Raw genomic sequence first — 57,671 nt, 5'->3', positions numbered from 1 at the left:
CCGCCGCCGTCGTGGATCAAAGAGATATTGTTTTCTTTCCCCCATAAGGTTAAAGCATACTGCAGAATTGAAGCAGGGGAAAGGTGATGATACTCTCCTAAAGTGCCCGATAGGTGCGTACTGATGAGCTTGCCATAGACAAAATTAATCCCCATTCCGATTACTTTTCCTTCATAAAACACCTCGGTCAACAGAATGTTTTCACGCAGCAATGCCAAGCAATTATCAAAATAAATTTCATCAAAAAAATAAATTTCTTCGGCTTGGTTTCGCTTCATCGTTTCATAATAAAGTTTCATAAAATCACCTAAGCTGTCTGGCCGAACCGTTACTCTAAAGCTGACGCCGCTATTCAATGCTTTCTTGATATTCCTTCGGCATGATTTCGAAAATTCGGCTTGGATGGGGTCTTCCGATAATTCCAGATTGGTCCCGGTCGTTTTTCGCTTGAAAGAAATGTCATAGCAGCCTGCAAAATCTTCTGCATTCGATAAAACAGGGTGGAAGCGCACAAACTCACGGATAATCTGCTGCTCGTTGCAGTATTTTTGAAAAGCGGCTTGGAATTCTTTTACTAGAAAAGGCTTGTTGCTCTCTAGGCAATCGGATATTATGGGCCCGCCGTAGCCATAAGGCGTTTTAATTTCATAATAGGTTTGTCCGTACAGCCTCGTTTCCAATTCGCATCGAATGTACAAATGTCTGATCGACCCTAATGGGTGTTGGAATTCAAATACCTCGCTAATTCCTTTTTCAATGGCTTCATATAAACGGGCGTAAGGCTTTTCAAAATAAATATCTTTTAAAGTCATGAATTCGCTCCTTTAATGAGATTGAAAAAACATATTGATTTAAGTATATACTAAATTCTTTATAAATTAAACTGAAAATTCAGTTTAATATTCATTGGCTATAAATTGAGTGAAGAAAAGAAGAAATATTCTTTATAAAGTAGTTCTAATTTTCAAATAATATGATATTATAGCACTAGGAAATAACTTCTTTAGTTTCTTTAGCCTCAGTCTGATCTTAACAAAGAGCTTGCCATCGACGTAAAACTGACAAAGGGGGATTATTGATGAACAGAGATGTATTCTTGCCTATGATTGAAAAGAAATACATGAAAGGCTTGCACGCAAGTGAGGTGCAGAACCCGGAAGATACATATTCACGTTCAGCACAGCGGGAACGCAGAAAATTCGAGTCGATGAAATTGTTTTTATCGCTTGCCACTGTTTTTGGGGTCGCTCCTTTCAGTTTTGTGATTTTCGGCATTCTTCATGCTCATCTGGGACTAAATCTATTTCTTGCAGCTGTTTTCATGATGGCGATCCCGATTGTTTTCAACCATCTCCTCTCAGGTGCGATCCAGAAAGAATACGATAAGAAAATGAAGGAATTAAAAAAAGAGATGCTTCATTAATTCAAGGCAATAGTTAACTTCAACCATAGAAAAAAGACGCAGGATGGGAGAATAACCCATCTTGCGTCTTTTTTATCCTACTTCCTTAGTTAGCCGAGCCCGATAAGCCGGAAAGCAAGGGCTGTTTGGAACCGCTTCAACTGCTTCCATCAAACGTTCATAAACAGTTGGGTTCCATATTTTATAGCCGAAATAATAATTGAATTCCGTATGTTTGCCGAACCGCTTTTTAAATTGGAATAGTTTATCATCAGGACTTGATGTTCTGCCGCCGCCGGAATGGATCAGTTTCATATTCTGTTCTTTCGCCCAAATGGTGAGAGTTTGCATCATTATGTAAACGGGCGATAAGTGAATCGTTTCTTGAAGCGTACCGGATAAATGGATATGGACATAATCGCCATGGACAAAATTTAAAATCATGCCGATCACTTCACCTTCATAGATGGCTTCAATCAGCAAAATGGAAGGCCCGAGAAGTGCCAGGCATTTATCAAAATAATCATCTGTGAAAAAGTAGATGTCTTCCGCCTGGTTTTTTTGCAGGGTTTTATAGTAGAACTCTCTAAACAGTTTTAAACTTTTCGGGTGACGAGTCACACGAGTCTCGATTCCAGCCTTTGCTGCCCGTTTAATATTCTCTTTCGCCGACTTTGAAAACTCGCTTTGAACCGGATTTTCAAAATCGGCAATATTGGTGCCAATTGTTTTTCTTCTCCAAACTAATTTATACACCTCTTCAAAATCTTTTTCGTTTGAAAAGACGGGATGAAACCGGATAAATTCATTGACGATATTCTGTTCTTGGCAGTATTGCTGGAACGCATTTTGAAATTCTTTCGCTATAAGCGGTCGATTGGATTTTTCCTCACAGTGCATAAGTGGTCCGCCATATCCATAAGGCGTCGTTAAATCGTAATAGCAAATGCCATCCAGTTCAATATCAATTTTTCGTTTGATAAATAGGTGCCTAACGCTGCCAAGCGGGTGGGTGAATTCAAAAGTTTCACAGACACCGCCTTCGATTTCTTCATAAAGTTTTCCATAAGCTTCATCAAAATAGATGTCTGGCAATCCAATCACCCTCATTTCTTAAAATAGTAAACCTTAGAATTACACATAGTATAAGCGGAAAGTTGAATTAGGCAAATGAATAGTTAGATGTCCCTCAAACTATATTTAAATGCATTTCAGCTAAAATTTCAATAATGTATTCAGAATTATCTGTATTTAATATAAACCTTTATGATATACTCTTTTCAAACATTTTAGAAATTAATTGATAGAAATTAGCTTATTTATCCTGTTTTTGGAAAGGAATGATGGAGTGAACGTGCAAGTGCCGGATATTTATTTTTTACCAGAGTGGGGGAAATTTTTTGAGACAAAAGAGATAGGCGGTGAATGGCGTATGTTTGAAATAAAGAATGACATCGGACATGTCTATCACCAGTTTATCGTCAGGCCAACGCCGGTACAGATAAGCGGTGCACTCTATTTCGATATCATCACGCCTTACGGATTTAGTGGACCGATTATTTTGAAATGCAAAGATGGGCAGCGGCAGTGTTTAGCTGCAGTCTTCCAAGAGCAATTCCAGCAGTATTGTGAAGATCATAAGATTGTCAGCGAGTATATCCGATTCAACCCATGGTTAAAAAATCGACTGGATTTTGAAGATTATTATGAGTTTCGCGATAACGGATATACGGTCTATATCGATTTGACTGGGGAAGATTATTTTATGGAGCAATTTTCTTCCCAGAGCAGAAGACAAGTGCGAAAAGCGGCTAAAAATAATGTCGTCATCGAACTGGATTTCATTGGCGAAAGCGCAAGTGAATTTCAGCGGCTCTATGAGCTGACGGCCAAAAAAAATAACATTGGCGACTATTATCTTTTCAGTCTGGATTCCCTGCACGCGTCGTTTGAAGTGTTCAGTGGAAAGCAATTTTTCATTAATGCGATTCATGAAGGGAACTACATCTCCTCATCTCTCATTCTTCATCACGGAGATTATATGCATTACCACTTAGCTGCAAATGATCCTGCGGCCTATCCACTGGCAGGGAATAGCCTCGTAATTTCCGAAGCTTGCCGGTGGGGAGTCGAAAATGGCAAAAAGGAATTTCATCTTGGAGGGGCTTCTGATGAGAACCTTTACCGCTTTAAGCAGAACTTTACAAAAGCACCGTTTTTAGAGCTTTTGATGGGGAAGAAAATCCGCATGCAGGAAGCTTATGAGCAATTATCGGAAGCGAAAAAGGCAACGCAGGGAATTAAATATCCAGGCTATTTCCCACTGTACCGGGGTTAAGAGTGGGAATAGAAGCTTATCTAAAGAGAGAGAAGAAAAGAGGTTTTAAGTATGGAAGATATCTATTTCAAAAAAGATTATGCACGGCTCTATGAAAACGTCGAAGGCGGCATTGCTGAAGAATTTTCCTACGAAGGGCCACAAGGAATCATTAAGAATCTATTTATCAAAAGGGAAATTCCAATAGAAATCGAAGGTGGACCATACTACGACTTGACGACTCCTTATGGCTACGGGGGTCCAATCATTGTTGAGTGTGAAGAAGGCTACAGAAAAGAACTTGTGAAAGAATACGAAGCGGCTTTTCAGCATTACTGTGAAGTAAATAAAATCGTATGCGAATTTGTTCGATTTCATCCGCTTTTCAATAATGCAGCTGATTTTAAAGACTGCTACGATATCCATTTCAAAAGAAAGACCATCCAGACACAGTTAAAAGAGTTTGATGATCCTATCCAGCATGAGTATTCCTCGTCATGCAGAAGGGACATTCGACAGTCGCTCAGAGCCGGTGTTGAATTCCAAGTGGTTCAAAATCCAGACGATCTTCATGATTTTAAAAAAATCTATTATTTGACGATGAACCGGAATGATGCAGATTCCATTTACTATTTTGATGATGAATACTTTGAAAACTGCATGAAACTGTTAGGGGAATATCTTGTCACAGTAGAAGTGTTGTACGAAGGGAAAACAATTGGCATGAGCATCAGCTTTGCTTGCGGCAATTCCATCCATGCGCACCTTACCGGGACGTTAAGAGAATATCACCGGCTAGCACCGGCCTATGTCCTGCAATATGCCCTTGCACAATGGGGAAAGGAACATGGCTATGAGCGAATCCATCATGGCGGCGGGAGAACGGGAGAGCCCGACGATAAACTCTATCAGTTTAAAAAGAAATTCAGCAAAAGCGAAGAGTTGGACTATTTCACAGGCCATCGCATCTGGCATCCCGAAAGATACGCTCATTTATGTGAAATGGTGGGTGCAGAAAAGAACGGGAGCACCCCGCAAGCTTACCGGATGACTGCTAAACCTGAAAAAACGATGAGTTGAAGAGAAAGGAGGCCAGGGAGATGGTATAATAAAGCCAAACATTTGGAAAAAGAGGCTAATCGATTGATGAAAAATATACCTATAGCAGCTTGGGCAGCTGTCCTGATTTGGATGGCCGTCATTTTTTTCTTGTCCCATCAGCCTGGTAGTGAATCAGGTGAATTAAGTTCCCTCATTACGGAAAAAATCATTGCAGCGGCTGAGCAGATTTCGCCGGCACTCGGAGATTCAGTAGAGACGCTGCATACTATCGTTCGCAAAAGTGCACATTTTATCGCCTACCTATTGCTAGGGATCTTGGCGCTCAATGCATTGCAAAAAAGTGGTGCAGGAGGATTCCGCAGTTATGCATATGCTTTTTTGATTGCTGCGGCGTACGCAATGTCCGATGAATTCCATCAGCTTTTTATCCCTGGCAGAAGCGGAGAAATACGGGACGTAGGGATAGACAGCGCGGGAGCTGCAACCGGTTTACTGTTATTTTGGCTCATTAGAAAATGGTTCTTCTCTAAGCGGGTTTCCCAATCATTAAATTGAAGTTCGCTAAAAATCGTTCCTGCAAAAGGGAACGATTTTTTTATGTTAAATATTTTTTCTATTATTTACAGTGAAAGCTATCTAACAACCTACCCTTTTTAAAGTTTTTAGATAATTTAGACTATTTAACTTTAATTTAACCTAAGTCATTTAGTATAGAGATTCATTAGAAATCCTTGGATAGGAGGAGGACCACTATGATATTTATAACGGGCGGAGCTGGATTCATTGGCAGCCATGCAGCAGTTGAATTACTGGAAGCGGGACATGAAATTGTGGTTGCCGATACGTTGATCAACAGTCAGAGTGAGGCGATCCGGCGCATTAAAGGGATTACAGGCAAAGACTTTCCTTTCTATCAAGTCAATTTATTGGATTATAAGAAATTGAACGAAATTTTTTCTTTGCATCCGATTTCAGCTGTCATGCATTTTGCTGGGTTAAAATCGGCAGCTGAATCGGAAACTGACCCGCTAGCCTATTATCGGAACAATTTAGGAGGCACCTTGTACTTATGTGAAATCATGAAGAAGCATGGGGTCAAAAAAATAATATTCAGCTCTTCGGCTATGGTCTACGATGTCTCGGATGAAATGCCGCTCATCGAAGAATCGCCTCTCGGCGCTTCCAATCCGTATGGCCGCAGTAAGTCGATGACGGAAGAAGTTCTTCAAGATTTAATCGCCTCGGATCCCGAATGGCGCATTGCTGTGCTTCGTTATTTTAATCCGATCGGAGCACATGAAAGCGGGTTGCTCGGTGAAGAACCAAAAGGCAAGCCGAACAATCTGATGCCGTTCATTACACAAGTGGCAGTTGGAAGGCGGAAAGTCGTGCAAGTTTTCGGTGATGATTACGAAACGCATGATGGAACCGGTGTTCGTGATTATATCCACATTGTCGACCTTGTAAAAGGACATGTAAAAGCTTTGGACTATTTAGAAACGCATAAAGGACTTGAAACATTCAATTTAGGCACTGGAAGAGGCTATTCCGTGTTCGACCTGATCCGGACTTTTTCTTTAGCTACGGGTATTGATATTCCTTATCAGATTGCCCCTCGCCGGAGTGGGGATGCAGCATCTTATTATGCGGATCCATCAAAAGCTGAATCGTATTTAGATTGGAAAGCAGAAAGAGATTTAATGCAGATGTGTAGGGACTCTTGGAACTGGCAAGCGAAAAATCCCTTTGGCTACAAAGAATCCACACATCCCGCTGCCGCTTTTTTAGGGAGGGAGCTGGATAAAGCTTTTTAAATTTGAATGCTTGAGCGGGGCAGTGATTTCACGCTGCCCCTTATTCGAGGGAAATTACCCATTCCCTTTGAAAATATGCTATGCTTTTCACATATTTTGTAAAAACTAAATGTCGAAAAAATAAAGGGGAATTCGATGTCCATATTGATTTGCGGAGGCGCCGGCTATATTGGCAGCCATACGGTAAAAGAGTTGATCGGAAAGTATGATGTCGTTGTACTGGATAATTTGACCACGGGATTTCCTTTCCTTCTGAACGAAAAAGCAACATTCATTAACGGAGACTTAGGTGATGAGGAAACCTTGGATAAAGTATTCACAGAACACAATATTGAAGCAGTCTTCCACTTCGCAGCCAATAGCCTAGTTGGTGAATCTGTTACACAGCCTTTAAAGTATTATCAAAATAATGTTGGGGCCACCATCATGCTTTTGAAAAAGATGGTTGAATACGGTGTGGACAAGTTTATCTTTTCTTCTACAGCAGCTACATATGGAATTCCCGAAACTGCGATTATCACAGAAAACAATCCGACGCAGCCGATCAATCCATACGGCCGTTCGAAATTGATGGTTGAACGGATTCTTGCAGATACCGCTAAAGCCCATGATTTCAAATACGTCATTTTACGGTATTTTAACGCAGCAGGCGCCCACGCTTCCGGGGAGATAGGGGAAAGCCATGATCCCGAAAGCCATTTGATACCGATCATCTTGCAGCACCTTCTTGGAGAGCGTGAAAAGATTTCCGTTTTCGGAACCGACTATGAGACTCCAGACGGAACTTGCATCCGGGACTATGTCCATGTCACTGATTTAGCGAACGCGCATATCTTGGCATATGAAGGCTTAGTCAAAGGCGTTGTAGAGAATGAAATTTTCAATCTCGGCAATGGTTCCGGCTATTCGGTAAAAGAAGTGATCGACCTTTGTGAGAAAGTGTCTGGCAAAAAAGCAGTAATCGATTATACGGAACGCCGTCTTGGAGATCCTGCGGTGCTAGTCGCATCTTCTCAAAAAATCCAGGATATTCTTGGATGGACGCCGAAATACAAATTAGAAGAAATTATTAAGAGCGCATGGAATTGGCATAGCAAGAGCCTTAATCGCCAAATTTAAAAAGAATTCAACGAAACCTTTCAGCGAAAATAGCAGTCTACCCTTTGAAAGGGGCAGGCTGTTTTTTCTTGAAATCTTCTCTTGCTCCTTTAGTATTAAGCAATTTCAGTCCTTCTAACTATTAAAAGAAAAATTATTTCAAATATTTTCAGAATTATTAGGTATTTCAGTTAAATTCGTATTATAATGATTTTATTAACTATGAAACCTATGTCCATTCAACTGTATTTTGATTATAATGAACCAAATCATTTGTAGAAGCAGTCTTTTTTTTCACCTAAGCAATGGGGAGTGGAGTGATGAAGATGCGAATTGATCATTTTGTGGTAGCGCCGTCTGGTATTGGAGATGACGCATTAAAGTATAGAAGGCACCGGCTCGTAGAAAAACTGTTGCAGCATCCAGATACGGGAAAGGTCTTTTGGATTTCTCCTATCGAAACGGGCAACAAAGGAGAACTATTCAGGAAGGAAAAACGTTGGAGAAGAGTGGATCAGTCAGAAAAACTCGTAGAGCTGAAAATCAATGATTACAAGAATATCGTCAATCTTCAAAGCGGAATGACACTTTCCATTTTCAAGAAAATCGTAAAAGAAGTCAGCGAAGGAGAAAAGCGGATTCTTTGGTTCACTTATCCGGGATTCAGCGATTTAGCAGCAGCTGCAAAATGGGATCGCATTGTTTATGACTGCAGTGATTCCTGGGGGAGTACTTGGGTACAGCCGAGCGGCTTGAAACGGGTAAAACCAGCTATCTTAAAGAAAATGATTCAGCTTTCAGAGAGAAGAGTTGCGAAAAGCAGCGTGGTCCGCTTCGCGAGTTCGCAATTTCTAGGTGATAAAATTGAGCGTATCACCGGCCAACCAGCTGTAATCATTGAAAATGGAGTCGAGTACAATGATTTTGCAAATGCGCCAATAGCTGAATTGAAGAACATTCCCTCGCCGCGGCTCGGTTTTATAGGCGGCATTAAAAGTAAACTCGATTTTGAGCTTCTCTATAAACTAGCTATAACAGCACCTTCTGTCCAACTGATACTCGTCGGTCCTGTAGCAAAAGAAAAAAATGAATCGCTCGATAAGCTGCTGGCATTGAAGAATGTTCATAGCTTGGGCGGCGTAAAATATGAAAACGTTCCGCGGTATATGAAGGCGCTGGATGTTGGGGTGCTTCCCTATAAAAAAATTGAATACAATCAAGCAGTCAGTCCATTGAAAATGTTCGAATACTTAGCAGCTGGAATACCGGTAGTCGGCATCGGCGTGCCCACTACAGAAAAGTATCAGCAATCCGGCGTCTATTCCTATGCGAAAAGCGATTTGGAGTTCATCTCAGAATGCCTAAAAAGCATTAAATTTAGAAATTCTGATAGCCTGATTCAAGAAAGGCAAATAGTTGCGAAAAAACAAGATTGGGAAGAGAAGCTCTCATTAATGGTCCATCTGGCAAAAGATCCGTTATATGAGGAGGAATTTAAGATCTTAAATAATCTGAATTATTAGATTTAATTAACGTAATAAATATTTTCAGGTTCTATGGGCCTATTGAAATCAGTGTAAAAGAAAATTCGGAGCAAAGGGGACAGCGAAATGATTGAAGAAATAAATTTGCGGACGGTATATGGAATTATTAAAAAGAGGATTTTAATGATTGTCAGTCTGGTCATTTTAGCCGCTGTATTGGCTGGAGCGGCGACTGTTTACTTAGTGACGCCTATTTACCAGACTTCCACCCAGATTCTGATCAACTCAGAGCAAAGTGAAACGATGCCTATTACGAATACAGACATTCAAACGAATCTTCAATTGATCAATACGTACAGTGTCATCATTAAAACACCTTTTATACTCGATCAAGTAATCGAACGCTTGAATTTAACGGCAACAGCGGAAGAGCTGACAAATAAAATAACCGTGAATTCAGCGTCCGAGTCTCAAGTTATCGATATTTCCGTGAGAGATGAAAATGCGGCCGAAGCAGTCAAAATCGCGAATATGATTGCAACGGTTTTCCAGGCAGAAATTGAAGAATTGATGAATGTGGACAATGTCAATATTCTTTCAACAGCAACATTGAGTGAAAACCCGGAACCGGTTGAGCCCAATTTGGTGATGAATATTGCAGCAGCTGCTGCAGGCGGGCTTGTACTTGGAGTGGGCATCGCCTTCTTGCTGGCATTTTTAGACACCACGGTAAAAAGTGAAGAAGATGTCGAGGAGTTGCTCGGTCTCCCAATACTTGGTGTAGTGTCGCCGATGAATGAGAATCACAAAATCCGCAAGATTGAGCAAGTGTCGCTTAAAGAGAAGGAGGCGTTCAGAACATGAGTAAAACGAAACGGAAAATAGATCGTACCGGAAGAAAATTAGTTGCTTATACAACACCGAAAAGTTTCGTTTCGGAACAATTCCGGAATGTCAGAACGAATATTAATTTTTCAATGGCTGATAAAGAAATCCGGTCGCTTGCGATTACTTCTGCAGCTCCTGCAGAAGGGAAGTCGACTGCTGCGGCTAACTTGGCCGTCGTCTTTGCACAAGAAGGAAAGAAAGTTCTTCTAATTGATGGCGATATGAGAAAACCGACGATGCACCACACTTTTGAAATCCGCAACACGGTCGGATTGTCGAGTGTATTGACTCGCCGCTTGCCAGTAGAAGCCGCGATTAAAAAAGGGCCGATCAGCGGGCTTCATTTATTGACTTGCGGACCGATTCCTCCCAATCCGGCTGAATTGTTAGCTTCAGAGACAATGGCTCACCTGATCCAACATTTAGGAAAATCCTATGATTTGGTCATCTTCGATTCGCCGCCGATTTTATCAGTAGCTGATGGGAAATTGATAGCGGATCATTGTGAAGGAACCGTGTTGATCATCAATTCAGGCACCACTGAAAAACGTGGGGCGTTAAAAGCGAAGGAGATGATTGAACTGACCAGCAGTAAGCTTTTGGGAATCGTCCTCAATAACTTTACGCCGACAAAAGAAACATACTACTACCACTATTAAAGACTTTGGCGAAGCCGCAGCTGGAAGGAAATCCACCTCCTTTAGCAAACGGCTTTTCTATTGTCTTTAGATATTAGAAAATTCTAATAATAACTATTAATTTGTGTATTTCTCTGATAATATTAATAAAATGATATCTCTAAAGAGAGGCGTGTGAATTCTCCTAAAACAACCTGGCAATCGTTTCAAAGAACTTTATTTTTAAATAGCCAAAGGAGGATTTAATTGGATAATGCAAAATGGTTAAGGTGGATGGTCGTTTTTCTTGGAATCGCTGGAATCAGTTATCTCTTGTATATGAATTTGAATAGATCTGAAGTTGCGATGGAACCAGAGGATGAAAAAATGTTAGAGGATAAGAACGGTTTGGTAGGAGATGGCATAGCGGATGATACCGCTGCGCTGCAAGCAGCCATTAATGAAGTGCCTGCTGGAGGAACCCTGAAATTGCCGGATGGCATCTATAAAGTAAGCCGAAACCCGAATCTGAAGGCGGTCACCGGATATGGAGAAAGTCATTTTGCGCTTGAAATCACCAATCCAATCACTATTGAAATGGATGAAGTGACCATTAAAACGGAAACCGACGGACGCTACGGAATATTTTGGATTCATGATACGGCAGATGTTCATTTGAAGGGCGGCTCGCTCATCGGGGACAAATTTCCGGTTGATGCTGAATTGACTTCCAATATTGCTGTGCTCTTGCATGAAACGCAAAATAGTTCGATTGAAAACATGTATACAAAAAACCACTCCCAGGGAATCCATCTGCATGATGCGGATAATAATTTAATCCGAAACGTCACATCAGAATACAATTATGGCTCCGGCATCATCAATTTTTCGTCCAACAATAACATCATCGATTCCTGTGTTGTCCGGAATTCGAGCGACGGGCATCTTTCTTTATACGGGGTGGGGGAAAACAATACCGTAGTTAATTGTGTAGTTACGGAAGACCGTCCAGACCATACGATTGAACAAGGGATTACCGTAGAGAGCGAAAAGAATAGCCGCATTGAAAACAATACCGTCAGCGGATTTTATTATGGCATTGATATTAAAAATGGCGCTGAATCGAATATTATCACATCCAATAATGTTTTTGATAATGAATACAATATTGCGATTCGGCCAGGAGACGGCGGAGAAAATCTTTTGACGCCAAGCCATGATATTGTCATCACCAATAATTTTGCGACGAATCCGAGGGACAATTCGCATTTCGGGATTTTTGTAGACATTGGGGAAGGGCATGTCATTACGGGGAACACGGTAAACAAAGGGAATTTGATCATCACAGATCCGAAAATGTTTGCCAAATATGAAAAGCAAAATTCTTATGTAGAATAGCCTCGAGCTAAGTTTTAAAGCGGAATAGATAAAGTATCGAAGGGGTGTTGATGTGAAGGAAATCGGGGGATATTTTGAACTTGAGAATTTAGCGGGGCAGGAATTTTATCCGGATTTAATCGCATTAAATAGTGCGCGGAATGCTCTGTTATATGTAATGAAAGCAAGAGCGATTAAAAAAATATACATCCCTTATTATTTATGCGATTGCATACGGGATACCTTGCAGAATTACAGCTATGATTTCGGCTATTACCATATCGATGAGGATTTTAAGCCGAAAATCGATCATAGACTGGAAAACGGGGCTTACCTTTATCTCGTCAATCATTACGGCCAGCATTCAAATGACACGATTAAGAAATTCGAATCTTTGTATGGCTCGCTTATTGTCGACAATACCCATGCGTTTTTTCAGCCGCCGCTGCAAGGAATCGATACAATTTATTCCTGCCGAAAATTTTTTGGGGTACCGGACGGCGCCTATCTTTCTACGGATGCGGTATTGGATGAAGAATTGGCAGTGGATATTTCCAAAGACCGTTATCCGTATTTATTGGGGCGGTTTGAAGGGAAGGCATCGGATTATTATAAGGAATACCATGAAGTCAATGAATTATTTGATTTGGAGCCGCTGAAACACATGTCTAAGCTAACGCATAATATTATGGGTGCTATTGATTATGAAAAAGCGAAAGAGGTCCGCAGCCGCAATTTCAGTTATTTAGCAAATGAGCTTCGCCTATTGAATCCTTTAAATGTTTTTTCTCCAGAAGGTGCTTTTGCCTATCCATTTTACTGCGAAAACGGACCTGAAATCAGAAAGCTTTTAGCTGGACAGAAAATTTATATCCCTACGCTTTGGCCGAATGTTTTGGCTGATACCGAAGAAACTTCTATTGAGAATCGCTATACGGCCAATATCCTACCGCTTCCATGTGATCAACGCTATAGCCTGGAAGATATGGAGTATATGGCCGGCCTATTGAAAGAAGCGCTGAATAATTATATAGCCATCAAAAGATGAAGCCAAGAAAGTTGCCAGCCATTATGGATTCGGCAGCTTTCTTGGCTTTTGCTAACAGGATTAGACTCTCGAAGGTGTTTCGACAGGGTTGCGATATGCAGGAAAAAAATCACTTTCCATTAAAATGCCGCTTTTTTCGCATAGCTGTTCATATACTTCCACATTCCAAATTTTCGAGCCGGTATAGTATTCAAACTGTGTGTTCTGTCCAAATTTTTTCTTGAAGAGGTAAAGTTTGTCGTCCGGTTCACTTGTTCTGCCGCCTCCTGAGTGAATCAGCTCGGCGCCATTCGATTTGCCCCATTCTGTGATTGCATAGGTCATGATATAAACGGGAGACAGATGATGAAATTCTTCTTTGGTAGCCGAGAGGTGCGTATGGATCCACTTATTGTAGTGAAAATGGAGTTCCATGCCAATCGTTTTTTCTTCGTATATGGCTTCGACCAAAATGATATTGTCACCGAAGTAAGCCAAGCAGTTTGAAAAGTAGATGTCATCAAAGAAGTAGATATCGTCGGCGCCAATTCTTTTCATCGTCTCCACGTACATCGTGCGGAATGGTGCCAAGCTTTCTGGTTTTTTTGTGATTCGATAGGTAACGCCGGCCTTTAATGCTTTACGAATCGTTTTTCTAGTGGATTTTGAAAATTCATGTTGGATTGGATCGGTATAAGGGGCTAATGCCGTGCCAGTAGTGAAACTTTTAAAAGAAAGTTCATAGCAGGCTGAAAAATCCTGGGCATTGGAGAAGAGAGGATGGAACCGTACAAACTCGCAGACGATTTGCTGCTCTTTGCAGTATGCGGAGAATGCTGCTTCAAACTCTTTTGCGAGCACGTTTCTTTTTCCTTCTTTGCATGAAGTGATGAGTGGTCCTCCGTAGCCATAAGGAGAAAAAATATCATAAAATTGAATGCCGTTTAGTAAATAAGGAATTTTTTTCTTGATAAACAGATGCCTCACAGAGCCACATGAACTTTGAAAAACAAAAATTTCACATTTGCCGTTTTCAATTTGCTCATACAAGAGCCCATAATTTTTCTTATAGTATACATCCACTAATTAATGCACCTCCCTTTGTTTTATAAGAATATATTTTAGACAAATCGGATCAAACAAAACCAACAGACTCCTAAAAATTCCTGAATCAGGGAATCATGAATTTAATTATATCAACAACAAATGGAAAAGTGAATAAGAAAACTATTTATTCGGAATAATATAGAGTGAAATATTTTTATAGAGTTGGTTATATAGATTTAAATTACAAGATTAATACAATTTATATTTTCTAAATAAATAAAATAATCTAAATAATCTGTTACTTATGGTGCATTCTGTGATAGAATGAAAATTAAATAGAATCACTTAAGTAGAAAGTATTAGTATTATTTCGAACTAAAAGGATTATTTTAACAAACCCGTTACTAATGGCTCTCATTATTGGTTATTGGGTTTCTGATGAAAGGAAGACTGATAAAACTTTAGATGTAATTGCCTGAACGAGAGTGGACTGATGGAAGCGATCTCTTGAAATAGAAGAATTTAATTGAAGAGGAGCCATATAAGGATGGAAAAAGAGATGATGGTGAGCATTACCTGTGAAGCCTATAATCATGAAAAATATATAGCGGATGCACTTGAAAGCTTTCTTATGCAAAAAACCGATTTTTCATTTGAAATCCTTATTCATGATGATGCTTCAACTGACCGGACAGCAGAAATTATCAAAGAGTATGAAAGAAAATACCCAGATATTATAAAACCCATCTACCAAGTAGAAAATCAATATTCAAAAGGGGTCAGTGTAGAGCTGATCAACAGCAGCAGGGCTAGTGGGAAATACACAGCTACGTGTGAAGGCGATGATTACTGGACGGATCCACTCAAACTTCAAAAGCAAGTGGATTATATGGAAGCTCATCCAGAGTGCAGCATGTGTGTGCATGGGGCTTACAAAGTATCTTCCAGCCGGAAAAAGGTGGTTGCAAAAGTGCGGCCGAGTGCAGAAAGCAGAATTTTCACGATTGAAGAATTGATTGAAGGCGGAGGAGATTTTGTTGCTACCAATTCGATTATGATTGCCCGTGAAAAGGTAGGCGAAATGCCGGCGTTTTACTTGAATGCTGTAGTTGGCGATTATCCTTTAGTGATTTACGCTGCCCTCAAAGGCAATGTCTATTATATAGATGAAATCATGTCAGCCTACCGCATTGGTGTGAATGGTTCCTGGACAGACAGGGAATTAGGCACTTTGAGCAAAAAGACGCAGCATGTCTATGACATTGCAGCAATGCTGGATGAAATCAATGCGTACACACATTTTCAGTACGATGCGGTGATCAACCGCACGAAGAAGAAAAACCATCTTTGCCTCTTGATTGAAATGGGAGAAAAAGAAGAAGCGAAAAAACCGGAATATAGCGAGCTGTACAAAGAATTAGGATTGAAAAGAATCGCGGCTTTGAAAGTGAAGCACTCATTTCCACGTATTGCCCGCGTATTAAAAGCAGTGAAATGGAAACTGATTACGTAAAAAAGAGTGAAACTACCTTATTTTGATTGGAGCCAGCTTATGGAAAAGCAGAATTCCTTAAAGAAAAAGACAATAAGCGGATTGCTTTGGAGCTTTGGTGACTTGGTTGGGAACCAAGGTGGGCAGTTTATCATTCAAGTCGTACTGGCCAGAATGTTGCTTCCAGAAGATTTTGGACTAATTGGCATGATTTTGATTTTTATAGCCATTTCCAATTCCATTACAGACAGTGGATTTACCCAAGCACTGATTCGTGAGCAGAAAGTGACTCAAACGGATTATTCCACGGTCTTCTATTTCAATATTGCTGTTTCATTTTTTATCTATAGTCTCCTCTATTTGACAGCGCCGGCCATCAGCTCTTTTTATAGCCAGCCTGATTTGACCATGCTGATCCGGGTGCTTTCGATTGGGGTGATCATCAATTCTTTTGGCATTATTCCAAGAGCAATGTTCACGAAAGAAGTGAATTTCAAAGTCCAAGCAAAAGTGAATTTAACGGCAAGCATCTTGTCAGGAGTTTTTGCTGTTGGAGCAGCTTTTGCAGGGTTAGGGGTTTGGAGCTTGGTCATCCGGCAATTGACGATGAATGCAGTGCAATCGCTATTTTTGTCCCTGTCAAGAAAGTGGCTGCCGTCATTTGTATTTAGCTGGAGTTCCTTTAAACGCTTATTCGGATTCGGTTGGAAATTATTGGTCTCAGGTTTGATCGATACAATTTATACGAATATTTTCTTCTTGATCATCGGGAAGCAATATTCGGCGAGAAGCCTTGGATACTATACGAACGCCTCCAAATTCAGCGATGTTGCTGCACAAACTTTGACAGCTACATTGCAGCGTGTGACGTATCCAGTGCTCAGCAGCCTTCAAGATGATGAGAATCGGATCAAACAAGCTTTCCGTAAAATCATTAAATTATCCGGGTTTATTATTTTTCCGGTCATGGCAGGAATCGCTGCCATAGCGGAGCCCCTCATCCATTTAGTGCTGGGAGAGCAATGGGCAGGGATGGTGGCCTATTTTCAATTGCTGTGCATTGCCGGAATGCTTTACCCCATCCATGCCTTGAATTTAAATATCCTCCAAGTGCGGGGCCGCTCTGATTTGTTCCTGTACTTGGAAATTGCCAAAATGGTGGTCTTGTCTCTGCTCATCTTTTTAGCAATTTGGTTGAAACTTGGCATCATGGGGCTTGTCGGCGTCATTGTCCTTGATTCTTACGTCGCTTTGTATTTCAATACTTACTTTTCTGCCCGTGAAATTTCCTACTCCATTAAAGAGCAGGTGAAAGACTTATTGCCGATGTATCTCATTTCTCTTGCGATGGGGCTCGCTGTCTATATGGGCGGCGAATACCTGTTTGAAAGCAAATTGTTGAAATTGCTGTTCCAAGTCAGTTTAGGCATCATCCTATACATTACAATCAGCAAGCTTATAAGAATCAAGGAATTGAATATTATCTTTGATTTGCTTAAACCGATGTTGAAGAAAATCAGCTTTTCCAAATCAAACGATATAAAAAAAGTATGATCTCGGGGGACGAAGAATATGACAAATCCATTTGAAAATCCGATATTTATTACCAGTCCATTAATGCCGAAGGTGGAAGACGTCACAAATAAGATCAGTGAAATCTGGGAAAGCGGCCAGATTACGAATAACGGGAATCAGCATAAAGAATTGACTAAGCAATTAGAAGCCTATTTGCAAGCGCCGAACCTCTCCCTGTTCAACAACGGGACACTGGCTTTGCTGCTTGGCATAAAAGCGCTTGATCTGACTGGCGAAGTCATTACGACGCCTTTTACATTTCCAGCCACCGTCCAGGCATTGGACTGGAACGGACTGACGCCTGTTTTTTGTGATATCGATCCCATCACTTTAAACATCGATGCTTCTAAAATAGAAGCGTTAATCACGGAAAAAACCTCCGCTATTTTAGCGGTCCATGTTTTTGGAAATCCATGTGATGTAGATCAGATTGAGAAGATTGCCAGAAAACATAAATTGAAAGTCATCTATGATGGGGCCCATGTTTTTGGTGCGAAACTGCATGAGCGGCCGATCAGTGATTACGGAGATATGACGATGTTCAGTTTCCATGCAACCAAATTATTTAATACCATCGAAGGCGGCGCTTTAGCAGTTAAAGACGAAGAAGTGCTCCAGAGATTGAATCTCTTGAAAAACTTCGGAATCCTGAATGCAGAAGAAGTGGTGCTTTCAGGCTTGAACGCTAAAATGAACGAAGTCCAGGCGGGCATCGGAATCGAAGTGCTGAAGCTCGTAGAAGAAGAGCGCCTAAAAAGGCATCAATTGAAAAAAGCCTATGAAGGGCATTTCTCAGAAGTTCCAGGCATCCGTCCGATTACCGTGCTAGAAGGGGAATCGAGCAGTTACCAGTATTTCGTCATTGAAGTGGATGAACAGGAATTCGGCAGTTCGAGGGACTGGCTGCATCAAGAATTGGAGAAATACAATGTCTTCACCCGCAAGTACTTTTATCCGCTATGCAGTGATTTTGACTGGTATCGACAGCTTGAATCTGCGAAACCGGAAAACTTGCCAGTTGCACAAAAAGCAGTGAAACAAGTCTTATCCATGCCGTATTACGGTAACTTGCCGATAGAAGCGGTAAATCAAATCTGCCAATTGATTAAAGACCTTCAACAAAGTTTGAAGGCCTTGACTCGAATCTAAGAAAAGAGGGATTGGTTATGAAAGGGATCATTTTAGCAGGAGGATCTGGAACGCGCCTTTATCCATTAACGAAATCCATTTCGAAACAGATGCTGCCGGTTTATGACAAACCGATGATTTATTATCCGCTTTCGGTGTTGATGCTTGCGGGCATCAAAGAAATTTTGATCATTTCGACTCCACGGGACGTGGCCGGTTTTTTGAGCCTTCTTGGCAATGGACAAAAATTAGGGATTAAATTGGAATATGCTATTCAAGAAGAGCCGAAAGGGTTAGCTGAAGCATTTACCATTGGGGAAAGTTTTATCGGCGACTCTCCCGTCGCATTGGTGCTGGGTGACAACATTTTCTACGGATCCGATTTTGGAAGCCGGTTGATCGAATCGGCTGAACTTGAGCATGGCTGCATCATTTTTGGCTGCCATGTCGCTGATCCGAGAGCGTATGGCGTAGTAGAAGTCGGGGATGACAATAAGGTCCTTTCGATTGAAGAAAAACCGAAAGAACCAAAATCTTCTTTCGCAGTTCCAGGCTTGTATTTCTTTGATAATCAGGTGATTGAAATCGCTAAGAACATTCATCCTTCAGAACGCGGAGAATTGGAAATTACTTCTATTATAGATGTCTATCTGCAATGCGGAGAGTTGACGGTCAACCTGATGGGACGCGGCCTTGCCTGGTTGGATACAGGAACTCATGAAGCATTGCTGCAGGCGGCTAATTTTGTCGAAGCCATTCAAAAAAGACAAGGGTTATACGTATCTTGCATCGAAGAGATCGCCTACCGCCGAGGCTATATTTCCCGCACGCAATTAGTAGAATTGGCGGAGCCGTTGATCAAAACCGATTATGGAAAATATTTGATTGATATCGCTGCAGAAAAATCCTTTCAATTAAACAATTGAGAATAGAGGTCTTGCTGATGAAAAAAGTATTAGTAACTGGTGGAGCAGGGTTTATCGGCGGTAATTTCGTTCATTATATGGTGGGAAAATATCCTGAATACCATATTTTTAATCTGGATGCCTTAACTTATGCCGGAGACTTGACGAAGCATGGGGAAATTGAAGGGAAAAGCAATTATACGTTTGTCCATACAGATATAACGAAAAGCTTGGAAATTCATAAGCTTTTTGAAAAGGAAAAGTTTGATTATGTTGTCCATTTTGCAGCTGAAAGCCATGTCGACCGTTCAATCCGTGAACCGGAAGTATTTATCCGCACGAATATATTAGGCACACAAATTCTGTTGGAAGCTGCAAAACGAATCGGAGTCCAAAAGTTTGTTCATATTTCAACAGATGAAGTATATGGAGAGCTGGATTTTGATCCTTCTACATTCTTCACAGAAGAGACGCCGCTTCAGCCGAATAGCCCTTATAGTGCAAGTAAAGCCTCATCCGATTTATTGGTGCGTTCGTATTTCGAGACCTTCGGTTTGCCAGTCAATATTACGCGCTGTTCCAATAACTACGGTCCTTATCATTTTCCGGAAAAGTTGATCCCATTGACCATTTCTCAAGTTTTGAAAGATCAACCCGTTCCGGTTTACGGAGATGGCAAAAACATTCGGGATTGGCTGCATGTGGCGGATCATTGTTCAGCAATTGACTTGGTTCTCCATAAAGGAGAATTAGGTGAAGTCTATAATATCGGCGGCCATAATGAACAATCCAATTTGGAAGTGGTGCAGACGATTCTCAAAGGGCTAGGGAAATCCGAAGAATTGATCAAATATGTACCCGACCGCCTTGGCCATGATCGCCGTTATGCCATCGACCCGTCCAAATTAGAGAAGCTGGGCTGGATTCCGACGTATAGTTTCGACAGCGGCATTCAGCAAACCATTCAATGGTATTTGGAAAACCAGGATTGGTGGGAACATATCCTGAAACGGCAGCGCCAGCCAAAACCGGATTTGCAGCCTATCAGCAAATAATGAAAAAGAAAGCCATATAGGTTCAAGGGGCGTCATCCTTTAGCGGACATTTGGGATGAGGCTCTTCTGTTTTGATTTTTTTCGGCTGTTTATGAAAAGTGGGGAGGTGCAGTAATGGAGAATAGTATGCGCATCAGTGATTATTTAAGGGAATTGAATGATGATAAGAGGAAAGTGAAAATCCTGCATTATAACGCGGAAGACAATAAGCTGAAAATGGAGCTGGCTGCAGCTGGATATGATAATTATTTAGCGGTGGTCTCTGATATTTCCCATTCGTTCAGTGGATATGCATATCCCGTAAACAGCAATGATGTCATTTTTAAAAACAATGCGGACGTCCTGATTTTAGGCAAGGCAGGATTCGATGACATTAAAAAAGCGTTTAATTCTTCAGCAGAACTGATTGTCTTTAAACCGAATCATTTGGTGAATAACTTCAGCTTTTTGGCAGTATGGGCGTACAAATATGCCCGGAAACGAAGATGGGAAATGAGTTTTAAAGAGTTCGCTGAAGAAAATGGAGCAGTCAGCAGGGGCATTTTGTTTAGACGCAAATACAAGAAAGAAAAGAAAGCGCGCTATTATCTATCTCCAGAAACGCCGCTTGATTCACTTTTCAAACGCTTTAATGAACAGCGATTGAGATATGTTGTCCTCAGATGGTTTGATAAGATCCCCTTTTCCGATATTCAGGAAGATGTCGATCTCTTAGTAGCAGACGAAGACATTTTCAGAGTACAACAAGTATTAAATGAGAAAATAGGCATTCTGCCATTCGACCTCTATAGTGTCAGTGGTTTGCCGGGAAGCAGCTTTAAGAATATGGCTTATTACCCGCCAAATTTGGCTGAGAAAATCCTCGCAGAAAGAACGCTTTGGAAAGGCCGTTTTTTTGTGCCGGACAAGCGCCATTACTTTCTAAGCCTTCTTTATCACGCAGTTTATCATAAAGGAATAAAATCCGGAATCCCGGTTCGAGACGGAGACCTTGGCCGGCAAGAATTGGCCGATCATGAATATTTAAATATTTTACAAGCGTTAGCGAAGGAAAATAACATGGAATTAAAAGAGCTTAATCTTATGTATTTCCATCGTTTGTTAGGAGAAGCAGGGTGGGCGCCGGCGACCGATACGATTCGAAAGTTGCCGGAAGAAAATGCATCTTGGTTGAAAGAGACCATCATCCGTTCTTCAGATGACTTTGAAAAATCGGGAGAAGTGATGGTGTTCGTTATAAGGGATTGGGCTTATAAGAGGGGGCTGACGGGTTTTATCATCAATTGGCTGGAAAAAAGCGGATTAAACCTGGTGAAAGCCATTGAATTGAATCGCGAACAAAAAAGGCAGGCATCTCAAAGGCTGCGCGGGGGCAATTGGGGGCAAGGACCATGGCCAGTAAATGGGGGAGATCCGGCAGTACTGCTTGTCATGTATGATTATCATCCCAAACCTTTAAAGGAAAAATTCAAAAAGAAATATCCGCATGTATCGAACGAACATTATCTCTTTAAGGAAGAAGTCCGGAGAGAAATCAATTCAAATCTTGAAGCTGAAGAGAAGACGAATCCGATCCATAGTTCTGATGATGAAATTGAAGCATTGGATTATATCAATATGGTCGTTCCAGAAACGATGGCTTACGTCCGAAGTACCATTACTGAATGGGACAAAGCTTACGTAACAAAAGAGAAAGTCTATAAAGATTTATCCGGTAATCGGCGGCGGGCTAAAGTGGAAGTGATCGAATATCAAGGAAAAAAAGCAGTCAAAAAAACCTATCAAGCAGGAAAAGAACGTTTTTTAAAGCGTGAAGTTTATGTTTATGGAGAGCTTAGCAAAGAATGTGAATTTATTCCGAAACTCCTCGACAGCGGCGACAATTATTTGATTGTGCCATTGTTGGATACACTGAGGATTGCTGAAAACAAACGAGTGAAAAAGTGGATGTTGAAAAAATACAAAGAAGAGATTTTGGGCATCAGCCGGTTCTTTTATGAAAAAGGATTCGCATTGATCGATTTCCATCCTGGCAATATATTAATGACCAAAGAGGGGCCGCGAATCATCGATTTTGAGTTCTTGTATAAATACGATCACAAACCAAAAACAATTGATGAGTCGTTTGATTTCATCGGATATCCCGATAACTTTATGGCGGACATCCCGTATGGCATCGATTTGAAAAGCAGAAAAGATCTTTGGAAAAAAATCCTGTATTGAGATTGGAGTGAGTTGAAGCGATGTCGACTTTAAAAAAGAAAGTGGCCAACAGCATGAAACTCACTTCATTATCAATGCTCATTACAAGTGTCCTGCAGATTATCCAATTAGTAGTTCTAGGACGCATTCTCGGTCCTGCCGTCTATGGGATTTTAGCGCTTGTGCAAATCGTCATTCAGTTTGCCCAAATGTATATGGATATGGGACTGACAGATGCAATCATCCAAAAGGCGAAAATCAGTAAAATTCAATTATCGAGCCTTTACTGGTTTTCGATTTTCATGGGTTTTGGAATCTTCATCATTTTATTCTTTGCTGCACCGCTTCTCGCCAGCCTATTTGATCATACTGAATTAAAAGGGATGATTCGGGTGGTCGGCATCAGTTTTCTCATTATCCCGTTTGGTTTGCAATTCCAAACGATAGCCAGTAAAAATTTAGAATTCAGCCAAATTACGAAGAACGAAATCATCGCTTCTTTTATAGGGGTTTCTCTCACGATTTTCTTAGCAGCTTATATGGGATCGGGCGCGTGGTCTCTTGTATTTGGCCATATTGCAAGTTCGCTCGTACGGACTGTGCCGTGGGTCTTTTCAGGCTTTAAAAATCCAGAAACCCGGCCACTGTTTGTGTTCTCTTGGAAAAACATTACGGAATTGATAACGTTCGGATTGTATCGTCTCGGGACTACGACTGCGAATTACTTCAATACGAAAATCGACCAAATTATTATCGGAATTTTAATGGGACCTCAAATTCTTGGGATTTATAGTATGGCAATGAACTTGATCATGCAACCTATCCAGAAATTAAATCCTATGATTACGCGTGTATCATTTCCTGTTTTCGCTAAAATTCAAAGTGATCAAAAGCGGCTGCAAAAAGCTTATCTATTCATCATTCAGCTGATTATGACGTTAAATGCACCATTTTTTTCCGGTCTTATCGTATTAGCGCCTTATCTTGTGCCGCTTCTTTTAGGGAAAGAATGGACGGAAGCCGTAATCATTGTCCAGATTCTCTGCTTCTATGCCTTATTCCGTGCTTTAGGAAATCCGAGCGGAAGCCTATTTACTGCAGTAGGGAAGGTGCGCTGGAGTTTTTATTGGCAATTGGGGCTGTTATTTATTGTGCCGGTCGTTGTTTATTTCTCAAGCCTGACTGGAGAAATTGCATTGGTCGCATTAGCCATGGGCTTATTGCGGTTTGTTCTGTTCTTTGTCAATTATTTCAGCAGAATCCGGCTGATTATCGGCAATAGCTTTAATGAATTATTGAAATCCATCTTTATTCCAATTTTTCATTCAGCAGTGATGATTTTATTGCTCCATGGGTTGATCAGCATCCTGGCGAAAACCAATGACTTAGCTATTATCCTTATTAGCTTTAGTGCAGGAATGATGATCTATGGATTCATGATGATTATTTTCCAGCGAAAATTACTGCTGGAAGTAAAAAGTTTCTTTATCCAAAAGGCGACGGTGTGAATTTGCCTCTAGAAGTTAAAAAATAAGTGCGAAATTGGAAGATTACTGGTTATAGAAAAGAAATTCTGTAAAATTTATAAAATAATCTAAATAATCTGTTTTATTAAGTCTAAAGTATGCTAAAATGATAAAAATAAAGTATAGTATAAGCATTTAGTATTGGTAAATATGTACAGATATACAGGAAGAATATTAAAGAGTGAAAAGGGCCCGATTTAGCGATATGCAATTATTCAGCGGCATATGCTCTCTGGCAATAGGCAAGAGAGCATTCTCTTAAGAGACCATAGAAAAGGATGGGGTTTAAATGGATGTGTCATCAAAGATTTATGTAGCAGGGCATCGGGGTCTTGTAGGATCGGCTATTGTCAGAGATTTGAAGAAGAATGGCTATCATAATCTTGTCTTACGGACTCATTGCGAATTGGATTTGACAGACCGCGGCCAAGTTGACGCATTCTTCAACTTAGAAAAGCCGGAATATGTATTTTTAGCTGCTGCAAAAGTCGGGGGGATTGTAGCAAACAACGATTTTCCAGCTGATTTTATTCGAGACAATCTAATGATTCAAACGAATGTAATAGATGCGTCCTATAAGAACGGAGTAAAAAAGCTGCTTTTCTTAGGAAGCACATGCATTTATCCGAAATACACCCCTCAGCCAATGAGAGAAGATTCTTTATTGACTGGAGAGTTGGAGCCGACCAATGAGCCCTATGCTATTGCGAAAATAGCAGGGATTAAAATGTGTGAGTACTATAACAAGCAATATGGAACTAAATTTATTTCGATTATGCCGACCAATTTATTTGGCCCTAATGATAATTTTGATTTAAATAGTTCCCACGTGCTGCCTGCGTTAATCCGGAAATTCCATGAAGCGAAAGTGAATTCTGCTCCAACAGTAGAAGTATGGGGCACGGGAACGCCGAGAAGAGAGTTTCTATACTCAGATGATTTGGCCAATGCCGCTGTCTATCTGATGAACACATACAGTAAAAGTGAATTAGTGAACATCGGTGTAGGCAAAGATATTTCCATCAGAGAATTAGCCGAAAAGATTAAGGACATTACCGGCTATGAAGGGGAAATCAGATTCAATACGTCAAAACCGGATGGTACTCCCCGTAAGCTCGTTGATGTAAGCAAATTGCATAGCCTTGGCTGGAAAGCGGAAACTTCATTGGACCATGGGCTGAAATTAGCTTATGAGTGGTTCTTGGAAAATATCAGCAAAGAAACTATTACGGTTAAATAATGGGGGATTCGATGAGAAAAGCATTGATAACAGGGATTACGGGACAGGATGGATCGTTTTTAGCGGATTTTCTTTTGGAGAAAGGCTACGAAGTTCATGGCATCATTCGGCGAAGCTCGAGTTTTAACACAGAGAGAATAGAACACCTTTATATTGAAGAGCTGAAGACCAGCGAGAATTTCTTTATCCATTACGGGGATATGACAGATACCTCAAATGTCATCCGGTTGATCAGCGAGATCAAACCAGACGAAATTTACAATTTGGCCGCCATGTCTCATGTGAAAGTGTCATTTGAAACTCCGGAATATACAGCGGATGTAGATGGCATTGGCACACTACGGATATTGGAAGCGGTACGAATTCTTGGACTGCAGCATAAAACCCGAATTTACCAGGCATCCACTTCAGAACTGTTCGGAAAAGTCCAAGAGGTGCCGCAAAAAGAAACAACGCCATTTTATCCGCGTTCACCATATGGGGTCGCCAAATTGTATGGCTTTTGGATAACGAAAAACTACAGAGAATCTTATGGCATGTTTGCCGTGAACGGCATTCTTTTCAACCATGAATCAGAGCGCCGCGGAGAGACTTTTGTGACACGTAAAATTACCATGGCCGCAGCGCGAATTGCCAGTGGACAACAGCAGAAGCTATCGCTTGGGAATTTGGATGCCCGCCGGGATTGGGGATATGCAAAAGATTACGTTGAATGTATGTGGTTAATCCTGCAACACGAGACGCCGGAAGATTTTGTCATTGCGACCGGAGAAATGCATACGGTCCGTGAATTTGCGACACTAGCGTTTCTTCATGCCGGAATAGAAATCGAATGGCAAGGCGAAGGGCCGGAAGAGAAAGGCATCAATAAGCGTACAGGAGAAGTAATTGTTGAAGTGAATCCGGATTACTTCCGTTTGGCTGAAGTGGAACAATTATTGGGCGATCCTTCAAAAGCGAAACGGCTGTTGAAGTGGAATCCCACTGCTACATCATTTGAAGAGTTGGTAGAGATTATGGTTAAAAACGATTTGCGTTTATTAGGCAAAGAAAAGCAAGAAGCATACAGCACAAAAGAGTTTTAAGGAAAAAATGCAGAGCTGCGGATGAGAGGGGCTCTGCATATTTTTTCATCCATATAAGTATTCTGTATTTTCGTACAACTCAGAAATTAGATTATAGACAAGATATGTATGGCTTCCCGCCGAGTCAGATTCTGTCTTAATCCTGCATCAGTGTTAAGCGTGCAATTAAAAATTTGTAAAATTGTATGTTCAATATATAAGAGGAGACAGACGCTAAGGAGTGGACTCGATTGGGAAAAACAAATGAAAAAGTAAGTGTCGTAATCCCCACTTATAATCGTTCTGAATTATTGAAGAAAGCTGTTTACAGCCTCCAGCATCAGGGCCATCAAAATTTAGAAATCATCATTGTGGATGATTGCTCGACAGATGACACAGAAGCGGTTGTGAAAGAAATGCATGACCCACGCATCAAATACATTCGGCATCAGATCAATAGAGGCGGCTCTGAGGCCAGAAATACCGGCATTAAGCACGCTAAGGGAAATTACATTGGATTTTTGGATTCAGATGACCAATGGCTGCCGGACAAATTACAAAAACAACTGGCGATATTCAATAGCAATCCGGAAGTCGGCGCAGTATACACTGGTGTCAAATTGGTCAATGAGCGCGAAACCATTAAGGAAATTATTCCTCGTTACCGTGGGAATATTTTGCCGATGCTCATGGAATCTAATTGTATTGACACGACTTCTTCAGTTCTAGTTAAAACAGAGCTGCTTCATGAAATCAACGGGTTTGAATCCGCCTTACCCAGTTGCCAGGATTGGGACTTATATCTCCGTTTATCACAGATTACAAATTTTGATTTTGTGAAAGATTCCATGGTGCTGTTTTTCCAGCATTCCGGAGAGCGCATTTCAACGAATAATACGGCGGTACTAAACGGCCAAGTATATATTTTTAAGGCTTATAAAAACTTAGCGAAGGAATTAGGGAACGGCGTTTTCGAGAAATTTTCAATTAATATTTTTAAGACATTGCTGAAAGTGGGCATTACCAGCTGCGACAAAGAAGCGGTTAAATTGGCCAGAAAAGTGTTGCTCGAAGCTGCATTTGAAAAGAATAGCTCGTTAAAAGCGTTCATCTATTATCTTTCTACTTTCTTGCCGCTGAAAGTCCTGGAAATCATGTATAAACAATCGAAAAAGAACTATAAATTCTCTGAAATTCTTTCTACTTAATACTTAATCGAATACCAAAGAGCATTATGAGGATAGAGGGATGAGCATATGGTGAATTACAGTGAATCAGACAATAAAAATGAGCGGATCTTTCAAGTGGCAGTCAATATCATTGCTGGAATAGCGATGTTGTATTATTTTGCGCAAATCGGCCAGCAATTCCATGCGGAAGATGTGTTTCATTTTATTATATTAGGAATTTTTGCCGTTAAATTTGTCATGGATGTCGCCATCTTCAAAGTCGGTTTTGCTTCATTCTCACTTTTGCTGTTGTTCCTGCCGATATTGAGCATTCTCGGATTTGCTCCTGCTGGCGAAGTGCAGCCATTATTTAATGATCGAACGCAGCTAATTGAAAAACATTTTTACATTTTAGCTTTTGGGGCATTATTTTTTTACTTCATTTGGTCGCTTTTACTAGTTCTTGATAATAAATCATTTAAGAAATATGATGCCATCATTTTAAAATTCTTTTTCAGGGACTCGAATAGCTTATTGTCTACCTGGTTCTTCAGCACTGTTGCGATTGCGTCCGCCATCATTTATCTGCCGGATCTTCCGGGGCGGGCCTACCATGAATTCTCGCCAAGCTTGCTGCCGGGAAATGCCTGGAATTCAGTGGTTGCCATTTCTTACTTTTTTGTCCTGATTGGGGTTAAGGGAAGTATGCTGCGAAAAGCTGCTTTGTTGTTTGTGCCTTTTTGGCTGCTTTCTCATTATGCACGGGTGGATATTCTGGGCTTGATCCTGATTTTATACGTCATCATTACGAACACGAAAAAAGGGAAGATTTTTAAGGCCAATTTTAATTTTAAGAAATTCAGCATCATTGCCATCGGGCTTTTGGTCTTTTCTTATTTAGGGATTGTGCGGCATAACGGATTGGTGTTTGATGCAGCAGCCATTTTGGATTCATTTGCAGTTTTAGTGAATTATCCAACAGTCCAGGATTTGGTTTACTCCACTGCTGCTGCCATTGAGGTGACCTATGATCATGGGACAGTTTCTACGCTTCTCGGTTATATTCCGCAATTAATGCCTTCGTTTCTTGGGTCGGAAGCAGGTCCTGGGGCAGCACATCTGGTAGCGGAGTCGATTCATACCAATTATGGCTTGTTCATATACGGGGAGTATTTCTTGAATTATCAAGTGATGGGAGTCATTCTAGCTCCGTTTTTAACGTATCTTGTGGTGTTTGTCCCGGCATTACTGCTCCGGAAACTATTCGGAGATTTTGGGTTTTCTCTCGGCTATTACTTAATCGTAACCACAATCGCACGTGTTTTCTGGTATGGATATATCTATTATATAAAGCCGATGCTTGTCATTGTACCTGTCTTTATCTTAATTTATTTGGTGATCAATGCATTGGAAAAAGATTTGGCTGGAAAGCCGGTATTGAAATTCAAATAGGGATCCTAGGAATGGAGAGGTGAACCGGATGGGGAACATGAAAAAGAAAACTTTAATTTTTGTAGGGCCGCTGCCGCCTCCGATTTTAGGCGAAAGCATCGCTCTTCAATCACTGTATGAAGCAGAAAAGCTCCATGAAATCTATAATGTAAAAAAAATGAATTTGAACCGAAAGGATTTTGAAGATCCCGGGGGTTTGGCATTTGATAAATTACTTTTTGATTCAGTGAAACTTGTATATACTGCTTTTCTCAGTCTGTTTAATAAAAATGCCATCCTTTATATTTCGATTTCTCAAACTAAAATGGGATTGATCCGCGATTGCCTGTTCATCCGTTTCTGTAAAATTTCGCATAAGAATCGAGTGGTTACCCATCTCCATGGCAATAATCTAGGCGGAACAATTGAGGCGACTTCCGGTAGGTTGCGGAAATTCATCGAAAATACTTTGAAGAAAGTGGATGTTGGCATCGTTTTAGGCGGGAAATTAGCTCCCAATTATAAAAATCTCGTGAAACGAGTGGAAGTGGTTTCAAACGGCATACCTGAAAATTTCATCCGAAAAAGTGAAATCGATTTTAATCGGAAGAAAGACAGAGTATCGATTTTGTATTTGAGCAATTTAATGGCTGAAAAAGGGTATGTTGAATTGATCCATGCTGTGGTGGGTTTGATCAGAGAAGGGTTAGACCTTGAATTGAATCTGGTAGGAGCGATCCAAAGTGAAAATGAATTCCAGGAAGTGAAACGGTTTATTGATAAATACGGAATGGCCGATCGAATTATCTATCATGGAACGAAACGCGGGGAAGAGAAAAAGCAGTTTTTCCTTCAAGCCGATATGATGGCTCTGCCAACAAAATACAAAGTGGAAGGCCAACCGATGTCCATTATCGAAGGCATGGCTGCGGGATTGCCGATTATATCGTCGGATCGTGGAATTATCGCTGAATTGATAGAAGACTGCGGAATTTTAGTCGAACCTGTAGTGACGGATATCAAACAAGCGATTAAACAGTTAGCTGTAAATGAAGAAGAGCGAAAGCTGCTTGGCAAAATCAGCCGGGAGATTTACGAAGAATATTATACAGAAGACAAATATACTGATTCGCTTATAGCCATTTTCAGTGATTTCGATAATCAGGAAGCACCAATCTCTGTTAATTCTTTAGGATAGGAAGGCGACGTATGGAACCTAAAAAGAAAATCGTTTTTGTCATCAATTATTTTTATCCGGACTTAGCAGCCACCAGCCAATTGTTGACCGAATTGACCAAAGATCTCCAAGAAGACTTTTTGATTACGGTCATTGCGGCACAGCCCGGCTATGCAGGGGAAAAGAAAGTAGTAAAGAAGACTTTCGAGGAAGATTATTTGGAAACGATTAAAATTATCCGGATTAAATTGCCTGAAGTTAATAAGAACTCGAAAATTAGCCGAATTCGTTATATCCTTTCGTATTTTAGTTTAGCAAATATAGCATTGCTAAGAGAAAAGGATGTCGATATTATTTTCACGATTTCCCAACCCCCGATTTTAGGCGGGTTAATCGGCTCAATCGGGAAGTTCCTTAAGCGGGCTCAACATGTCTACAGTATCCATGACTTTAATCCGGAGCAGGCGCAAGCTGTTTCCTACACGAATAACCAAGCAATATTTAAGGCTGCAAAAATGGTAGATAAATGGAATTGCAGCTATGCTGACCATGTTTTAGTGGTCGGTCGGGACATGGCTGAAACGCTTAGGCAGCGATTTTCGAATCAGAGCGTGCCAGATCATTCCGTCATCAGCAATTGGACCAATGAAAAAGAAATCCTCCCGCTTGATAAAAATCAGCCGATGGTAGCTGACTTTTTAGCGAAACACCGATTGCAGGATAAGTTCATCGTCATGTATTCAGGCAATCTGGGCCTCTACTATGATTTGGAGAATATCGTAGAAATCATTAAAGAATTTAAAGAAGAAACGGGCATTGTGTTCTTATTTATTGGAGAAGGTGCTGTGAAGAACCGAATGCAGGAATATGCAAAAGCGAATCACTTAAACAATGTGATGTTTCTTCCCTATCAACCAAAAGAGTTTATCCGTTATTCCTTGAATGCGGCCGATGTCCACTTAGTGGTGAATCAGAAAGGGATCAAAGGTGTTTCGGTTCCAAGCAAAATTTACGGGGTGATGGCAGCTGGAAAACCGATTCTTGGCGTTTTGGAACAAGGCAGTGAAGTGGAGAGGCTAATCTCGGAAAGCGGATCAGGTGTCGTCGTAGAACCACAGAACTATGCGGGAATCGTCGACTCAATTAAAAAGCTTTATGAGATGAACCGGGAAGAGCTAAAAGGTATGGGATTGAATGGCCGTGTGTATTTAGAACAGAATCTTACGCGGGAAAATTCAATCGGCAAATACCGGGAAGTATTAAAATCTTTATAAGTAAGCCGACCGTCTTGTCCACATATGGGCAAGACGGTTTTTTAAAATACGGAAAACCTAAATGCCTATATTCATTTAGGGATTAATTTAAATTAATTAGGTTAGGTAATTCTAATTACTTATAAAAATGAATGATATTTTCCATAAAATTATTTAATGATTTCTGATATTTCTAACTAATATGAATATTTATATTGAATTATCAGATAATTGTGAGTACAATGGGGTTATATCCATTTCTTATGCAGGTAGAAAGAATCTTTGGGTGTGGATTTAATAATTCTTTATACCTACTTAAGAGTCATGTGTTAAATGCGGCTGAATTAGCGTGAATAAAGCAGATTAGAAGGCGATGGGAGGATGTTATATGAGACTTGTTTTATTGTCAGGAGGATCAGGTAAACGGCTTTGGCCATTATCGAATGATGCACGGTCAAAACAATTCCTGAAGGTACTGAATGACCAAGAGGGCAATAAGGTGTCGATGGTCCAGCGTGTATGGCAGCAATTACAGGAAACCAACCTAGCAGACCATTCCATTATAGCAACGAGCTATTCTCAAGTGGACATGATTAAAACTCAATTGGGGCCATCTGTCCATATTGTGACCGAACCGGAAAGAAGAGATACTTTCCCGGCAATTGCACTGGCGGCCGTTTACTTATTTTCTGTAAAAGGATGCAGGCTGGATGAAGTGGTCGGCATGCTTCCTGTGGATCCATATGTAGACAATGCTTTTTTCAAACGAGTCCACGACTTAGAGGAAGCGCTGAAAAACTCAGGAGCCGATTTGGCTTTAATGGGTGTTAAACCGACTTATCCTTCTGCGAAATACGGATATATTATTCCGAAAGCATTGAATGGCGATGATTATTTAACCGTTGATTATTTTAAGGAAAAACCGAGTGAAACGGAGGCAGAGACCCTGATTGCTAAAAATGCTTTATGGAATTGCGGAGTGTTTGCGTTCCGGCTGGATTATATTATTGACCTTTTAATTGAACGTGGCCTTCCGACGGACTATGAAGGGCTCCTCGAAAATTATCATCTTTTGCCTAAAAACAGCTTCGATTACGAAGTGGTGGAAAAGGCGAAGCAAATTATTTCACTGCCGTACGAAGGCTATTGGAAAGACCTTGGTACCTGGAATACGTTAACGGAAGAAATGGGCGGTTCGATTACCGGGAAAGGCGTCATCGGCAAAAACGTGAAAAATTCGCATATCGTCAATGAACTTGACGTGCCGATTACGCTGCTCGGTCTTGATAATGTTGTAGTGGCTGCAAGCCCGGATGGGATTTTAGTGACCGATAAAGATGCCAGTACGAAAGTAAAAGAATATGTCGACGGCTTTGGCGGCCGCCCGATGTATGAAGAACGCCGATGGGGATGGTACCGGGTATTGGAACACACGAAGTACCCAGAAGGAAATGAAGTGCTGATCAAGCGCCTCGCTGTACATGCGGGTAAAAATTTCAGTTATCAAGTTCATTATAAGCGAAGCGAAGTATGGACAATTGTAAAAGGTGAAGGGGTTTTTGTGATCAATGACCAGCTGAGCCATGTGCGAACTGGCGACGTGATTCATATTCCTTTGGCTGCAAAGCATACCCTTCGTGCTACGACTGAAATGGAGATCATTGAAGTCCAAACTGGCAGCGAATTGATCGAGGAGGATATATTCCGGGCTTTAAATGAATGGGAAGAAATCGAAGCAGTCTGCAAAGGGAGACTGTCGGCTATTCAGCAATAAAATGCAAATTCTTATCTTTGGGATGGGGAGGCATGTTCATGTATAAAGAGCCGGTTTTTCTTGATCCTGTTTTCCAAGAGCGGATCTGGGGAGGCAGCAGACTGCAAACTTTATTCGATTATCAAATCCCGACTCATTTGACGGGAGAAGCTTGGGTGATTTCTGCACATGAAAACGGCCCCTCTGTGGTGAGGAACGGGGCATTAAAAGGCAAGAAATTATCGGAAGTTTGGAAAGAACATCCGGATTTGTTTGGACGCAGCGTTTCTGATGACGAATTTCCGCTATTGGTCAAAATTTTGGATGCAAACGATAATTTGTCTGTCCAAGTCCATCCGGACGACCATTATGCTCGGGAAGTCGTCGGGAAACCATGCGGTAAGACAGAGTGCTGGTATATATTGGATTGTGATGAAGATGCGGAAATTATTATCGGCCATAAAGCGCAAAGCCAAATGGAATTTCAAGAAATGGTGAAGAATGGAGAATGGCAAAATCTTCTTCAGACCATGAAAGTCCAAAAAGGGGATTTTATTTACGTGCCGAGCGGAACGCTGCATGCCATTGGCAAAGGAATTGTAATTTTGGAGACCCAGCAAAGTTCCGATATCACCTACCGCGTTTATGACTATGACCGGATGGATCGGCATGGCGTCAAGCGGGAACTGCATTTAGAGCAGGCTTTGACATGCACGATGTATCCGCATCAGGATTTTTTGTGCGAGAAATTGCGTGAAGACAAAGGGAACCTGGTTTCTACACGTTTAATAGAGGAAACTTATTTCACTGTCTATCATTGGCTCTTAAAGGGGAAGATGGAAGCCAGCTTAGCAGCGGGGTTTCTGATGGTCAGTGTTATCGAAGGATCTGGAGAGTTTGGAACCGAAGACTGTAGGATGGCATTAAGAAAAGGGGATAATTTTATTCTGCCTGCTACTATTAAGGATTATTATGTTAGCGGCGAGATGGAAATGATCGTTTCACATACTTCAAATGCCGCTATCGGATTGAAGTAAAGAGGAAGGTCTCTTATTCTATGCTTTAATTTCTGAATAATCTATTAAAAGCGATTGGAATTTGCAATCGCTTTTTCTAATGGAAGCATTTAAAATTCAAATGAGCAAAAATTTTTTCGCAAAATTTTTGCCATATTCATTAAAAGTTCCCATTTTGATGGTAAACTTAGAAGATGAAATTAATGGCATGATGTTGAAACTGCGTAGGGAGTCGGAAAAGTTGAAAAATACATATGCGGATAAAAAGAGGAATCAATTATGTGGATGGCGTTAACAGGTGGAATAGCAGTAGTGATCGGCTTTGCATTTTCTTTTGCAAAAACAAGCTCACGAGCAGAAAAAATAACAGAAAAGCACCGCGAGGAATTATTGAACAGAGAAATTCCAAAGGAAAAAGAAGTTCAACAAAATAATAAGTGAGAGCAGTTAGAGTGTATGTCCTGTAAGGGGCAAGCGCTCTAGCTTTTTTTTATATTCACATTAAAAGTATTCTAATTTACTAGAAAATTTAGAAAAATGTAATATATTCACTGAAAAAGCTTCCTATTTAGGACTATGGATGTTAAAATGATTAAATAAATAGATTATTAAGAATATTAGTAATTATATATAACCATAAAAGGAGTGGTAAATTGATATTTATAGTTTGGATGGGTATAAAGTATTAGTTAATTTGTGGGGTTATGTAATTGGGTTAAATATGGAATTTCCCTTGAAGAATTAGCAAATACTTATGAATATCCATTTCAATCGCGTAATGAAACATCCGATAAAAACATCTGCATCCTTATTCTCAGGCTTTTGAACATCTCAACACGACTAGTGGAAAGTGAAGATATAATTGATTGCTAATCTCAGGAGGGAATCTAATGACAAAAAAAGTGACAAAAGCCATTATTCCAGCAGCTGGCCTTGGAACGCGATTTTTGCCAGCTACTAAAGCAATGCCGAAAGAAATGCTTCCTTTAATTGATAAACCGACGATTCAATACATCGTAGAAGAAGCAATTGCTTCTGGCATCGAAGATATCATTATCGTTACCGGCAAAGGAAAGCGTGCGATTGAAGATCATTTTGATAAAAATTTTGAACTTGAAGATAATCTTTTCAAAAAAGGCAAATACGAATTGCTGGAGAAAGTCCGGGCTAGCTCAAAAGTAGAGATTCACTACATCCGGCAAAAAGAACCGAAAGGGTTGGGGCATGCAGTATGGTGTGCACGGAAGTTTATCGGCAATGAACCATTTGCCGTCCTTCTTGGAGATGATGTGGTGAAGGCCGAAAAACCTTGCTTGAAGCAATTGATGGACCAATACGACAGCTTGCAATCTTCGGTTATCGGCGTCCAAGAAGTGCATGACACTGAAACTCATCGCTACGGCATCATCAATCCGGTTGCTGTAGACGGCCGCAGTTATCAAGTCAGCAATTATGTGGAAAAACCGAAACAAGGAACAGCGCCATCAAATTTGGCGATCATGGGACGCTATATTCTAACGCCGGAAATTTTTGATTTCCTGGACCAGCAGGAATTAGGAGCTGGTGGAGAAATCCAACTGACAGATGCCATCCAAAAGTTAAATGAAATTCAAAATGTCTTTGCCTACAATTTTGAAGGCAAACGTTACGACGTTGGTGAAATGCTCGGTTTTATCCGGACGACTATTGAATTTGCACTGGATAATGAAGAGTTTTCCAAACCGCTTGAAGAAATTATGAAAGAATTGCTCAGCCAAAAATCAGCCGCATCATTAATCTAGCCTGGGGGAATGAGAATGAAGATTTCGGTCGTCGGTACAGGGTATGTCGGATTAGTGACGGGTGTCAGCTTATCCGAAATCGGGCATCAAGTCACTTGTGTAGACATTAATGAAAAGAAAATAGAAAAAATGAAGAGAGGGATCTCTCCAATTTATGAGCCTGGACTCAGTGAGCTGATGAACAAGAACATCTTGGAGAATGGTTTGGAATTCACTACTAGCCATAAAGAAGCCTTTAAAGATGCGGAAGTGATTTATATTGCCGTCGGTACCCCGGAAGAACCAAGCGGTGCTGCAAACCTGGATTACGTTGAAAAGGCGGCAATCGATATAGCTAAACACATTACGCGCCATGTCACGGTTGTCACGAAAAGCACCGTTCCAGTCGGTACAAATCATAAATTGCTGCAAGTAATCAAACAGAATTTGGTCCATCCGGTAAGGGTGGATATCGTATCGAATCCTGAGTTTCTAAAAGAGGGATCCGCTATCCACGATTCATTTCATGGCGACCGTATCATCATCGGTGCTGAAACCGGACATGCTTTCAAAGTGATGGAAACAATAAATAAGCCGTTCGGAATTCCAATCTATAAAACGGACATTAAAAGTGCAGAAATGATTAAATATGCTTCCAATGGATTTTTAGCAACCAAAATCAGCTTTATCAATGAAATTTCGAATATTTGTGAGTTGGTTGGCGCAAATATTGAAAACGTTGCAGCTGGCATGGGAATGGATCAGCGTATCGGCAGCCAATTCCTTAAAGCTGGAATCGGTTACGGCGGTTCGTGTTTTCCGAAAGATACAAAAGCGCTTATCCAGATTGCTGGAGACTTCGAATATGATTTTAAATTGCTGAAAGGCGTTGTCAGCGTTAACAAAAAACAGCAACGGATTTTAGTGAATAAGTTAAAAGGCTGTTTCTCCAACTTGTATGGGAAAAAAATCGGGATCCTTGGGTTGGCATTTAAGCCGAATACGGATGATATGAGAGAAGCTGCCTCTATCCAAGTGACAAATGAATTATTGAGTTTAGGCGCAAGCGTAATCGCCTATGACCCAATCGCGATCGACAATGCCAAGAGAATTTTAGATCCGCTTGTCGATTACGCCTATTCAGTTGAAGAAGCTGTAGTCGGCTGTGACGCTGTATTGATATTAACGGAGTGGGATGAAATTAAGAGCATGGATCTATCTGTATTTAAACGAATGAAGCAGCCGCTCGTCATCGACGGCAGAAATTGTTTTTCACTCGATTCGATGAAGCAAGCGAGAATCGAATATCATTCAATTGGAAGACCTTCTGTAATTGAAATTATTGAAACTGCCTCTCTGTGAATTTGGAAATTTAACTTCTAGGCGAAAGTGGTGATTTTATTGTCAATTTCCACTCCTGAAAAAACAAAAGATCCGGTGATGAATGAGATGCCGCATCTGACTTTTGAAGAGGTCACAACCAATGAAAATTATGCATACTTATTCACGAAGCGATTTATCGATATGATTGGAGCACTTGTTGGGATCATTTGCTTAAGTCCGTTATTCCTGATGGTCGCCATTTTGATAAAAGCGGAAGATTCTTCTGGACCGGTCTTCTTCAAGCAAAAAAGAGTAGGTAAAGATGGAGAAACTTTTTATATGTATAAATTCCGTTCCATGGTCTGCAATGCAGAAGAATTAAAGAAAGCGCTGCTGCGGCAAAATGAAGTTTCTGGACCGGTTTTTAAGATCAAGCATGACCCGCGGGTAACAAAAGTGGGAAGTTTCATCCGGAAGACCAGCATCGATGAGCTGCCGCAGCTGTTGAACGTACTTAAAGGCGAAATGAGCCTAGTAGGTCCGCGGCCGCCTTTGCCGGATGAAGTCGAGAAATACACGCTTTATGAAATGAAGCGGCTCAGTGTGACCCCTGGCCTCACTTGCTACTGGCAAGTAAATGGCCGCAGCAATATCGGCTTTGAAGAATGGGTTTATCTTGACCTGAAATACATTCGTGAACGCAATACTTTGATTGATATTAAATTGATACTAAAAACAGTGTTGGTGCTGTTTGGCTCTAAAGATGCCTATTGAGTACTAAGAAAATCCCTGCATCGCTCCTTTGCGATGCAGGGATTTTCAATGGAGCAGCTAATAGACAGAAAAGGATTTGAAAAACTGTTGATAGGCACTGCAAAGGAGTGGATAATGGAGTGAATGGATATCTCAAGCAGTTTTCGATGAAAGGAGGAATTTACTCGTGGATGAATTAAAAGGCGTTTTGCCGGCGTTGCGCAATATGAAAGAATTTGAACGCTTATTGAAAAGCGACCATGAATACATCATTTATTTGGAAGTGCGTTTATCGCAGCTGAAGACGCTTGTGCAAGCGGCGAAAAAAGCGGATAAAAAAGTGGTTCTTCATGTCGATTTGATCCAAGGGCTCAAAGCGGATATGTATGGAATCGAATACTTGGTAAGGGAAATCAAGCCGGATGGCATCGTTTCTACGCGCAGCAATGTGATTACGCTGGCGAAAAAAAACAAATTGATGACTATCCAACGGCTTTTTTTGCTGGATAGCCAAGCGCTTGAAAACAATATCAATCTGATCAATCAAGTGAAACCGGACTACATTGAAATTCTTCCTGGAATCATTCCCTCGGTTATAAAAGAAGTGAAAGAAAAAACGGGGATCCCTGTAATTGCTGGCGGTTTGATCCGGACTGAAGAAGATATAAGCCTTGCTTATAAAGGCGGCGCTGTAGCGATTTCGACTTCCCAACCCGAATTATGGGACAAATAAAGGCGCTTTGCAGATTAAAATAGTTTCTGGATTAAAATATGTCAAATCCAGAAACTTTTTAAAAAATTGATATTGACAGCGCTTTCAGTAAGTGATAGTTTAGGATTAACAAGTTAAGAGCTGTGTTGGAGAAATGGAGACCTGCACTGATATGAGTACTTCTTAAGTAGAAGTCTGCTCATTTCAGTGGAGGTCTTTTTTTATCTTTTCGGTTCTTAAACAAAATTATAAAGGAGAGTTGAAAAATGACGGAATTTTTAGCTGAAGTAATTGGTACCATGATTTTGATTATTTTTGGTGCTGGAGTTGTAGCTGGTATCGCATTAAAGGATTCTAAAGCAGAAAACGGCGGCTGGATCGTTGTAACAATCGCTTGGGGCTTAGCAGTAACGATGGGGGTTTACGCTGTCGGCAATTTCTCCGGAGCTCACTTGAATCCAGCAGTTACACTTGGCTTTGCGGCAGTCGGCGACTTCCCTTGGTCAAAAGTTCCTGTTTATATTTTGGCGCAGATGATCGGTGCGATCATCGGAGCAGCTATCGTCTTTTTCAATTACTTGCCGCATTGGGAGCGTACGAAAGACCAAGAGACGAAACTTGGTGTATTTGCAACCATCCCTGCTGTACGTAAGCCATTCTCGAACTTGGTTTCAGAAATCATCGGGACATTTGTTTTAGTAATGGGCTTATTGTTCATCGGAGCAAACGAATTTACAGAAGGCTTAAACCCATTGATCGTTGGGGCATTGATCCTTGCAATCGGCTTAAGCTTAGGCGGTCCTACAGGATATGCGATCAACCCAGCTCGTGATTTAGGGCCAAGAATTGCCCATGCATTATTGCCGATTCCAGGCAAAGGAAGTTCAGATTGGAGCTACGCTTGGGTGCCGATCGTCGGACCAATTTTCGGCGGTATCTACGGAGCAGTATTCTATAAAGCAATGTTCCTAGGCGAATTCAATTTGCTTTTCTGGGCGCTTAGTGCAATCTTCCTGCTGGTTTTATTCGGCGCAGCAAGTGTAGAATTGAGAAAAGGCTCAACAGTAGCTGATAAATTAGAAGAAAAAATCATTTCTTAAATTCCAAAGGAGGAGATCGTTTTGACTAAAGAATATATTTTATCTATTGACCAAGGCACTACAAGTTCGCGTGCAGTATTGTTCAACCATGCAGGTGAAATCGTTAATTCTGCTCAGCAGGAATTCGAACAGTTTTTCCCGCAGCCAGGCTGGGTAGAGCATGATGCCAATGAGATCTGGACTTCCGTGCTTGCTTGTATCGCAGAAGTTTTAAGAAAAGCAGATATTACGCCGGATCAAATTGCCGGAATCGGAATCACGAACCAACGCGAAACAGCAGTCGTATGGGATCGCAACACTGGCAGACCTGTCTACCGCGCAATCGTTTGGCAATCGCGCCAAACTGATGGCATTTGCAAAGATTTGAAAGAAAGAGGATTGGAAGACACATTCCGCAAGAAAACGGGCTTATTGATTGATGCTTACTTCTCTGGAACAAAAGTAAAATGGATTTTGGACAATGTTGAGGGTGCTCGTGAAAAAGCGAACAACGGAGACTTGATGTTCGGTACAATCGATTCGTGGCTAGTCTATAAATTATCCGGCGGAAAAGCGCATATTACGGATTACAGCAATGCTTCCCGTACATTGATGTACAATATCTACGATTTGGAATGGGACGATGAGCTTTTGGAAATCTTGACGGTTCCAAAAAGTATGCTTCCGGAAGTGCGCCAGTCCTCTGAAGTTTACGCAAACACAGTCGACTATCATTTCTTCGGACATGAAGTGCCGATTGCCGGAATTGCAGGCGACCAACAAGCCGCTTTATTCGGCCAAGCTTGCTTTGAAAAAGGCATGGCGAAAAACACATACGGCACAGGCTGTTTCATGTTGATGAATACAGGTGAAAAAGGTGTGGTTTCAGATCACGGCTTATTGACAACACTTGCTTGGGGAGTAGACGGCAAAGTGGAATATGCGCTTGAAGGAAGTATTTTCGTTGCCGGATCTGCTATCCAATGGCTTCGCGACGGTTTGAAGATCTTGGATAACGCACCTGAAAGTGAAGCGTATGCGGCTTCAGTCGAATCAACAGACGGCGTTTACATGGTACCTGCATTTGTAGGCCTTGGAACACCTTACTGGGATACAGATGCACGCGGTGCCATCTTCGGTTTGACTCGCGGAACAACGAAAGCCCACTTCATCCGTGCGACGCTAGAATCATTGGCATATCAAACAAAAGACGTGGTAGATGTCATGATCAAAGACGCGGGAATCGAACTTAAAACATTGCGCGTTGACGGCGGAGCCGTTGCAAATGATTTGCTGATGCAATTCCAAAGTGATATACTTGATGTACCGGTAGAACGTCCGGTCATTCAAGAAACAACTTCACTTGGTGCTGCTTACTTAGCAGGACTTGCGGTAGGCTTCTGGAAAGACAAAGAAGAGATCGCGAAACAGTGGAAAGTGGAAGAAACGTTTACGAGCTTGATGCCAGCTGAGCAAAGTGAAGAACTTTACGAAGGTTGGAAAAATGCAGTAGCTGCAACTCGTACATTTAAAAAACCTGAAGCAAAATCAATTGTTAATTCTTAAGTAAAAGTTAATATTTGGCCGGAGATATCGAGAGACCAAGCCAGTTCAGCTGAAGAAATTCTGCGACTGTAGCTTGGTCTCTTTTGTTTCCTTTCCAAAAATTGTAAAAAACTAAAGGAGCGGTATATGATGAAATTTTCCAGCTTAAACCGAACAGACACGTACAATAAAATGAAAAATACACCTCTTGATTTAATCGTGATCGGCGGTGGGATTACAGGTGCAGGAACAACGCTAGATGCAACAATGAGAGGCATGAAAGTGGCGGTCGTGGAAATGCAGGATTTTGCTGCAGGCACAAGCAGCCGTTCTACCAAACTCGTTCACGGTGGGCTACGCTATTTGAAGCAATTTGAAGTGAAAATGGTGGCAGAAGTAGGGAAAGAACGTGAAATCGTTTATGAAAATGGACCGCATGTAACGACTCCTGAATGGATGCTATTGCCGTTTTATAAAGGTGGAACTTTTGGGCCGCTTAGTACAAATGTTGGCTTGCGCGTCTATGACTTTTTAGCAGGCGTCAAGAAAGATGAACGCCGTAAAATGCTGTCAAAAGAAGAGACTTTGCGCCGTGAACCTTTATTGAAAAAGAAAGACATTAAAGGCGGCGGCTACTACGTAGAATACAAAACAGACGATGCTCGCCTAACGATGGAAGTCATGAAAAAAGCGGTTGAAAAAGGCGCTTTGGCTATGAACTATGCAAAAGTCTCAAGCTTCATCTACCATAACGGCAAAGTGGTCGGCATCCGTGTAGAAGACCAGGTCGATGGTAAAATCCACGAAATCTATGCGAAGAAAATCGTCAATGCAGCAGGCCCATGGGTGGATACATTGCGCGACAAAGACCATTCTAAACAAGGTAAGACATTGCAATTAACAAAAGGAATTCACTTAGTATTCGATGGCCGCCGCTTCCCGTTGAAACAAGCAATCTATTTCGATATGCCGGATGGCCGGATGGCATTCGCGATTCCGCGTGAAGGGAAAGTGTATGTCGGTACAACAGATACAGTTTACAAACAGGACATTGCTCATCCGACGATGACTACAGAAGACCGCGATTATGTCTTGAAAGCGATCGACTTCATGTTCCCGGAAGTGGGAATCCGTACGGAAGATATCGAATCAAGCTGGGCTGGATTGCGTCCGTTGATTCACGAAGAAGGCAAAGACCCTTCAGAGATTTCACGTAAAGATGAGATCTTTGTTTCAAATTCAGGATTGCTGTCGATTGCCGGCGGTAAACTGACCGGCTACCGTAAAATGGGCGAAAGCATCGTCGATATGGTAGCTGAGCAATTGGAAAAAGAGCATGGCTTGAAATTCAAAAAAGTATCCACAAAACATTTGCCGATTTCAGGCGGCGAAGTTGGAGGGTCAAAAGGGTTCGTGAAGTTCTCTGAAGATCGGGTGCGTTTAGGGGTGAGCCGCGGTCTTTCTCCGGAAGCTGCACGCAAATTGGTTCAACGCTACGGATCAAATGTTGACCAAGTCTTCAATTTCTTATTTACCGGAAACGAAGAAGCGGCTAAAGAGGGAATCGACCCAATCGCTTTCGCTATGCTGCGCTACGCTTTGGAATACGAAGCAGCCTACAAACCGATTGATTTCTTCATCCGCCGTACAGGTGCATTGTTCTTCGATATCAACTGGGTACACGCCAATAAAGCGGCTGTAAATGCTTATATGGGCAAAGTGCTTGGCTGGACTGAGGAACAGGCAACAGCTTACAATAACGAGCTGGAAGGGCTTCTATATGAAGCTGTACATCCGGTTGAAGTTGGCGGAAGCCGTTCAAGTGCTTCTTTTAAAGCCGCAGTAAACTAATAAATTCATAGATAAACCGCTCTGATCGATTAAGATCAGAGCGGTTTTTTTGCGGGTGTACTTGGTTCTTACATGAATGGGATCGACTTCTCCTGATTTTCTAGCGATTTGCTGGCATCCTTAAAAATGATATAGTGGATAAAAGCGCAAGTATTCTGAAAAGAGACAGGAGCAAGACAATGACATCCAATGAACGGTTGAAGCGAAGTTTTCTCGAGAGTGAGCATCAGTTGGCTGGCCACGGCAAGCGTGATGTGAAGGTGCTGAAAGAGGCATTTGAGGGTATTGATGGAAATGTAGAAAGCGATATTTACGGCCAAGGAACGGTTATTGAAGAGTTTCAGGAGAAGATGGCGGAGCTGCTAGGAAAAGAAAGTGCAGTATTTTTCCCGAGCGGGACAATGGCGCAGCAAATTGCCTTGCGTATCTGGTGCGACGCGGCAGGCATTCGGAAAGTAGCTTATCATCCATTGAGCCATCTGGAGATCCACGAAGAAAAAGGGCTTCAAGAATTGCATGGAATCGAGTCTGTGCTGCTCGCTGATAAGGATCGCGTCATTGAGCTAGAAGATGTCCTCCAAATGGACGAGAAAGTGGCCTGTATGCTGTTGGAGTTGCCGCAGCGTGAAATTGGCGGGCAATTGCCAAGCTACAAAACTTTGGAAGAGATTTCGGATTATTGCCGCAAGAACGAGATCAAACTGCATCTGGACGGGGCGCGGCTTCTGGAAGTGCTGCCTTATTACGGTAAAACCGCAAGTGAAGTCTGCAGCCTTTTTGACAGTGTCTATATCTCGCTCTATAAAGGAATTGGCGGCATCGCAGGAGCGATACTGGCAGGAGATAAAGAGTTCATGGCTCAGTCAAAAGTTTGGAAACGGCGCCACGGCGGCGATTTGATTTCGCTGTATCCATATATCCTTTCCGCTGACTATTATTTTGACAAGCGATCTAAAAAGATGGCGATGTATCATGAACATGCAAAAGAACTGGCCGGCTTTTTCAATAGCTGTGAAGGGATTACCACTCTGCCCGTGGAGCCTGTATCGAATATGTTCCATGTCCATTTCAGCTATGCCAATGACACGATGGAGGAGCTGCTTGCTGAGCTTCACCAGGAAACGGGAATCGGGCTTACAAGCTACCTTAAAACATTGGAAAACGGCGGCAGCTCCTATGAAGTCAGCCTAGGTGATTTGTATGAAACTTTGCCGGCAGAGAAGGTAGAAGAGCTATTTGCCAAGCTTAATGAAAAAATGAAAACTCTTAAATAGAAAGAAGCCTGTAAAAGACAGTAAGCGTCTTTTACAGGCTTTTTTCTATTTATCCAACGTACCATTTCTTGTACACCGGTTCTAAGGTATATGCCAGCATATGCTCAACGATTTCCCTTTTTTCAGGCTGTTCGATTTCGACCCAATGAATCGTGATAGGTGCCTGGATCTCTTGGGAAAATCCGTGAGGGGCATGATTTGTCTTTTTCAGTTTTGCGAAATGGCGGCGTATGCGATTGTAGATTGGTGCTCCTTTTCCGATATAAAGGATATTTTGATTGGAGTCACAGAAAATATAGATGCCTTTAGCCATTCCCATATTCAATTTAATCTTGTTCAACAACATCGTGGTCTCATCATTTAAAAGAAAAGGAACATTTTCGATGGACTTCCAATTTTCATTATCGAATGCATAGTTTTCTTTTCTCAGAAGCTCATGAATCTTTTCTTTCATCTAATAATCCCCCTTATTTGTCGGTCGTAAAATTCATTTCTATTTCATATTTTCGACTTATCTGATTATTAGTTTAACCAATAAACGATTAATAAGCGAGAGCAGAAGTAAAAGTCATATTATTCAAATATATGGAAGCGCTTTCTAATCGGAAAATTAGGCTTTTCTAAGGAATAAAATATGCTACACTTGAAACAAGTGAATAATCATGCAGAAAAAAGGTGCTGATTCGTCAGTATAACAGGGAATCCGGTGCGAATCCGGAGCTGTTTCCGCAACTGTAAGTGCGTATGAAATAAGAAAATGCCACTGTCTTAGATGAGTGATCATCCGACGGGAAGGTTCTTAGAGTAAAACGATGCACAAGCCAGGAGACCTACCTTTTTTTGAACGTATTTTTACTCTTCGGAAGATAAGGGAATCATACGGCAACTTTTACAATTTGGGCTTTATAGACGAGCCGTTTAATTGGAATGGTGCCGCCCTTTTTATGAGGGCGGCTTTTTGCTGTTTATCTGAAGTGCGATGCGGAAGATTACCACTGAGTAAAGCAGGAGAAGAGGTGATATGAATGAAAAAAGAAATGCGCTATATTTGCTATCCATTCATGCGGGAGTCCGCATCTACAGTGGATTTTGAAATTCGCACCGATTCACTGACGACGCGCATTGGTGAAGCCATTTCGTTGACTGGAGACATTCCGGAAGTAGAGCGGGATCTTCGTTATTTACAGCCGATGGCCTATCATTTGAATGGTTCGGTGCGTGGCAAAATAGCAATTGACCAAGAAGACCTTGAAAAACTGAGCAGTTTATACGATTTTTACGTGGCAGAGGTGGAAGACAGTATCGGAAATTTTGTCTTGCCGCAAGGGAGTCAGGCTGCCTGTAGCTTGCATGTGTGCCGAAGCGAAGCGAAAAAATCAGTTAGGGCATTGCATAAAGTGAGTTTGGAGCGGGAAGTTCCCGAGATTTTATTTGATTATGCGCAATTGCTCGCTAACGTCTTATTTGTCATGGCAGTTTATACCAATCGCAAACACGGGGTGGAAGAGATTCCGTTCATCAGCAAATCCTATCCAACGAGACCGAAAAAGAAAGATGAGGAAAAGATAAAATGAAAAAATCCTATTTATTGAGTGGAACGCTTGCACTCGCTGTATTTCTCGGAGCCTGCCAAAGTGAGGAAAGTGCGGAAACAACTAATACTGCAGACAATGCAAACCCGGAAACGGAAGTGGCTGAGTCTTACGCAGTGACAGATGATTTAGGCAATGAAGTGAAGTTGGAAGAAATTCCGGAAACCGTCGTTTCGCTTATTCCGAGCAATACGGAAATCCTTTATGCATTAGAAGAAGGAGACAAATTAATCGGTGCCACAGATTTTGATAACTACCCGGAGGAAGCTTTGGAAGTTGAGCGGGTTTCTGATTCTGTGAAATTCAATGCAGAACGCATCATCCAATTGGATCCGGATATTGTCCTCGCTTATTCGACTGGCGGACCGACCGGGCTTGAGGTTTTAGAAGAAGCGGATATTCCGGTATTCGTCATCGAATCCGCCGCTTCGTTTGAAGATGTATATGGCGACATCGAACAAATCGCGCAAGTAATGGGAGTGGAAGAAAAAGGCGAAGAACTGATTGCTTCCATTCAAGGAGAAATTAAAGACGTCCAAGACAAGCTCGCTGAAGTTGAGCAAAAGAAAAAAGCTTACATCGAAATCAGCCCGTTGCCTGAAATCTATACAACTGGCGATAAGACCTTCCAACAGGAAATTTTGAATCACGCTCAAGTGGAAAATGTTTTTGCAGATTTGGAAGGCTGGCCGCAACTTTCTGAAGAAGAAGTGGTGAACCGGAACCCAGAACTGATTTTTACAACGGTATCCTATGTGGAGAACGCTGTAGATGAAATCAAAGCCCGCGATAGCTGGTCGGAAATTGCGGCTGTCCAAAATGAGCAAGTCTTCTTGTTGGATTCAGATATCACCTCACGTCCGGGGCCAAGAATCGGAGAAGCCGTGAAACTTGTAGCCGAAACCGCTTATCCAGATTTATTGAAATAAGTTCATTAAAACCACTGTCCGAAAAAAGGGCGGTGGTTTTTAAATTGATTAAATTTTCAGATAACTGGTATAATTTATAGCAAGCCATTGCTTAATTAGGAGAGGGAAGAGGGGGAAGCATGATTAAAGTGACTGTAGCTATTCCCATATACAACGACGAACAATTTATTGAACGCTGCATTGCCAGCATCCTGAATCAGACATTAGACCAGCAATTTCTGGAAATTATTTGTATAGACGATGGTTCTACTGACCAAAGCGGCGCCATCCTGGATCGCTACGAGAAAGAATTCCCGAATATTCACGTAGAGCATCAGATGAACTCAGGCTCTCCGAGCGGTCCGCGGAATAAAGCGATTGAACTAGCGAATGGCCAGTATATTTACTTTGTGGATGCAGATGATTTTTTAGGGGAAGAAGCGCTGGAACGAATGGTGGTGGTAGGAGAAAAATACGATAGTGATATTGTTGTCGGAAAATACAAAGGGGTGAATCGAGGCGTCCCGGAAGCGATTTTTTCAAAAAATCCGGAGTTTTTCTCATTTTACGGATCCAACGCGTTAACGACTATCAGCTCATTGAAGATGTTCAAAGTTTCTTTGCTTCATGAACACCAGATCCGTTTTTTTGAAGAAACCAATATTGGCGAGGACCATACGTTTACGGTCCCTGCTTATATCTGTTCGAATGGCATAGCCATCGTAAAAGACTATGACTGTTATTATGCGACCCGCAATCCAGATGCCATTAAAGTCCAATTGACAAAGCAGGAAAGGCCATTTTCGAAAGTCTTCCGTTTTATTCAGGCAGCGCTTCAAGCGATCGTTTCGCTTAACGTGGAAGAAAGCAAAATCAATCGCGGGCTTCAGCAGTATTGGGACCGGCTAATGAATTTCGAAATCATGTATGAAGTGAATAAAAAACTGGATTACTCCAGAAAAAAACAACATCTCGCCAGTTTAGCGCCTTTATTGAAAGATTATGGACCAGGCGAAAGCTTTCAATTCTTCACGCCTATCCAAAAAGTGAAATTCCGCTTATTGGAGCATGGGGAAGCAAATGAGTTAATGGATTATCTCGACAGCGAGAAAAAGCAGGAAGATCTGCAAGTTTACCGAGGAGAATTATACCCGGCCACGGATGCCGCTTTTAAAATAGCGATTGACGAGCGAATCAGTTTTACACATGTCAATAAATATACGGCTTGTGTCATCAATGCTTATATTAAAGGGCAGAACTTCATCATTGAAGGGCATCAATACCATAGCCGCTTTTTACCCGAGAATCCTTTTTTGACGGTGCTGATGAGCAGGCGCGATACGGAAGAAGTCTACCGGATTCCAGCAAAACTCGGACTAGCAGAGAAGAGCTCAGGATCGCCTTTGTTGACAGTGCCGGAAGGAAAAGAAAAACACGGCTATTTCCATGCCATACTCGATTTGTCATTTGTACGGGAAATTGAAGAACCGCATTATTTTGATTTTTCATTGGTCAGCGATTACGAGGGGTACAAAGTCCAGACGCGTCTAATGGCGGATGCCCGCTATTTTGAAGATTCGTTCGGTTTGTTCGGAACAGCTAAAATTGGCTATTTTGATGTTAAGCCCTATCGCACAAAGCATGGGAATTTCTCGGCAATTTTTAAAGAACCCGATAAAATCTCAGACAAGCTTTCGGTTGAGGAAGCGGTTTTTTATCAGAACGGCGATGAAGTGCGCATTTGTGTGCATGTCCACTCGAAATACGATGGATTTTTAGATGAGGTGGAGCAGGTCTTTTTAGCTGTTGGCGAATGGTCCATCTCCGGCACCGGGCTGACCACTCAATATAAAAATGGCGATTATTTCTTCTGCATGGACATTTATTTAAGCAAGCACGAAAGGCGCAAACTGGCAAATAGTTATGTAGCGTTTGTAGTGAATGATGTGGCATTGAAAATGCCGGATATTAAATGGGCAAGATAACGAAAAGAACGGGTAATCCAATGAGTCGCCTCACTGGATTACCCGTTCCATTAAGCCCGTTTGAAAAATTTGCTGAAGGGGCTGGCGGGCCGTGGTTCTTTTAAAAGAGACAGCCAGTTTTCGAGGAATTGTTCGTCGCTGAAACGGTCTGCGGGCCGGACATCAGGAAACTCCCTCTCTACGGCTTTTGCCATCGCTTCAGATAAAGCATAGATATCGTCAGGTGGGACCAAGAGGCCGTTTTGTCCGGAAACAATCAAGTCGCTCGGCCCGTATTTGATGTCATAAGCGACCACTGGGCAGCCATTATTTAAGCTTTCGATCATCACTAATCCGAAGCCTTCAAAACGGCTCGTTAGAAAAGAAGCTTTTGCTTGTGCAAATATTTTTTCTGGAGTGGCGGTTTTCCCCATCAATTTTACTTGTTCTTGAAGCCCGGCGTCATTAATTTGCTGCTGCAGCTGTTCTTTATAATCGCCGTCCCCGTATATTTCTATTGGGTATGCACGCAACACATCCCGCTTTAGGCGATAAGCTTCAATCAAATGGTGGACCTGTTTTTGTTCATCCAAACGCCCGATAAACACCAGCTTATTTTCTCTTTTTGAAGAGAAGCCCAAGTTTTTCAGTTCAACGGAATGGGGGATAACTTTTACTTTTTGAGTATCCGGTACGACTTCAGCTAAATCCGCCTGTTGTTTGTTCGTTAAGACCACAATTTCGTCTAGATCATCCAAATGTTCAAGTGCGTAGCGGTAGGACGATTTCACGTCGGCCACATCATTGCTGTTCAAATGTGAGTTGTGGAAAAGCAGGATTTTTTTAACTTTTGGCACTTCCATTTCCAGTAAAGGGCGATCCAAAAAGCGGGCATCGCAAATGACGGTGGAATGCTTCTCAATCATTTGTTCAAAACAATGGCGAATCCATTCTTTTTCCGTTTTGAATTCAAATGCCTCTCCTTCTTGGAAAAGATAGATGCGTATCAGTTTTTGTTCTGCCGTTCCGTTATAAGTTTTATTCAGATAGGCTTTTCCGGATTCATCTAAGAAAATCTCTTCTAAGATATAGGTTGTCCCTTGTTTGTAGATGATTTCCTTATGGCAGAGTCCGGCAAGATTATACTCTTTCCGTATTTTTCGGATGCGGTGGTGGGGATCCATGATATCGATGAATTTCAAGCGATTACCTGGACTTTCATAATTTTTGTATAAAACATATTTTCCATTATCGAAAAAGCGGTAAACCTTGTTTATTTCCAGTTCATAGCGAGTTAATCCTTTTTCTTCAGGCGGGTGTTCAATTTCTGGCACTTCATAGGTTCTTTTTGATAGGAAGTCATAGATATTCATTAATTTCACTTGCTTAGGGATATAGCCGTTTTTGTAATAAAGCCGGTAGACGCCTTTGTAATTCGGATTATAATTGGTTGAAATAATGGCGATCGGAAGCTGCCCTTGTTCGCTGAGCAAGCGAGTTCTTTTCAATAATGCTTTTGTACGCCCTGCAAATTCAGCAGGCAAGGTTGAAGTCACCACATAATGCATACAAACATCCTCCTTGGTCAAAGTAAATCGTCTGGTCCGTATACTTTCTTGATCTTCTCTTTCTCGATTTGATGGGATTAACTATAAGGTGGAGTGTTTCTGGGATGAATAGGGCAAATGAGGATTCAAATCATTTATTACCGTAGTAGCAATGATAATCTTTTTTTCCTTCCATGTCATTAAATTCTAATTATTTTACTTGTTCTTACGAGTTGTTCCAAGCAAAAGTTTGAAGAGACGCTTTTCAGGTATAGTAAGAACAAAGCGTTTCAAAGGATGGAGGATTAGGATGGAGACGATACTTGCAGTTTGCATCGGATTGGCTTTAAGTGCCACTACAGGTTTCCGGGTTTTTACGCCCCTATTGATTACCGGCATATTCGTGCGGGCTGATTGGATATCGCTTTCAGAAGGGTTTAGTTGGATCGGAAGTACTCCGGCACTGATCGCATTTGCCGTAGCGACGGTTCTGGAAGTGTCGGTCAATTACATTCCGGCCGTCGGCTCATTCATGAAAGTATTGGAGACGCCTCTCGCAGCACTTGCAGGAATTTTATTGACGGCATCATTTATCGGGGATATGAGTCCATTTTTGGAATGGAGCATCGCCATTATTGGAGGCGGGGGCATTGCCAGCGCTTCACATGCTGCAGTGGCATCCGTCAAAGGAGCAAGTGAAACTGTGCTGATGAGTCCGGTGGTAGCGGGAATTGAAGATGCAACGGCGACAACTGTACCAATTTTGATATTTATCATGCCTATTTTAGCGATTGTCTTCTTGATTGTGCTTGCCGTCATCTTCCTGAAACTTTATCGCCGCTTCTTTTCAAGGCCAAGAGCTGCTTAGCCGGGTTTAAAGCCTGGCTAAGAAGGAAATACTTTCTATTGTGCGAAGAAAAGCAACTAGAGAAACAGGAAGTGGACAACATGAAGAAGTTTAAAGTGTTTTTAGGTATATCCGTGGCGTTGAATCTTGCCTTTATCGGAATTGCGGGATTTATCCTTGCCAAACAAGGTGGAATCGGTTTCATCAAAGAACAATGGGATTCACTGGCTTCGGATCAAAAATTTCCGGATTATTATCTGCAGAAAAAAGCGATTTTTGAATCTCTGGATACGGAGGCGCCGGATAAAATTTTTCTAGGTGACAGCATCACCGACCATGGAGAATTTCAGGAGTACTATCCAAAAGAGATCGTATTGAACAGAGGAATCGCAGAAGATACCTCAACAGGCGTCTTGAACCGGATCACTGAAGTCGTGGATCGAAACCCGGAAGAAGTATACATAATGATCGGCATTAATGATATAGGGGCAGATGCAAGTTCAGCCGCTTATGAAAAGAATATGCGCAAAATCATCGAATCGTTTAATCTGTCAAAAACCCGCCTCGTACTGCAATCGATTTTGCCGATTAACAACAAAGAATTCAATAATGAATTGTCCAATGAGACAGTCGATGAATTCAATCAAATTCTTGAAAGTTTGGCTAGCGAATATGAGATTGATTATGTTGATTTACAACCGGAATTTGAAGAAGCAAATGGGCAGTTGGAAAAGGAAATCACAATTGACGGCATCCATTTAAAAGGGATCGGTTACGATAGATGGATAAAAAGTTTAGAGAATTAAATGCAAAGCCTCCTATTATAACCAATAGGGGGCTTTTTTCATCTGTTTTTTCTAGCTGTAGTTATTGTAAGATTAACTTTGCTGTTGTTTGATATTTACAATTCATCAAAATTAATTAACTTATTTTAGAAAAAATAGGGTATGAAAAGGTATGAGCCGTGTTTATGGAAGGGGCGTATGAGAATGGTACAGACATTCCTCTGGGTAGTTATGGGATTGCTGGCGGTACAGTTGATATTATTGGCCGTTTTAATTTTCGGTAAACAGAAAGCACTTAAAAGGCAAATGAAAATAGCATGGGTTAAAAGCCAAGTCATGCCGATTTACAGCAAGTTTATCGAAGTTCCCGAACAAAAATGGGTCGAACCTCAACTTCCTTCAAACAAATCCATCCGGCAATCTGTCATGGAAGAAATGCTCATCGATTTTCAAGAGACTTATAAAGCTCAAGAGGAGCGAAAACGGATTACGGCATTGGCAGAACGCCATCTGGCACCGCGCTATAAATCAGTCCTGAAAAGTGGCGGTTGGGCTGAGCGGATTAATTCACTTTATTTCATCGAAGATTTTCGGATGGCATCTTTAAAAGAAGATGTATTTATGCATTTCAAGAGTTTGGAAAAACAGGACGATGAATATTGGCAATGTCTTCGGGCGGCAGCCATCTTGCAGGAACCAAAAGTAGTGGATGTGTTGTTCGAACAATCGAATTTATCGATCGGGTTTTCCAAAGAATTATTGATGAGAATGGACGAAGAACTTCATCAAAGAATCATGGCCAGGATGTTTATGAAAGATGATGCACCTGAAAACCTTCTATATGCATTTATTATGCTAAACGGCGAACGGAAAAGTGAGCGCTTTTTCCCGTTTGTTGAAAAAATGATGACGGACGAACGAAAAGAAGTGCGGATCAAAGCGATGAAGAGTTTGACGCATTACGGCAAAATTTCAGAACCCCAAAAGTTATCGGCGTTCTTCATCTCCATCTTTTGGGAAGAGCGCATGTATGCGGCAAAATTGGCGGGAGCTTGCAAATTGATCGATTATAAAGAACAGCTTATCCACTTATTCAAGGATCCTGTTTGGTGGGTGCGTTTTTCAGCGGCAGATAATCTCCAGGAGTTTGAAGATGGCAATGCCTTGCTGCATGAAATTGCTTCAACCAGTGAAGATGCCTACGCCCGTGATGTTGCAAGACATATGCTGACAAAGAAAGGGGGAGGAAACCGATGAATGCGGTTGAACTAATATCCTTCGGCATCATTATTTACATGTTGGCAGCCGGCAGTATCTATCTCGTACTTTTTATGGTAGCCGGCCCGAAAATCAACCGGGAGAAAAAATTGAACCGGACAGAGCAAATTGAAGAAATCATGATCAATAAAGACACCTATCCGATCTCTGTTTTGGTTCCAGCCTATAACGAGGAAGCGGGAGTGGCGAGCACCGTTCGGTCTCTGCTGGCGTTAAACTACCCACAATATGAAATCATCGTGGTCAATGATGGTTCGACAGATAAAACGAGTGAAAAGTTAGTGGATGTCTTTAAAATGAAGCGAATCGAATTGGCCGCGAGAAGCTATTTTAAGACAGGCAAACTAAAGGCTGCTTATCAATCCCAATTGCATCCGAATCTCTATTTGATCGAAAAAGAGAATGGGGGAAAAGCTGATGCATTGAATGCTGGGGTAAATTTCTCCCAATACCCTTATTTTGCTGCGATTGATGGCGACTCCATTTTGGAAAAAGACGCCTTATTAAAGACCATGAAGCCAATCATTGATTCAAGCGGCAAAGTAACTGCAACGGGTGGAACGGTCCGGATTGCCAACGGCTGTAAAATCGTAAAAGGCGAAGTCACAGAAATCAAATTGCCGAAACGGCCGTTGGAAGTGATGCAGATCGTTGAATATTTCCGGGCCTTTTTGATTGGCCGCCTAGGTTTTAGCCGCGCGAATATTTTACTGATCATTTCTGGAGCATTCGGCGTTTTCGAGAAAAGCCGCGTTATTAAAGTCGGCGGCTATAATACGAAAACGGTCGGCGAAGATATGGAATTGATCGTCCGGATCCATCGCTCAATCAAAGAGGAGAAATCCGATCAGCGCATCGAATATATCCAAGATCCGGTTTGCTGGACAGAAGCACCGAGCACAATCGCTTCCTTGCGGGCACAGCGCATCCGCTGGCAGCGTGGATTAGCGGAAACGATTTGGATCCACCGGAAGATGCTGTTCAATCCGAAATATAAAGGCATCGGCATGTTTTCCATGCCTTATTATTTGTTCATCGAGCTGTTGAGTGCCGTTTTTGAAGTCATTGGCTATGGCATCATTATCAGCGGACTGCTGTTTTCATTTGTTGATACCGAGATTGCGTTAGTGATGCTTCTCGTCATGATTTTATACGGCTCCCTTTTATCAGCTCTTGCCGTGCTGCTAGAAGAATGGACCTACCATAAATATCCGGATGTCAAAAGCATTTTCATTTTATACATCTATGCACTGACAGAAATATTCTGGTACCGGATTTTGGCCAACTTCTGGCGCGTGCAAGGCTTGGTTTATTCGCTCCGCAAAAAGCACGCATGGGGAGACATGGAACGAAAAGGCGTTTTCTCAGACGATACGCCTACCTAAAAAGGAGTTGTCCCAATTATAGTTGGGACAACTCCTTTTTTCATTCAATCTTTCCAAAGAATTCTTGGAGGATGTAATAGGATTGTTTTAAGCGTTCATTTGTTTCAGGAAGCTCCCAAGTTTTCCACGTGTACTCCGCAGGATTTTTGCCAGCAAATGAATCAACGATTTTCTCATCCTGATCGGTCAATGTTGCTGCAACTGCGATTCGTTCTGTGGTAATGGAAGATTCAAGGCCTTCTTTCCAGAAATCACCCGCAAATTCCTTTCGGCCCGGATCTTTGGCGTTGAGCAGCATCCATGGAATTCGGATTTCCAGTATACCCGTTTCTTCCGAATAGTAATAATCGTTCAGTGAGTCGTAGTCTTCACTATCCGGATCGGCAATTCCGAATTGCAGCACGCCAGTTTCATAGGAAGAGAACGGGAAGACTTCCCCGGTATCGGGGCGTGTAATTTCTTTGCTCAAAGCAAGGCGGATCGGATGGAAGACGGTCGAAATGTCTTCTTTCGATTCCGGAATCATTTCAAGCCTCTCTGCATAATCGTAGTAGAACGAATCGTAATCTCCTGCAACTAATAGATGGGCGGATTCCTTACCGTCAATCTGCAAATGGAAATCAGCATTGAATGGTGCAGCAGCACCAGTTTCTACCGGAATCCCTTTGCCGTCGCGAATATTGAAATACAAGTGGAATTGCTGCTGATTCCACCAATCCCTGCGGCTTTCATCAAAAGTGGTTTTAATGTAAAGGTAGCGTTCGTCGTGGTCCATTTCGATCGACTGCATCGCTCCTTCATTTTTCTCGTAAAGTGTTTCCCCCGCTTCCCAGTCATCCACGCCGTTTACTTTCACTTTATGCCGGTCAAAACTCAAGATGCCGAATTGCTGCTCGTTTGTTTGGGCGTTTGACCAGAATGGGCGCTGATCCGGGTTGTCGTAGTCCATCGTATTCCATGTCCGTTTAAACCACTCATCCTGCCAGGTAAATACAAGCCCACCAAGCATGCCTTCATGCAAGATATCTTCATAGAGATGCTGGGCGATTTCACCTTGCTGTTTCTCGGAAATGAAACCTTGGTTCCAGCCGGATGGATTTTCATGCGTTTTTCCGCGGGAAGCGGGCACACCGAATTCGGCTACTAATATTGGCATTTCATGCGAGTCGTTTAAGTCTTTCAAATAGCCGGCGTAGTTGTTTTTCTCGCCGCGATGATCAATAAACTCCGTATATTTTTCCTCTAAATTCAAGAAGTCAGGATAGTAAGGGTAGATATGATAAGAAGCAAACATCCCGACATTTTCAGTTTGTCCTGCCAATTTAATGTGATTGGGATCGATTTCTGCAATATCTTCTTTTTCACTTGGCTCTGAAGGCTGCTCTAAATTATCCGTAGTCACCCAATTCGTAAAACTTAAGGGGCGCATGCTCTGATAATTGTCCAATTCGTATGAAGCGAGCATGTCCAGCTGCTGCGCAATCCAATTTTCCATCGGGCTGGCGCCTTCTGTATAAACATGCTTTCCTTCAAACTCACCGAGATCTGAATACTTGTTCATCATTTGATCTACCATAACTGGATCCCACTCGATGCCGGCAATCCAGCCGATGACGTAAGGCGAAATATCCGCATCGTATGTTCCGGCAGCATGGCCGGGACGGGGTTCCACTTCTGCGCTGCCGTGGACGACATCAACCAATGTCCGAATTTCCGCTTGGAACCTTTCCGTGATTTCCGGATCGAAAGCATCAAGTTTCTCAGCTAGCGGCTCTTCGTCAATCCAGATGCCATGGTACACATAAATTGGCTTGTCTGCTCGCTCGTTATAGGCTTTCAAAGCTTGATAGAAAGCGGGTGGATGCAATGTGTATACCCGGATAGCGTTGGCATTCATTTCACCGATCTGTTTAAACCAGCGATCGTATTCTTCCCGGGTAATTGCTGCTTCCCCTGGGAAAGTTCCCGGTTTTGCCATCCCCATGTTAACCCCTTTGACAGTGAAGTTCTCCCATTCGCCGTTTTCATAGACTTGGAAATCCTGGCCATTGACCCGGGCAGAATAAGCGATCCCTTCATCGCTTGCCAATTCCGGAGCTGCGGCAACCGTTTCAGGGGAAGCGGTGTTTTCGAGAATTTTCTTCATCATCGGAGCGTAAGTTTTCCAAAAGAAGCTCGTATCTCCAGAGATGCTTTCAAACGATAGCCAAGACCGCACTTTCGCAAATCCGGCAAATTGATAAAAGCTCGGAACTTCTGCAATGTCCACAAAATCTCCAGCAAAATAAAACGTCTCTGCCGTATTTTTTTGCTGATGGACGATAGCTGGGAAAGATGAAGGAATTCCATTTTCAGCTAATAATGCTTTTCCTTTTTCCGAAAGGTCCCATTTGTAATTGGCTAAGATGCTGCTTTCAGCTGCTTCATTGATATCAAACCAATAAGTGAATTCAGGAGAATCCTCCATTGAAAACAGCTCTTGCCCGGCTTCAGTGAAATCCAGTTGAATCCCATCAGCGCCAATCAGCCCTTCCTGTTCAGAGAGTACGAGGATTTCACCAGACAGGTCATTTGCCAAGACAAAACCGGCGCCCGCAAAATCCCAGCTATTTCCCGTTTCTTCAAAACGCGAAACGACCCATTTCGGAACTTCCTCTTGCTGTTCATCCAATTCATTGAATTTCCGGCCGCTCCAGCCAGTCGGCTGAATCCCTAAATAATCTGCTGCCGTGTCCCTGACTTCCGTGGAAGTGGGGGAGGCGAGCGTGTTAAATTCCACCACAAGGTCGCTGTCTCCAGCATCAACCTGATTTTGGATGCTTTGCCATTCGGCCATTTCGAGTCCTCCATAGACCAATGAAGGAGCATTTTCTGCTTCCTGGCTTTGTTCATTCCAAGCCAGATCTTCTTGGTAGACTCCGTAAGTATCGGCTAAATAAATAAAATCCG

Annotated in this window: 48 protein-coding genes and 1 riboswitch (2 of these 49 cut by a window edge); of the genes, 42 read left to right on the top strand and 6 right to left on the bottom strand. The window is 41.8% G+C overall.

Annotation, left to right across the window (positions count from 1 at the left end; all coding sequences use genetic code 11):
• On the bottom strand, positions 1-812 hold the 5' portion of the coding sequence (locus AC2EXB_RS14335; RefSeq protein WP_483602085.1) for a GNAT family N-acetyltransferase. It extends 151 nt beyond the left edge of the window; 812 of the gene's 963 nt are visible here — the first part of the coding sequence; its start codon is at positions 810-812; its stop codon lies off the left edge, out of view.
• 266 nt (positions 813-1,078) lie between these two features.
• Here AC2EXB_RS14335 and AC2EXB_RS14330 point away from each other — a divergent pair, with 266 nt between their 5' ends.
• Positions 1,079-1,423 carry a hypothetical protein gene (locus AC2EXB_RS14330; protein WP_483602084.1) on the top strand — a complete coding sequence of 115 codons (345 nt, stop codon included), beginning with the start codon at positions 1,079-1,081 and terminating at the stop codon, positions 1,421-1,423.
• A 72-nt stretch (positions 1,424-1,495) separates the two neighbouring features.
• On the opposite strand, the gene AC2EXB_RS14325 is transcribed toward AC2EXB_RS14330, so the two are convergent.
• A complete protein-coding gene (locus AC2EXB_RS14325) occupies positions 1,496-2,497 on the bottom strand; it encodes a GNAT family N-acetyltransferase (protein WP_483602083.1) in 1,002 nt (333 codons plus the stop codon).
• A gap of 337 nt (positions 2,498-2,834) precedes the next feature.
• Here AC2EXB_RS14325 and AC2EXB_RS14320 point away from each other — a divergent pair, with 337 nt between their 5' ends.
• The 10 genes from AC2EXB_RS14320 to AC2EXB_RS14275 all read left to right on the top strand — a co-directional run bounded on the left by AC2EXB_RS14320 (position 2,835) and on the right by AC2EXB_RS14275 (position 13,107).
• Positions 2,835-3,740, top strand: a complete 906-nt coding sequence (locus AC2EXB_RS14320; protein WP_483602082.1) for a GNAT family N-acetyltransferase — start codon at positions 2,835-2,837, stop codon at positions 3,738-3,740.
• Positions 3,741-3,791: 51 nt separating this feature from the next.
• The gene (locus AC2EXB_RS14315) at positions 3,792-4,799 is read left to right on the top strand and encodes a GNAT family N-acetyltransferase (RefSeq protein ID WP_483602081.1); all 1,008 of its coding nucleotides are present in this window, start codon (positions 3,792-3,794) and stop codon (positions 4,797-4,799) included.
• Positions 4,800-4,865: 66 nt separating this feature from the next.
• Positions 4,866-5,336, top strand: a complete 471-nt coding sequence (locus tag AC2EXB_RS14310) for a VanZ family protein (protein ID WP_483604757.1) — start codon at positions 4,866-4,868, stop codon at positions 5,334-5,336.
• A 197-nt stretch (positions 5,337-5,533) separates the two neighbouring features.
• Entirely contained in the window at positions 5,534-6,595 is a 1,062-nt protein-coding gene (gene galE, locus AC2EXB_RS14305) for a UDP-glucose 4-epimerase GalE (protein WP_483602080.1), read from the top strand.
• Positions 6,596-6,730: 135 nt separating this feature from the next.
• Entirely contained in the window at positions 6,731-7,714 is a 984-nt protein-coding gene (gene galE / locus AC2EXB_RS14300; protein ID WP_483602079.1) for a UDP-glucose 4-epimerase GalE, read from the top strand.
• A 299-nt stretch (positions 7,715-8,013) separates the two neighbouring features.
• Complete coding sequence (locus AC2EXB_RS14295) at positions 8,014-9,216, top strand: glycosyltransferase (RefSeq protein WP_483602078.1); 1,203 nt, start codon at positions 8,014-8,016, stop codon at positions 9,214-9,216.
• An 87-nt stretch (positions 9,217-9,303) separates the two neighbouring features.
• Entirely contained in the window at positions 9,304-10,041 is a 738-nt protein-coding gene (locus AC2EXB_RS14290; RefSeq protein WP_235196913.1) for a YveK family protein, read from the top strand.
• A complete protein-coding gene (locus tag AC2EXB_RS14285) occupies positions 10,038-10,724 on the top strand; it encodes a CpsD/CapB family tyrosine-protein kinase (protein WP_483602077.1) in 687 nt (228 codons plus the stop codon). Before AC2EXB_RS14290 ends, AC2EXB_RS14285 begins: the two co-directional genes overlap by 4 nt.
• A gap of 225 nt (positions 10,725-10,949) precedes the next feature.
• The gene (locus tag AC2EXB_RS14280) at positions 10,950-12,080 is read left to right on the top strand and encodes a right-handed parallel beta-helix repeat-containing protein (protein ID WP_483602076.1); all 1,131 of its coding nucleotides are present in this window, start codon (positions 10,950-10,952) and stop codon (positions 12,078-12,080) included.
• A gap of 52 nt (positions 12,081-12,132) precedes the next feature.
• Entirely contained in the window at positions 12,133-13,107 is a 975-nt protein-coding gene (locus tag AC2EXB_RS14275; protein WP_483602075.1) for a hypothetical protein, read from the top strand.
• Between the two features lie 60 nt (positions 13,108-13,167).
• Here AC2EXB_RS14275 and AC2EXB_RS14270 read toward each other — a convergent pair whose 3' ends face one another.
• Positions 13,168-14,169 (bottom strand): GNAT family N-acetyltransferase, encoded by a 1,002-nt coding sequence (locus tag AC2EXB_RS14270; RefSeq protein WP_483602074.1) that lies wholly within the window; start codon positions 14,167-14,169, stop codon positions 13,168-13,170.
• Between the two features lie 511 nt (positions 14,170-14,680).
• On the opposite strand from AC2EXB_RS14270, the gene AC2EXB_RS14265 reads away from it, so the two are divergent.
• The 24 genes from AC2EXB_RS14265 to AC2EXB_RS14150 all read left to right on the top strand — a co-directional run bounded on the left by AC2EXB_RS14265 (position 14,681) and on the right by AC2EXB_RS14150 (position 44,416).
• Entirely contained in the window at positions 14,681-15,646 is a 966-nt protein-coding gene (locus AC2EXB_RS14265) for a glycosyltransferase family 2 protein (RefSeq protein ID WP_483602073.1), read from the top strand.
• A gap of 39 nt (positions 15,647-15,685) precedes the next feature.
• Complete coding sequence (locus AC2EXB_RS14260; protein ID WP_483602072.1) at positions 15,686-17,179, top strand: lipopolysaccharide biosynthesis protein; 1,494 nt, start codon at positions 15,686-15,688, stop codon at positions 17,177-17,179.
• Positions 17,180-17,197: 18 nt separating this feature from the next.
• A complete protein-coding gene (locus AC2EXB_RS14255) occupies positions 17,198-18,349 on the top strand; it encodes a DegT/DnrJ/EryC1/StrS family aminotransferase (protein ID WP_483602071.1) in 1,152 nt (383 codons plus the stop codon).
• Between the two features lie 17 nt (positions 18,350-18,366).
• Positions 18,367-19,254 (top strand): glucose-1-phosphate thymidylyltransferase RfbA, encoded by an 888-nt coding sequence (gene rfbA / locus AC2EXB_RS14250; protein WP_483602070.1) that lies wholly within the window; start codon positions 18,367-18,369, stop codon positions 19,252-19,254.
• Positions 19,255-19,271: 17 nt separating this feature from the next.
• Positions 19,272-20,288, top strand: coding sequence for a dTDP-glucose 4,6-dehydratase (gene rfbB / locus AC2EXB_RS14245; RefSeq protein ID WP_483602069.1), 1,017 nt, complete (start codon positions 19,272-19,274; stop codon positions 20,286-20,288).
• A 114-nt stretch (positions 20,289-20,402) separates the two neighbouring features.
• Positions 20,403-22,511, top strand: a complete 2,109-nt coding sequence (locus AC2EXB_RS14240; protein WP_483602068.1) for a hypothetical protein — start codon at positions 20,403-20,405, stop codon at positions 22,509-22,511.
• Between the two features lie 20 nt (positions 22,512-22,531).
• Complete coding sequence (locus AC2EXB_RS14235) at positions 22,532-23,998, top strand: MOP flippase family protein (protein WP_235196900.1); 1,467 nt, start codon at positions 22,532-22,534, stop codon at positions 23,996-23,998.
• Between the two features lie 307 nt (positions 23,999-24,305).
• Entirely contained in the window at positions 24,306-25,256 is a 951-nt protein-coding gene (gene fcl / locus AC2EXB_RS14230) for a GDP-L-fucose synthase (RefSeq protein ID WP_235196899.1), read from the top strand.
• Between the two features lie 11 nt (positions 25,257-25,267).
• Positions 25,268-26,341 carry a GDP-mannose 4,6-dehydratase gene (gene gmd / locus AC2EXB_RS14225; RefSeq protein ID WP_235196898.1) on the top strand — a complete coding sequence of 358 codons (1,074 nt, stop codon included), beginning with the start codon at positions 25,268-25,270 and terminating at the stop codon, positions 26,339-26,341.
• A gap of 230 nt (positions 26,342-26,571) precedes the next feature.
• On the top strand, positions 26,572-27,528 hold the full coding sequence (locus tag AC2EXB_RS14220; RefSeq protein ID WP_235196897.1) for a glycosyltransferase family 2 protein: 957 nt from the start codon (positions 26,572-26,574) through the stop codon (positions 27,526-27,528).
• Between the two features lie 48 nt (positions 27,529-27,576).
• A complete protein-coding gene (locus tag AC2EXB_RS14215; protein ID WP_483602067.1) occupies positions 27,577-28,941 on the top strand; it encodes a hypothetical protein in 1,365 nt (454 codons plus the stop codon).
• 28 nt (positions 28,942-28,969) lie between these two features.
• Positions 28,970-30,118 carry a glycosyltransferase family 4 protein gene (locus AC2EXB_RS14210; protein WP_251475308.1) on the top strand — a complete coding sequence of 383 codons (1,149 nt, stop codon included), beginning with the start codon at positions 28,970-28,972 and terminating at the stop codon, positions 30,116-30,118.
• 11 nt (positions 30,119-30,129) lie between these two features.
• Entirely contained in the window at positions 30,130-31,371 is a 1,242-nt protein-coding gene (locus tag AC2EXB_RS14205; RefSeq protein ID WP_483602066.1) for a glycosyltransferase family 4 protein, read from the top strand.
• 367 nt (positions 31,372-31,738) lie between these two features.
• Positions 31,739-33,124, top strand: a complete 1,386-nt coding sequence (locus AC2EXB_RS14200; RefSeq protein WP_483602065.1) for a sugar phosphate nucleotidyltransferase — start codon at positions 31,739-31,741, stop codon at positions 33,122-33,124.
• Positions 33,125-33,162: 38 nt separating this feature from the next.
• Positions 33,163-34,140, top strand: a complete 978-nt coding sequence (gene manA / locus AC2EXB_RS14195) for a mannose-6-phosphate isomerase, class I (protein ID WP_483602064.1) — start codon at positions 33,163-33,165, stop codon at positions 34,138-34,140.
• A gap of 258 nt (positions 34,141-34,398) precedes the next feature.
• Complete coding sequence (locus AC2EXB_RS14190) at positions 34,399-34,560, top strand: hypothetical protein (protein ID WP_235196890.1); 162 nt, start codon at positions 34,399-34,401, stop codon at positions 34,558-34,560.
• 449 nt (positions 34,561-35,009) lie between these two features.
• Positions 35,010-35,900 (top strand): UTP--glucose-1-phosphate uridylyltransferase GalU, encoded by an 891-nt coding sequence (gene galU / locus AC2EXB_RS14185; protein WP_483602063.1) that lies wholly within the window; start codon positions 35,010-35,012, stop codon positions 35,898-35,900.
• Positions 35,901-35,915: 15 nt separating this feature from the next.
• Positions 35,916-37,241, top strand: coding sequence for a UDP-glucose dehydrogenase family protein (locus AC2EXB_RS14180; protein ID WP_483602062.1), 1,326 nt, complete (start codon positions 35,916-35,918; stop codon positions 37,239-37,241).
• A 78-nt stretch (positions 37,242-37,319) separates the two neighbouring features.
• Complete coding sequence (locus AC2EXB_RS14175; RefSeq protein ID WP_483604756.1) at positions 37,320-37,976, top strand: sugar transferase; 657 nt, start codon at positions 37,320-37,322, stop codon at positions 37,974-37,976.
• 166 nt (positions 37,977-38,142) lie between these two features.
• The gene (locus AC2EXB_RS14170) at positions 38,143-38,688 is read left to right on the top strand and encodes a glycerol-3-phosphate responsive antiterminator (RefSeq protein WP_483602061.1); all 546 of its coding nucleotides are present in this window, start codon (positions 38,143-38,145) and stop codon (positions 38,686-38,688) included.
• A gap of 245 nt (positions 38,689-38,933) precedes the next feature.
• Positions 38,934-39,767, top strand: coding sequence for an MIP/aquaporin family protein (locus tag AC2EXB_RS14165; protein ID WP_483602060.1), 834 nt, complete (start codon positions 38,934-38,936; stop codon positions 39,765-39,767).
• Between the two features lie 21 nt (positions 39,768-39,788).
• The gene (gene glpK / locus AC2EXB_RS14160) at positions 39,789-41,312 is read left to right on the top strand and encodes a glycerol kinase GlpK (RefSeq protein ID WP_483602059.1); all 1,524 of its coding nucleotides are present in this window, start codon (positions 39,789-39,791) and stop codon (positions 41,310-41,312) included.
• Positions 41,313-41,441: 129 nt separating this feature from the next.
• A complete protein-coding gene (locus tag AC2EXB_RS14155; RefSeq protein ID WP_311195569.1) occupies positions 41,442-43,142 on the top strand; it encodes a glycerol-3-phosphate dehydrogenase/oxidase in 1,701 nt (566 codons plus the stop codon).
• Positions 43,143-43,321: 179 nt separating this feature from the next.
• A complete protein-coding gene (locus tag AC2EXB_RS14150) occupies positions 43,322-44,416 on the top strand; it encodes a threonine aldolase family protein (protein ID WP_483602058.1) in 1,095 nt (364 codons plus the stop codon).
• 49 nt (positions 44,417-44,465) lie between these two features.
• On the opposite strand, the gene AC2EXB_RS14145 is transcribed toward AC2EXB_RS14150, so the two are convergent.
• The gene (locus AC2EXB_RS14145; protein WP_235196884.1) at positions 44,466-44,870 is read right to left on the bottom strand and encodes a GIY-YIG nuclease family protein; all 405 of its coding nucleotides are present in this window, start codon (positions 44,868-44,870) and stop codon (positions 44,466-44,468) included.
• A gap of 201 nt (positions 44,871-45,071) precedes the next feature.
• Positions 45,072-45,268, top strand: a riboswitch (cobalamin riboswitch).
• 173 nt (positions 45,269-45,441) lie between these two features.
• On the opposite strand from AC2EXB_RS14145, the gene AC2EXB_RS14140 reads away from it, so the two are divergent.
• From AC2EXB_RS14140 to AC2EXB_RS14130, 3 genes are all read left to right on the top strand, one after another.
• Positions 45,442-45,990 carry a hypothetical protein gene (locus AC2EXB_RS14140; RefSeq protein WP_483602057.1) on the top strand — a complete coding sequence of 183 codons (549 nt, stop codon included), beginning with the start codon at positions 45,442-45,444 and terminating at the stop codon, positions 45,988-45,990.
• Entirely contained in the window at positions 45,987-46,937 is a 951-nt protein-coding gene (locus tag AC2EXB_RS14135) for an ABC transporter substrate-binding protein (protein ID WP_483602056.1), read from the top strand. The genes AC2EXB_RS14140 and AC2EXB_RS14135 overlap by 4 nt, the downstream gene beginning before the upstream one ends.
• A 119-nt stretch (positions 46,938-47,056) precedes the next feature.
• Entirely contained in the window at positions 47,057-48,901 is a 1,845-nt protein-coding gene (locus AC2EXB_RS14130) for a glycosyltransferase family 2 protein (RefSeq protein WP_483602055.1), read from the top strand.
• A gap of 50 nt (positions 48,902-48,951) precedes the next feature.
• Here the strand turns inward: AC2EXB_RS14130 and AC2EXB_RS14125 are convergent, their stop codons facing one another.
• Positions 48,952-50,448, bottom strand: a complete 1,497-nt coding sequence (locus tag AC2EXB_RS14125; RefSeq protein WP_483602054.1) for a glycosyltransferase — start codon at positions 50,446-50,448, stop codon at positions 48,952-48,954.
• 289 nt (positions 50,449-50,737) lie between these two features.
• On the opposite strand from AC2EXB_RS14125, the gene AC2EXB_RS14120 reads away from it, so the two are divergent.
• The 4 genes from AC2EXB_RS14120 to AC2EXB_RS14105 all read left to right on the top strand — a co-directional run bounded on the left by AC2EXB_RS14120 (position 50,738) and on the right by AC2EXB_RS14105 (position 54,722).
• Complete coding sequence (locus AC2EXB_RS14120) at positions 50,738-51,295, top strand: DUF4126 domain-containing protein (protein ID WP_483602053.1); 558 nt, start codon at positions 50,738-50,740, stop codon at positions 51,293-51,295.
• 80 nt (positions 51,296-51,375) lie between these two features.
• Positions 51,376-52,080, top strand: coding sequence for a GDSL-type esterase/lipase family protein (locus tag AC2EXB_RS14115; protein ID WP_483602052.1), 705 nt, complete (start codon positions 51,376-51,378; stop codon positions 52,078-52,080).
• Positions 52,081-52,263: 183 nt separating this feature from the next.
• Positions 52,264-53,316 (top strand): HEAT repeat domain-containing protein, encoded by a 1,053-nt coding sequence (locus AC2EXB_RS14110; RefSeq protein ID WP_483602051.1) that lies wholly within the window; start codon positions 52,264-52,266, stop codon positions 53,314-53,316.
• Positions 53,313-54,722 carry a glycosyltransferase family 2 protein gene (locus tag AC2EXB_RS14105; protein WP_483602050.1) on the top strand — a complete coding sequence of 470 codons (1,410 nt, stop codon included), beginning with the start codon at positions 53,313-53,315 and terminating at the stop codon, positions 54,720-54,722. The genes AC2EXB_RS14110 and AC2EXB_RS14105 overlap by 4 nt, the downstream gene beginning before the upstream one ends.
• A 40-nt stretch (positions 54,723-54,762) precedes the next feature.
• On the opposite strand, the gene AC2EXB_RS14100 is transcribed toward AC2EXB_RS14105, so the two are convergent.
• Positions 54,763-57,671, bottom strand: the 3' portion of a protein-coding gene (locus AC2EXB_RS14100) for a hypothetical protein (RefSeq protein WP_483602049.1). It continues 295 nt past the right edge of the window; the window shows 2,909 of its 3,204 coding nt (coding positions 296-3,204); its start codon lies beyond the right edge, outside the window; it ends in the stop codon at positions 54,763-54,765.

It is taken from the genome of Planococcus alkaliphilus, assembly GCF_057031095.1.
Note: the sequence above shows the minus strand (reverse complement) of the source record. Positions and strands in the feature narration are given on the sequence as shown.

Bases quoted from the DNA above. Each gene is read 5' to 3' on its own strand.
- AC2EXB_RS14115 (WP_483602052.1), top strand. From the start codon at position 51,376: ATGAAGAAGTTTAAAGTGTTTTTAGGTATATCCGTGGCGTTGAATCTT.
- AC2EXB_RS14240 (WP_483602068.1), top strand. From the start codon at position 20,403: ATGGAGAATAGTATGCGCATCAGTGATTATTTAAGGGAATTGAATGAT.
- AC2EXB_RS14310 (WP_483604757.1), top strand. From the start codon at position 4,866: ATGAAAAATATACCTATAGCAGCTTGGGCAGCTGTCCTGATTTGGATG.
- AC2EXB_RS14145 (WP_235196884.1), bottom strand. From the start codon at position 44,870: ATGAAAGAAAAGATTCATGAGCTTCTGAGAAAAGAAAACTATGCATTC.
- AC2EXB_RS14180 (WP_483602062.1), top strand. From the start codon at position 35,916: ATGAAGATTTCGGTCGTCGGTACAGGGTATGTCGGATTAGTGACGGGT.
- AC2EXB_RS14150 (WP_483602058.1), top strand. From the start codon at position 43,322: ATGACATCCAATGAACGGTTGAAGCGAAGTTTTCTCGAGAGTGAGCAT.
- AC2EXB_RS14110 (WP_483602051.1), top strand. From the start codon at position 52,264: ATGGTACAGACATTCCTCTGGGTAGTTATGGGATTGCTGGCGGTACAG.
- rfbB (WP_483602069.1), top strand. From the start codon at position 19,272: ATGAAAAAAGTATTAGTAACTGGTGGAGCAGGGTTTATCGGCGGTAAT.
- AC2EXB_RS14210 (WP_251475308.1), top strand. From the start codon at position 28,970: ATGGGGAACATGAAAAAGAAAACTTTAATTTTTGTAGGGCCGCTGCCG.
- galU (WP_483602063.1), top strand. From the start codon at position 35,010: ATGACAAAAAAAGTGACAAAAGCCATTATTCCAGCAGCTGGCCTTGGA.
- AC2EXB_RS14130 (WP_483602055.1), top strand. From the start codon at position 47,057: ATGATTAAAGTGACTGTAGCTATTCCCATATACAACGACGAACAATTT.
- galE (WP_483602080.1), top strand. From the start codon at position 5,534: ATGATATTTATAACGGGCGGAGCTGGATTCATTGGCAGCCATGCAGCA.
- AC2EXB_RS14330 (WP_483602084.1), top strand. From the start codon at position 1,079: ATGAACAGAGATGTATTCTTGCCTATGATTGAAAAGAAATACATGAAA.
- AC2EXB_RS14320 (WP_483602082.1), top strand. From the start codon at position 2,835: ATGTTTGAAATAAAGAATGACATCGGACATGTCTATCACCAGTTTATC.
- AC2EXB_RS14235 (WP_235196900.1), top strand. From the start codon at position 22,532: ATGTCGACTTTAAAAAAGAAAGTGGCCAACAGCATGAAACTCACTTCA.
- AC2EXB_RS14120 (WP_483602053.1), top strand. From the start codon at position 50,738: ATGGAGACGATACTTGCAGTTTGCATCGGATTGGCTTTAAGTGCCACT.
- AC2EXB_RS14315 (WP_483602081.1), top strand. From the start codon at position 3,792: ATGGAAGATATCTATTTCAAAAAAGATTATGCACGGCTCTATGAAAAC.
- AC2EXB_RS14290 (WP_235196913.1), top strand. From the start codon at position 9,304: ATGATTGAAGAAATAAATTTGCGGACGGTATATGGAATTATTAAAAAG.
- AC2EXB_RS14200 (WP_483602065.1), top strand. From the start codon at position 31,739: ATGAGACTTGTTTTATTGTCAGGAGGATCAGGTAAACGGCTTTGGCCA.
- rfbA (WP_483602070.1), top strand. From the start codon at position 18,367: ATGAAAGGGATCATTTTAGCAGGAGGATCTGGAACGCGCCTTTATCCA.
- AC2EXB_RS14140 (WP_483602057.1), top strand. From the start codon at position 45,442: ATGAAAAAAGAAATGCGCTATATTTGCTATCCATTCATGCGGGAGTCC.
- fcl (WP_235196899.1), top strand. From the start codon at position 24,306: ATGGATGTGTCATCAAAGATTTATGTAGCAGGGCATCGGGGTCTTGTA.
- galE (WP_483602079.1), top strand. From the start codon at position 6,731: ATGTCCATATTGATTTGCGGAGGCGCCGGCTATATTGGCAGCCATACG.
- AC2EXB_RS14260 (WP_483602072.1), top strand. From the start codon at position 15,686: ATGGAAAAGCAGAATTCCTTAAAGAAAAAGACAATAAGCGGATTGCTT.
- AC2EXB_RS14155 (WP_311195569.1), top strand. From the start codon at position 41,442: ATGAAATTTTCCAGCTTAAACCGAACAGACACGTACAATAAAATGAAA.
- AC2EXB_RS14265 (WP_483602073.1), top strand. From the start codon at position 14,681: ATGGAAAAAGAGATGATGGTGAGCATTACCTGTGAAGCCTATAATCAT.
- AC2EXB_RS14295 (WP_483602078.1), top strand. From the start codon at position 8,014: ATGAAGATGCGAATTGATCATTTTGTGGTAGCGCCGTCTGGTATTGGA.
- AC2EXB_RS14255 (WP_483602071.1), top strand. From the start codon at position 17,198: ATGACAAATCCATTTGAAAATCCGATATTTATTACCAGTCCATTAATG.
- AC2EXB_RS14135 (WP_483602056.1), top strand. From the start codon at position 45,987: ATGAAAAAATCCTATTTATTGAGTGGAACGCTTGCACTCGCTGTATTT.
- AC2EXB_RS14285 (WP_483602077.1), top strand. From the start codon at position 10,038: ATGAGTAAAACGAAACGGAAAATAGATCGTACCGGAAGAAAATTAGTT.
- gmd (WP_235196898.1), top strand. From the start codon at position 25,268: ATGAGAAAAGCATTGATAACAGGGATTACGGGACAGGATGGATCGTTT.
- AC2EXB_RS14125 (WP_483602054.1), bottom strand. From the start codon at position 50,448: ATGCATTATGTGGTGACTTCAACCTTGCCTGCTGAATTTGCAGGGCGT.
- AC2EXB_RS14190 (WP_235196890.1), top strand. From the start codon at position 34,399: ATGTGGATGGCGTTAACAGGTGGAATAGCAGTAGTGATCGGCTTTGCA.
- AC2EXB_RS14165 (WP_483602060.1), top strand. From the start codon at position 38,934: ATGACGGAATTTTTAGCTGAAGTAATTGGTACCATGATTTTGATTATT.
- AC2EXB_RS14205 (WP_483602066.1), top strand. From the start codon at position 30,130: ATGGAACCTAAAAAGAAAATCGTTTTTGTCATCAATTATTTTTATCCG.
- AC2EXB_RS14175 (WP_483604756.1), top strand. From the start codon at position 37,320: ATGAATGAGATGCCGCATCTGACTTTTGAAGAGGTCACAACCAATGAA.
- AC2EXB_RS14215 (WP_483602067.1), top strand. From the start codon at position 27,577: ATGGTGAATTACAGTGAATCAGACAATAAAAATGAGCGGATCTTTCAA.
- manA (WP_483602064.1), top strand. From the start codon at position 33,163: ATGTATAAAGAGCCGGTTTTTCTTGATCCTGTTTTCCAAGAGCGGATC.
- AC2EXB_RS14105 (WP_483602050.1), top strand. From the start codon at position 53,313: ATGAATGCGGTTGAACTAATATCCTTCGGCATCATTATTTACATGTTG.